Origin of the sequence: Pseudomonas sp. WS 5027, from assembly GCF_012985695.1 — a bacterium.
Classification (GTDB): Bacteria; Pseudomonadota; Gammaproteobacteria; order Pseudomonadales; family Pseudomonadaceae; genus Aquipseudomonas; species Aquipseudomonas hygromyciniae.
Genome location: NZ_JAAQWU010000023.1, coordinates 1 through 57375, shown reverse-complemented (window position 1 = coordinate 57375; position 57375 = coordinate 1). Strand labels below are relative to the sequence as shown.

Below are 57375 nucleotides of genomic sequence, written 5' to 3'. Positions count from 1 at the left end.
ACCCGAGGAAATGAGATGAACCAGGACAATCTGATCGAAGTCCGCGACCTCAGTGTCGAGTTCGTCACCGGCGAGCAACATCAGCGCGTGGTGGAAAACATCAGCTTCGATATCCGCCGTGGTGAAACCCTGGCCCTGGTCGGCGAAAGCGGCTCGGGCAAATCGGTGACGGCCCACTCGATCCTGCGCCTGCTGCCCTACCCCCTGGCGCGGCATCCGTCCGGCACTATCGGGTATGCCGGGCAGGATCTCTTGACCATGAAAGAAAAACCCTTGCGGCAGATTCGCGGCAACCGCATTGCGATGATCTTCCAGGAACCGATGACCTCGCTGAACCCGCTGCACTCCATCGAGAAGCAGATCAACGAGGTGCTGGGCCTGCACAAAGGTCTGACCGGCAAGGCCGCGACCCTGCGCACCCTGGAGCTGCTGGAGCTGGTGGGCATCCCCGAGCCGCACAAGCGCCTCAAGGCCCTGCCCCATGAATTGTCCGGCGGTCAGCGCCAGCGGGTGATGATCGCCATGGCCCTGGCCAACGAGCCAGAACTGCTGATCGCCGATGAGCCGACCACGGCTCTGGACGTGACCGTGCAGTTGAAGATCCTCGAACTGCTCAAGGAGTTGCAGGCGCGCCTGGGCATGGCGCTGCTGCTGATCAGCCATGACTTGAACCTGGTGCGGCGCATTGCCCACCGCGTGTGTGTGATGCAGCGCGGCTGTATTGTCGAGCAGGCGTCCTGTGAGGAACTGTTCCGTTCCCCACAACATCCGTACACCCAGGAACTGCTGGCCGCCGAACCTAGCGGCGGGCCGGCCAGCAACGCGATAGGCCCGCCGTTGCTGGAGGTCGACGACCTCAAGGTCTGGTTCCCGATCAAGAAAGGCTTCTTGCGCAGCACCGTCGATTACGTCAAGGCCGTGGACGGTATCCACTTCAGCCTACCCCAGGGCCAGACCCTGGGCATCGTCGGCGAAAGCGGCTCCGGCAAGTCCACCCTTGGCCTGGCGATCCTGCGGTTGATCGGCAGCAAGGGCGGGATCCGTTTTGAAGGCCAGCAACTGGATCAACTGACCCAACAACAGGTACGGCCATTGCGCCGGGAAATGCAGGTGGTGTTCCAGGACCCGTTTGGCAGCCTGAGCCCGCGCATGTGCGTCAGCGAGATCGTCGGCGAAGGCTTGCGCATCCATAAGATCGGCACGGCAGCGGAGCAGGAAGCAGCGATTATCGCCGCGCTCAAGGAAGTGGGGCTGGACCCGCAGACCCGCCACCGCTACCCCCACGAATTCTCCGGCGGCCAACGCCAGCGCATCGCCATCGCCCGCGCCCTGGTGCTCAAGCCACGCCTGATCCTGCTGGATGAACCGACCTCGGCCCTGGACCGCACAGTACAGCGCCAGGTGGTAGAACTGCTGCGCAACCTGCAGGCCAAGTACAACCTGACCTACCTGTTTATCAGCCACGACCTGGCGGTGGTCAAAGCCCTGAGCCATCAGTTGATGGTGGTCAAGCAAGGCCAGGTGGTGGAACAGGGCGATGCCAAGACCATCTTCGCCGCTCCCCAGCATGCCTATACCCGGCAGTTGCTGGAGGCCGCGTTCCTGGTGCCGACCTCTCGCATCTGATTGAGGAGGTTCCTGTGGGAGCTGTCTCGCCCGGCAAGCCAGCTCCCACATTTGATCTGTGCAGATCTGCAGGCAAAGTCTTTCGCAAAAGCAAACCAATATCATTTGCGCTGCCCGCAGGCCTTTGATTTAATCGCGACCAATTCCTATTCACGTCATGGCTTCTGCGCCGGTTGGATATTGTGTCGACTTCCCCCGCTTCATTCAGTCAGCTCTATGGCAGCCACCACTCCTGGCTGCTCGGACTGTTGCGCCGGCGCCTGAGCAATCGCTGGGATGCCGCCGACCTGGCGCAAGACACCTTTATCCGCGTCCTCAAGCGCCCGCCCGACCAGGCCGACGCGGTGCGCGAGCGCTCGTACCTGGCGACCATCGCCCGTGGCCTGTGCATCGACCATTGGCGCCGCCGCCAACTGGAACAGGCCTGGCTGCAAAGCCTCGCCGACCGCCCACAAGCGCTGCAGCCATCACCTGAGCAGCGGGCGATCATCGTCGAAACCCTGTACGAGGTAGACGCCATGCTCGCGCGCCTGCCGCGCAAGGTCAGCGACGCCTTCCTGCTGGCGCAGCTGCATGGCCTGACTTACAAGCAAATCGCCCTGCAATTGGGGGTCTGTGAGCGCATGGTGAAAAAATACATGGCCCAGGCGCTGTTGCACTGCGCGGTGCTGGAAGCCGAACTCGACGGGTTGCTGGTGGAATGAACACCAGCGCAAAACTCAGTCACGCCAGCCTGCAACAGGCAGCCCTTTGGTATGTGCGCCTGCAGGACCCGCAGGGCGGTAGCCAGGCACAACAGCATTGGCAGACCTGGCTGGGGCAGAATCCCGAGCACCAAGCCGCCTGGCGTTACGTCGAACGCGTCAGCCAACGCTTTGCGCCCCTGACCGACGAGCCCGTCGGCGCGGGACGGGCCCTGCGCAGCACCCGCCGGCAAACTCTCAAGACGCTATTGGTGTTGGGTGTCGGTTCAGCATTGACCTGGGGCACCTGGCGCGGCACCGCCCTGCCCCGGGTGATCGGCGGCTGGAGCGCCGACTACGCCACCGCCAGCGGTGAGATCCGCGATGCGTTGCTCGGCGATGGCACGCATATCTGGCTCAACGCCTTGAGCGCCATGGACGTACGCTTCGACGCACACCAACGCTTGTTGCACCTGCGTTTTGGCGAAGTACTGATCGATACCGCCAAGGACCTGCAGCGCCCGTTCCTGGTCGACACCACCCACGGCCGCCTGCGTGCCCTGGGCACCCGCTTCAGCGTGCTGCAAGGCGAGCACGACACCACCCTCAACGTCTTCGACGGCCGGGTAGAAGTGCGTACCGCCGACGGCCAACAGGTGCGCATTATCGAGGCAGGGCAACAGGCGGTGTTCGATCGACGCACGATCCGCAGCACCGTTGCGGCATCCGCCACCCGCGAGGCCTGGAGCCGGGGCGTGCTGTTGGCAGACAACCTGCCCCTGGGTCAATTGATCAGCGAACTGAATCGCTACCGCCCCGGGCACCTTGGATGCGATCCGGCAGTGGCTCACCTGCCGGTGATGGGTTCATTCCCCCTCAAGGACAGCGAATATGCGTTGCAGCTGCTGGAGGCGGCGTTGCCGATCCAGGTAGACAAAGTGATGCCGTGGTGGGTCAGCGTCGGGCCGAAAATACACCCTACCTGATGACCGGGCTGTCGTGGGGCGGGACGTTTTTGTGGCGAGGGGGCTTGTCCCCCGTTGGGTTGCGAAGCGACCCCAAAAATGGGCCTGCTACGCAGTCCAACGGGGGACAAGCCCCCTCTCCACAAAAGCCTCCACAAAAGCCTCCACGACAGCCCACTCACCCCACTAACTGCGCCACAAAAAAAATCGGTTCCCCCAGTTCCCCTTTTCAACGTTCGTTCGGTTAACCCAACAGACGCTTTCACATTCGCCGAACCCGTAGGGAACCTTCCATGTCGCAACCCGCTGCTTTCACGCTGCGCCCCTTGGCGCTGGCCATCACCGCTACCCTGCTCTGCCTGGGCCCACTTACCGTACAGGCGACAGAAACGCCGTCGACCCAGGAAACCGCCCGCAGCTACAGCATCGGCGCAGGATCTTTGGTCAGCGTGTTGAACCGTTTTGCCGAACAGTCGGGGATTTTCATCGCCGGCCACAATAGCCTGGCGGCGGGCAAGACCAGCCCGGGCCTGAGCGGCAGCTACACCTCGGCCACCGGTTTACAGCGCTTGTTGCAAGGCAGCGGCCTGCAGGCCCGGCCTCAGGGCAACAATGGCTACGTGCTGGAGCTTACGCCCCTCAATACCGGCGAACTGGAGCTGGGCGCCACCACTATTTCCGGCGTGGCGCTGGGGGCCACCACCGAAGACAGCCACTCCTACACCACCGGCTCGATGGCCTCGGCCACCGGCCTGCCACTGTCGATCCGCGAGACCCCACAGTCGGTCACCGTGATCACCCGCCAACAGATGGATGACCAGGGCTCCAATAACATTGCCGACACCCTGCGCCGCGCCCCTGGCGTCAGCGTGCAGAACTACGACAGCGAGCGCTGGGAGTTCTCCAGCCGGGGCCTGCCGATCACCAACTTCCAATACGACGGCGTCAACTCCACCTATGACGGCGTGTATGACTACGGCACCACCAGCACCGATATGGCGGTGTACGACCACCTGGAAATCATCAAGGGTTCATCGGGCCTGATGACCGGCTCGGGCGATCCATCGGCTACGGTCAACCTGATCCGCAAAAAGCCCACCAAGGAATTCAAGGCCTCGGTGACCGGCACCGTGGGCTCCTGGGACAACTACCGCACCGAAGGTGATATCTCCGGGCCGCTGACCGAGTCGGGCAATGTGCGTGGGCGTTTTGTCGGGGTCTATCAGGATCGCTCGTCCTACCTGGACCACTACCAGAACACCAAGGACATTGCCTACGGCATCCTCGAAGCCGATCTCACCCCCGACACCCTGCTGACCTTCGGCATCGACCAGCAGGACACCCGCTCCCGTGGTGCAAGTTGGACCGGGTTCCCGATGTACTTCAGCAACGGCAATCGCACGAATTTCTCGCGCTCGTTCAACCCGGCCGCCGACTGGAGCCGCCGCGACTTCCAGAACCAGACGATCTTCGCCTCGGTCCAGCAAAAACTCGCCAACGACTGGTCGCTGAAAGTCAGCCTGGACCGCAAGCGCAGCCAGCACGACACCCTGCTCGCCTCCGCCAGCGGCGGCAACCCGGACCAGGTCACCGGCGAAGGCATGTACATGTTCATGGGCAAGTACAAGGGCGACCAGGTGCAGAACACCCTCGACGTCAACCTCAGCGGCCCGTTCAGCCTGCTTGGCCGCGAGCATGAGTTGATCATGGGCTTTATGGCGACCCGCTCCAAACAGGACGTGCCGGTCTACGGTTCGGTCTACCCGCCGGTGGGCGGCAGCATCTATGACTGGCGTGGCGAATACGCCAAACCGAACATTCCACGCAGCGGTCAGAATGACATCGTGCAGCGCCAGACCGGCGCCTACCTGGCGACCCGCCTGAAACCTACCGATGACTTGTCGGTGATCCTCGGCACCCGCGTGAGCAATTTCAGCAACAACGACACCACGGATTTCTACGATCCGACCGCCACCGACGCGCGCACCAGTTACAAGCAGACCGGCGTGGTCACACCCTATGCCGGGGTGGTCTACGACCTCAACGATATCTGGTCGGTGTACAGCAGCTACACCAAGATCTACCGCCCGCAGAACACCAAGGACGCCGACCGCAAGCTGCTTGACGCGATTGAAGGCGACACCTACGAAGCCGGGCTCAAAGCGGCCTTTTTCGACGGCCGTCTGAATGCCAGCTTCGCCGCCTTCCGTATCGAACAGGACAATGTCGCGCAATACGTCTCGGGCTTTGAAAGCGACTCGATCTACCGCCCGATTGCCGGCGCCACCACCAAGGGCTTTGAAGTGGAACTGGCCGGCGAAGTGCTCGACGGCTGGAATGTCTCGGCCGGCTACACCTACCAGCACACCCGCGATGCCAACGACGACTACGTCTACAGCTCGGTCCTGCAAACCACCACGCCGCAGCAAGTGGTGCGCCTGTTCAACTCCTATCGCCTGCCCGGCGCGCTGGACAAGGTGACGATCGGTGCCGGGGTCAACTGGCAAAGCGAGTTCTTCGGCAATGTGTTCCAGCCCAACCCCAATGACACGGTCAACTTCGGCCAATACGCGCGCATCACCCAGGACAGCTACTACCTGGTGGACCTGATGGCACGCTATCGCTTCAACGAGCACTTGAGCACCACGTTGAACGTGAAGAACGCCTTCGACAAAAAGTACTACACGGGCATGGGCAACTTCGGTACCGGTTTCTACGGCGAACCGCGTAGCCTGCAATTGGCCACGCGCTGGGACTTCTAACCCGACACAAACGTAGGAGCCCGCTTGCCGGCGCCTACATAAGGTCGGCGGCGTATTTATGTGTAATCATCGAGGCCCTAGAAGGTCCCCTGGAGATTGCCATCATGTCGCTGCCCGACCTCGCCGCCCCGCGCTTCTGGCGTGATGCCAGCCTGCCGTTTATCGAAGCGCGCTCCATCGATGATGGGCGCAAGGTCTGTTATACCCGGCATGCCCACGACCATTTCTCGATTGGCGCGATCACCGCCGGGCAGAGCCTGTATATCCATGGCACAGACACCTTCCATATCCACGCCGGCACCGTGGTGCTGATGAACCCCGGCGACGTGCACGCCTGCAACCCTATCGACGACCAGCCCTGGTCGTATCACATGCTCTACATTGACACGCCCTGGCTGACCGACCTGCAACACCAGCTGGGGTTTGCCAGCGAATTGGACTTTCGCCGTTTCAGCACCACCCATACCGATGATCCGCAGCTGTTTGCCGGCCTGCTCGAACTGTACGCCGTGCTGATCGACGAACAGGCCGAACACCTGCATAAACACAGCGCCGTGGTGAGTTTTTTCAGTGAAGTGCAATTGCGCCTGAACCCTGCGGCAACGGCAGTACGGGAGGTCAATCACAAACTGGAGCGCGCCGCCGAGTACATCCGCGAACATTGCACCGAGGCGCTGAAGCTCGAAGATATTTGCCAGGCCGCGCAATTGTCGCCGTCGTACCTGATCCGCGCATTCAAGCAGTATTACGGCATGACGCCCCATGCCTTCCTGGTCAACCAGCGGATCCAGTTTGCCCGCCAGCAACTGCGCAGCGGCCAGTTGATCGCCGATGTGGCACTGGCCGCGGGCTTCGCCGACCAGGCGCATTTCCAGCGCACGTTCAAGCAACACCTGGCAGCCACGCCGGGGCAATATCGCGGCTGAATCAGCCCAGCAACAGGTACGCCACACTGATCACCAGCAACAGTGCCATGGCCCGGTTGAACAGGCGCATGCCCCGCGCATTGCTCAGGTAACGCCGAAAAAACGTGCCCACATACGACCAGCACGCCACCGACAAGTAGCAGATCACCAGGTACACCGCCGCCAGTTGCCAGACCCGCGTGGCTTCGCCGTCGGCCGCAAACAGGCCCATACCGGCGACACATGCCAGCCAGGCCTTGGGGTTGAGCCACTGCATGACCGCGCCATACAGCATCGACGGCGCAACGGCCGCATCTTGTGCATTCAACCGGCCGTCATCGATCGCCAGCTTGTAGGCCATGTACAGCAGGAATACGACCCCGCCCCATTGGATGCCCTGGGTCAGGACCGGCCAGCGCATCAGTAATTCGTGCAAGCCCAAGCCGATCAACACCAGCAACAACGTGAACCCCAGCGCCGCGCCAGCCACGTGTTTCTGGCTGGCGACAAAACCAAAGCGTGCGCCCGAGCCGAGGGCGACGATATTGACGGGGCCGGGGGTGATAGAGGTCGCCAGGGCGAAGGCGGCCATGGACATGATCAAACTCATTGCACTTCCTTTTTGTAATCACAGGGGGACAGGGCCTGTACGCTACGTTCCTGTAGCCCATGGGTATTGAAGAAAATGCCCCTGTAGGAATCGGCTCCTACATTCCCGCCAGGGCTGCCTTGAGCAACCGCAGCTCCAGGTATTGCAGAAGCATGATCGTCTTGCCGTCGACAATCTCACCACGCGCAACCATGGCAATAGCCTCGTCGAACCCCAGTTCCAGCACGTCGATATCCTCGCCTTCCTCAACCAGCCCACCGCCCTCGCCCACGCGGTCGCCGGGTTGATACTCACCGATAAAGAAATGAATGCGCTCGGTCACGGATCCGGGGCTCATGAACGCCGAGTAGATTTTTTCGATAGGGCCGATGCGGTAGCCAGTCTCTTCCTCGGCTTCCAGACGGATACGCTCCTCGGGGCTGGCGTTGTCCAGCAAGCCTGCGGCGGTTTCGATCAGATAGCCGTCATGGCCATTGACGAAGGTCGGCATACGGAACTGGCGAATCAGCAACACCGTGCGCTGCAAGGTGTTGTACAGCAGGATGGTCGCTCCGTTGCCACGGTCATACACCTCCCGGGTCTGGGCTTGCCAACTGCCGTCGCGGCGACGCAGGTCAAAGCGGTACTTTTTCAGCAGGTACCAGTTGTCCGAGAGCAGCTCTTCGGAAGTGATGCGTACGGGGCTGTTGTCCATGGCAGGTCCTTTTGGTCGCAGGGGGCGCAGCATGTCGGGGACGTCCGGTCAGCGTCAAGCTGTCCATAGGCCAGCATTGATAGGCATTATCCGGCTACAATTGCGCCCTTTCTGCACCGGATGACCGCTTTGGCGGGTGTCTGACGGGGTTATCTCGACAGTGCATCTTGCGGGGTCAAGGACATGATGCTGCACATACCGACGCTCTTGATGGTCGCGGTCTTCGTTTTCTGCCTGATGGGCCTGCTCACCGTCCACGCCTGGCATCGCGTGCGTGAGCCGACCCTGGGCTATCTGGGGGTGATGCTATTGCTGGCATCCCTAGGTACTGCATTGATCGTGGTGCGCGGCGTGGGCGTGGATTTTGTCGCGCTGGTCCTGGGCAATGTGGTGCTGTTGCTCAGTGCAGCCATGAACTGGACGGCCATGCGCCTGTTCGTCCACGGCAAGCCACACCTGCCGGGCATCCTCGCGGGCCCCGCGCTGTGGTTGTTGATGTGCCTGGTGCCGCAGTTCTATGGCTCGATGTCCAGCCGGGTAACCCTGTACTCGCTGGTGGCCGCCAGCTACGGCGTACTGTCGGCGTTGGAGTTGTGGCGCCATCGCCGACAGCTGGAAGTAGCCTATCTGCCAGCAATGGTGTTGATGCTCTTTCATACGACGTTTTACTGCGTGCGCGCCGCGCTAGATCCCGGCCTGCCGATCAAGAACCAGAATCCAGTGATACACGACGGCGTACAGCTGTTTTCGTTCATGTTGTTCGAATCGATGCTGTATGCGATCGGCATCGCCTACGTCACCCTGGCGATGGTCAAGGAGCGCGCCGAACTCAACTTCAAGGCCGCCGCATTCAGCGATGTGTTGACCGGCATTGGCAATCGCCGGGCGTTCATGCTGCATGGCGAGCAACTGCTGGCTGACAGTCAGCGACGCGGCAAGCCGGTGACATTGCTGTTGTGTGACCTCGACTACTTCAAGCGCCTTAACGACAGTTTCGGTCACCCCATGGGCGACCAAGCGTTGATTGCCTTTAGCCAACTGACCTCGTCGATCTTGCGCAAGCATGATTTGTTTGCGCGCATCGGCGGCGAAGAGTTTGCCTGTCTGCTGGCCGATACCGATGAACGAGGCGCCGTGCAGGTGGCCGAACGTATCCGCCAGCGGTTCGCCGAGCTGGACCTGCTGGCCCCGGGTTTCCTCAGTGTGAGTATCGGGGTGGTGACCAGCACCGCCGCGTGCCACGACCTGTCGCGGCTGCTGTCCCAGGCGGACCAGGCGCTGTATCGCGCCAAGGATCAGGGGCGCAACCGCGTACAAACGGCCTGTAACACTTTGCAAGCAATCGCCCCCTGACGGCGGTCTGAATATTCCCTTCACTGGCAAGGCATCTGGTAAAAAACCTGCTTTGCTCCTGTCCTGGAACCTCCATGTCCTCACGTTTTCTCTCACGCTTGCGACTACGCTGGCTGCCCCTACTGTGCATGGCACTACTGATCCTCGGCCTGCCGGTGGGGTGCAATGTGTTGCAGCACAAGGAGCGAGAGCTGGTGTTTCGTATCGAGCCCGGCACGGCCAGTTGGTATCGCGGCCTGCCCAGGGACGTGCAGGAGTTCGAGCTCAAGCCGGCCAGCTTCAAGTCCGGGCAGAACCTGCATGGCTGGTGGTGGCCGGCGGCGAAAAAGGACGCGCCGGCGATCCTGTACCTGCACGGCGTGCGCTGGAACCTCACCGGCCAGTTGTTTCGCATCGAGCAATTGCATGCCCAGGGCTACTCGGTGCTGGCCATCGACTATCGGGGGTTTGGCCAAAGCCGGGGCGACCTGCCATCAGAGTCCAGTGTCTACGAAGATGCGCGGGTGGCCTGGGAGCGCTTCCAACTGCTGCAACCCGACCCGGGCAAGCGCCTGATCTACGGCCACTCCCTGGGCGGCGCCGTGGCCATCGACCTGGCCGCCGAACTGGGCCAGCAGGCCGCCGCCGAACAACGGCCACCGCCGGTGCGTGGCCTGGTGATCGAGTCCACCTTTACCTCCCTGGCCGATGTCGCGGCGGCGGTGACCAACACCTCGCTGCCGGTGCGTTGGTTGCTGTCACAGAAGTTTGACTCCATCGACAAGATCGCCGATATCCACATGCCCCTGCTGGTGGTGCATGGCCTGGATGACCGCTACGTGCCACCGCGTTTCAGCCAACAATTGTTTGATGCCGCGCAAGAACCCAAGCACTTGCTGTTGGTGCCGGGGGCCAGTCACAACAACAGCCTGAGCCTGGGCGGCCGCAGCTATCGCCAGGCACTCCAGGGTTTGCTGTAGAACGCTGAATCCGGCACCGGTTGGAGCGACGCGTGTCAAGCGCAAGCCGCGCGCCAAAAGGCTTGCAAAGGTTCCTGATCAAATATTGATCGCAGGTCGAATCGCCAGTGCTGCCGGGGCCACGCAAGGTTATCCACAGAGATACCCACGGTTTTCGTGGACAACTCTTTTTGCATTTAAACGGTTTTTTTACGCTGATGGCTCACCGGATCACGCCAGCCTTTTCCTTGGCAATCGCCTTGGGCCCGGTGATCGCCCACAGAATCATGCCCAGCAGCGGCACGAAGACAATCACCACAACCCACAGCATTTTGGTTTCGGCTCGACTGTCACTGCGCAGTACACAGTTGATCGCCCACAACTCCACCAACACCAACAGCGTGGCCAAAATCATCCAGACGTATTCGATTTGCATGGTTCACCTCCTGAGGTCATACACCTTAGGGCCCGGGGTGAACGCGAGGGTTCAGAAAAAATACCAAAGACTGCTCAGACCCGTGGCAAGAGCGCTTGTTGTGGCGAGGGGGCTTGTCCCCCGCTGGGCTGCGCAGCAGCCCCAATAAGATCGCCGCGTTCTATCAGACAGACCGCATCGCCAGGTTTTGGGGCTGCTGCGCAGCCCAACGGGGGCGATACGGCGTTCCGGCAAGCCCCCTCGCCACAAACCGCCCCTCAACCACAACAAGCCCACTTCCCACAGTCAGCTAGCTTCTGGCAGCTTGTCTGTGGCAATCGGCAACTCAATCCCCCAATCCCCATGCAGGTACCAATCCTCACCAACCATTTCAGCCGGATGCATGGTGCGGTCGGCACCGTTGCCGCAGGCCAGTGAAGTAGTCGCACAGTAACGATCACAGCCCCAGCAGATACGTTCGGGGTGTTTGGGGTTGAGCGGGAATGGCTTGGCCATGTGCAGTCTCCACAGCGGTGGACGGTGATTTGATCCTAAGGCCGCCGCCCGCCCACAGCCTTGACCAACGTCAAGAATGGTTGCGGGTATAGCCCTGGAAACTTGACAGGAATCATTATTATTTACAGCAAAGCTTTCTAGACTCGAACTCTCATTTGCCCTGTCAGGAAGCACCCATGCGTATCCCCTTCACGCTGTCACTGGCCCTGCTGTTGTCGACTGGCGCGGCCGTCGCCAAGGAGTACCCGATCGGCGAGCCACAAATGTGCCCCGGCCTGGAAGTCGGCGCGGTCTATCTGCAACCGATCGAGATGGCTCCTCCGGGCATGATGCGCGCCACCGCCGATTCGGATGTGCATCTGGAGGCCGATATCCGCGCCACCGCCGACAATCAACAGGGTTTCCAGGAAGGCAGTTTCGTGCCCTACCTCCACGTATCGTTCCGCCTGCAGAAGCAAGGCAGTGCGAGCCCGATCAGCGGTGATTTCCACGCCATGGTGGCCAACGACGGGCCGCACTACGGCGATAACGTCAAGCTGCTGGGCCCTGGCAAGTACCAACTGACTTTCACCGTGATGCCACCCAGCGGCCATGGCTCACTGGGCCGGCATACCGACAAGGAAACCGGAGTCGCACCCTGGTTCGAGCGTTGCGAGGTGCACTACGAATTCGTCTACGCCGGGATTGGCAAGAAAGGCGGCTACTGAATGCGCCGCGCCCTCGCCTTTTGCACCCTGCTGGCCGGTGGCGCGGCCCTGGCAGCGCCCTTGCCGACCTATGAGTTGACCCTGCAGGACGGCCACTTCAACCCGGCGCAACTCAAGGTGCCGGCCGGCCAGCGCTTCAAGATCGTGTTGAAAAACATCGGCCAGGGCCCTGCCGAGTTCGAGAGCACGCCGCTGCGCGTAGAGAAAGTGCTGTCGCCTGGGGTGACCACCTTTGTGGTGATCCACCCGCTCAAGCCGGGGACCTATGGGTTTTTCGACGAATTCAACCCACAGTTGCCCGAGGGCAGCATCCTCGCCGAATAACGGCCCAGGAGCATTTGATGAATCAATCGATGTTTATCGTCTGGCGCGAAAGCGTCGAGGCGTTGCTGGTGATCGGCATTCTCCAGGCCTGGATCAGCCAACAAACCAAGGGCTCGCGCCTGGGACGCTTCCTGTGGGCCGGCGTAGGCCTGGGCCTGCTGTGTTCCGCCGGGTTGGCGGGCTTGATGCTGTGGGCCGGTGAAGCCATGAGCGGGCCCAGCGGTGAATGGTTCCAGGCCGGCATGACCCTGGTGGCGAGCCTGTTGATGGTGCAAATGGTGTTTTGGATGCATCGCCACGGGCCGGGCCTCAGGCACACGCTGCTACAGGACGCCGAGCAGCGCGCGGCGCGCCAGGGCGGCCTCGGTGTGTTGTTGCTGGCGCTGCTGGCGGTCAGCCGCGAAGGCAGCGAGACCGTGGTGTTCCTGTACGGTGCCGGCGCCCAACTGCATGGCCCGGCACTGGGCCTGTTCGCCATTGGCGGGGTGCTGGGCCTGGTGTTGGCCGGACTCACGGTGATGCTCCTGCGCAGCACGCAACGGTTGATTTCCTGGTCGCGGTTTTTCGCCCTCAGCGAGGTGCTGTTACTTCTTTTGGCGGCCGCCTTGCTGGTCGCTGCCGCAGAACGCATCGGCGGGCAACTGTTGGCCATGGACATGCCCGATTGGGTCTACACCCTGGTGGGCGAAGCCTGGTGGGACAGCAGCGCCCTGCTCAGTGACAGCCGCGGCCTGGGCGCAGTGCTCGCAGGCTTCACCGGGTACCGCGCGACGCCCAGCACGCTCACCCTACTGGTGCTGGCCGGCTATTGGCTGCTGGTGGGTCAAGGGCTGTATCGCACCCGACGAGCAGCGCTGTGAACACCCCCTGGCTGCAACGCCTGGGGGATGGCATGCGCCGCCATGCGCGGCTGATTCGCGGTGTGCAATGGGCGGTGGTGCTGTTCTACGCGGGGTTGCTGGTAGTGCCCGCGCTGCTGCCGCTGCCCGCCAGCCAGGCGCGCCTGCTGGATAACCTGACGCTACTGGCACAGTTCCTGTTCTGGGGCGTGTGGTGGCCGTTCGTGGTGCTGTCCATCGTCTTGTTCGGCCGCGTGTGGTGCGGCGTGCTCTGCCCCGAAGGCTCCTTGAGCGAATGGGCCAGCCGCCATGGGCGCGGCCTGGGCATTCCGGGCTGGATCCGCTGGGGCGGCTGGCCCACCGTGGGTTTCTGCCTGACCACCCTCTACGGTCAGTTGATCAGCGTGTACGACTACGCCCAGGCGGCCTTGCTGATCCTCGGCGGCTCGACCGTGGCCGCAGTGCTGGTAGGGCTGCTGTTTGTGCGCGGCAAACGGGTGTGGTGCCGCTACCTGTGCCCGGTCAGCGGCGTATTCGCCCTGCTCGCACGCCTGGCGCCGGTGCATTTCCAGGTTGACGAACAACGCTGGAAAGCCAACGACGGCCCGCGCCTGCCGTTGCCCAACTGCGCGCCGCTGCTGGACATCCGCCGCTTGCAAGGCGCCAGCGATTGCCACGCCTGCGGACGCTGCAGCGGGCAACGCGGCGCGGTGCAGTTGATTGCGCGCTCGTGCAATAGCGAAATCCTCCAGGCCCCACGTAAACCCGTCTTGGTCTGGGACACGCGCTTGTTGTTGTTTGGCGTGATCGGCCTGGCGATGGGCGCGTTCCAGTGGACCGTCAGCCCGTGGTTCATCACGTTCAAGCAAGCGCTGGCGCAATGGTTGGTGGAGCACGACTGGCTGTGGCCGTTGCAAGACAACGCGCCCTGGTGGCTGTTGACCCATTACCCCCAGGCCAACGACAGCTTCAGTTGGTTGGATGGCTTTTGCATCGTGGCGTATCTAGGCGCCAGCAGCCTGTTGATCGGCGGCGCATTGATGGAGCTGGTGGGCCTGGCCGCACGATTGAGTGGGGATCGTGCACGGTATTGGGCCTTGGCGCTGACCTTCACGCCCCTTGGCGGTGCGGGGCTGTTCCTCGGGCTGTCGGCTACCACCGTGAAGTTGTTGCGTTATGAAGGGTTGCTGCTCGAATGGGTGCAACCGGCACGCGGCGCGCTGCTGGTTGGGGCGATGGGCTGGTGTTTGTGGCTGGGGTGGAAACAGCTGGCCGACACGCCACTGGCACGACATTGCGTCGCCTGGACTTGCCTGCTACTGGGCAATGGGCTGGTGGGGTATGTCTGGTGGCTACAGTTCTGGGGCTGGAGTCTCTAGGAGTCGACTCGTCATGGCGAGCCGACTTGTCGTGCCGAGCGGGCTTATTGTGGCGAGCGGGCTTGCCCCGCGCTGGGCTGCGCAGCAGCCCCAAAACCAGACGCTACGGAGTATCTGACACACCGTATCCGGCTTACTTGGGGCTGCTGCGCAGCCCAGCGCGGGGCAAGCCCGCTCGCCACACCAAGCCCGCTCGCCACAACTAGCCCGCTTGCCACAGTAAGCCCGCTCGCCACAATGGCCCGTCTTGCGCGGTTAGACGCGGAACCTGGCAACCGTCAGATGCAGTTCCCCAGCCATCTGCGCCAGTTCATGCCCCGCCGTATCGGTATGCCGCGCACCGAGCAAGACCTGTTCGGACAGATTGCGAATCCCCACCAGGTTGCGATCCACCTCCCGCGCCACCAATGCCTGCTCCTCGGTGGCGCTGGCGATCATCAGGTTGCGTTCGTTGATCTGCGAGATCGACTGGGTAATCGCCTCCAGCGCTTCACCAGAACGTTGGGCCACGCTCAAGGTAGCGCGTACCAATTCGCTGCTGTCGTGCATGGCGGTCACGGCCTGCTCGGTGTCCAGGCGGATATTGCCGATCATCTGCTCGATCTCCTGGGTCGAGGCCTGGGTGCGATGGGCCAGGGCCCGCACCTCATCGGCCACCACGGCAAACCCGCGCCCGGCGTCCCCGGCCCGTGCCGCCTCGATGGCCGCGTTGAGGGCCAGCAGGTTGGTCTGGTCGGCAATGCTGCGGATCACCTCCAGCACGCCGCTGATGTCCTGCACGCGCCCCGCCAGTTGCTGGATACGCACCGAAGTGCCGCTCACACCGTCTGCCAGGGTGTTGATCGAGGCCACCGTTTCCTGCACCTGATCCCGGCCAAGCAGGGCTGTCTGCGCCGACACACGTGAGGCTTCGCTGGTGCTGACTGCATTGCGCGCCACTTCATCTACCGCCGCCGTCATCTCGTTGACCGCCGTTGCCGCTTGTTCAATCTCCATGCCTTGCAACTGCAGGCTGCTGCTGGTCTGGCTGCTGACCGCACTCAACTCCTCGGAAGAACTGGCCACACGGTCCACCGAGGCGGCGATCTGGCGCACCATTTGGTTGAGGTTGTCCTGCATCTGTTGCATGTTTTTCATCACGCTGCCATCGGCGCTGCCCGCCGTTGGCACCACGGTGGTCAGGTCGCCCTGGGCAATCTGGCTCAATACCCGTGCGGCCTCATCGGGCTCTCCGCCCAAGGGCCGGGTCACGCTGCGGGTGACAATCACCGCTGCCGCCACCACCAGGGCCACGCACAAAAGGAACAGCCCCAGCATGTTGCGCCGCGCTTCGCTGTACAGGGTCTGCGCCGCGTGCTCGCGCTCGGTAAAGATCTGCCCCTGCAGGGCCATCATCGCCTCCAGGCTCTTGAACACGGCCTGCTCGGCGGGTTGCACATTCTGCTTGAGCTGCGCCACACCCTCGGCATGGGCGCCCTGGCGGATCAGCGCCTGCACCTGGGTAAAGGCGCCGACATAGGCTTCGCGACGCAGCTTCAGATCGGCATAGGCCGCCTGGCCCGCAGGCGTGTGGAACAGTGGCTCCAGCTCGGTGAAGGCATCGGTAATGCGTTGGCGTGTGGTGCCAATGGCCTGTTGTGCGGCTTGGTTGTCCTGGTCGATCAGCAAGTCGCGGGTGTTGCGGCCGTTGTCGCGCACACCGGTGGCAATCACCATGATCGGGGCGATTTTCGGCCAGTCCTGCTGCACGATCAGTTCCGATTGTTCCTTGAGGGTGCCCAGGTCGTGCAAGGCGTAGAACGCCATGCCGGCCAGGGCCAAGGGGGCGATGGCAAAGCCGATCGCGATGCGGCGGGCGGTGGTTAGTCGAGTCATGTCATAAGCTCCCTGATGAATACCTGCCCCCAGGGGCAGCATCTTTGATAATCCGGTGGGAGTTCAATCGCCACGCTTGAAAGGGCTCCGCGAAGGGATCAGCCCCGTAAAACAAATGCCGGGAACAGTGCCCGCATTTTCTCCCATAGTTCAGGCAGCAAGGCCTGTGCCGAAACGCTCGGCAACTGCTCATCGAGCATGCGCGCGGTGCGCACCAGCTGTACGGCGAAGCGCTTGACTCCCCGTTCTTGCAAACGCTGGGCCAGCAGCAGCAGGCGCTGCGGGTCGATCAGGTGCCAATGCACGGTGGTGCGGCATTCGTAATCCACACCGCTGTGCAGCAGCAGGTCGAGGCTGCGCCAATTGGCGGTGCCGCTGCCCTTGACCTGGGTGATCAACTGACAGTCCTCGGCCAGGGCCTTGACGTCGAAGCCGACCCAATCGGCGTGCACCAGGGCATTGGCGAACGCGGCGGGCTTGATCCCGGCGCTGTGCAGGCCGATGCGAAAGCCCATCTCGCGCACTTCGTCCATGGCCGCCGGCAGGCCTTCCTGCAAGGTCGGTTCGCCCCCGCTGAACACCACGGCGTCCAGCAGGTCCTGGCGCCGTTGCAGAAACAGCAAAACCCGGCGCCAATCCACCTCATCGCTACCGCGTGGGGGGATCAGGTCCGGGTTATGGCAATACCGACAACGCCAGGCGCAGCCCTGGCAAAACAGCACGCAAGCGAGCATGCCGGGGTAGTCGAGGGTGGTCAGGGGCACGAGGCCCCCGACCCGTAGTGCTCGACTCATTGGCGCCCGGCCGCCGCCGCACTTTCGGTAAAGTGCGCGCGCTCACGGTGCTCCGATTGTTTGCCGGGGTTAAAGGCCGAAACCGGTCGGTGGTAGCCCATGACACGGGTCCAGACTTCACAGCGTTGGCGTTGTGGCTGGGAGGTTTGCATGGTGAATCTCCTTGGGGTTGGAATACGGTTTGCGCCTTGAGCTTGCTCGCGAAAAACGTCAACGATCACGCGTGCTTCCTGGTTAAACGCGGTGTCCTTGAGTGCTTCGCGAGCAAGCTCGCTCCTACAAGGTGGGGCTTAGGGCCAGGGCTTCGTCGCACTTGGGGCAGAATTCATGTTCGCCCGCCAGGTAGCCGTGCACCGGGCAGATGGAGAACGTCGGTGTCACCGTCAGGTATGGCAGGCGGAAGCGCCCCAGGGCCTTGCGTACCAGTTGCTTGCAGGCCTGGGCCGAGGAAATCTGCTCGGCCATATACAGGTGCAACACGGTGCCGCCGGTGTATTTGCATTGCAGTTCGTCTTGCAGTTCCAGCGCTTCGAACGGGTCTTCGGTGTAGCCCACCGGCAACTGCGAAGAGTTGGTGTAATACGGTGCGTCGTGGCTGCCAGCCTGGAGGATCGCGGGGAAGCGCTTGAGGTCTTCCTTGGCAAACCGGTAGGTGGTGCCTTCGGCCGGCGTGGCTTCCAGGTTGTAGAGGTGGCCGGTGTCTTCCTGGAAGCGCAGCAACGTGGCGCGCACGTGATCCAGCACCTGCAGCGCAAACTCGCGCCCACGGGCGGTATGTGTGCCCTCCTCGTCCCCGGTGAAATTGCGCAGCATCTCGTGCATGCCGTTCAGGCCAATGGTTGAGAAGTGATTGCGCAAGGTCCCCAGGTAGCGCTTGGTGTAGGGGTACAACCCGGCGTCCATATGGTGCTGGATCACCTTGCGCTTGACCTCCAGGCTCTCCATCGCCAGTTCCATAAGGTGGTCCAGGCGTTGCAGCAAACCACTGGTGTCGCCCTTGAACAGGTAACCCAGGCGTGCGCAGTTGATGGTCACCACCCCCAATGAGCCGGTCTGCTCCGCCGAACCGAACAGCCCGCCGCCACGCTTGAGCAACTCGCGCACATCCAGCTGCAAGCGGCAGCACATCGAACGCACCTGGTTGGGCTGCATATCGGAATTGAGGAAGTTCTGGAAATACGGCAGGCCATAGCGTGCGGTCATCTCGAACAGACGGTCGGCGTTTTCGCTGTCCCACGGGAAGTCATGGGTGATGTTGTAAGTGGGGATCGGGAAGGTAAACACCCGGCCCTTGGCGTCACCGGCCTGCATCACTTCGATATAGGCGCGGTTGATCAGCTCCATTTCCGCCTGCAGGTCACCGTAGGCAAACGGCATTTCTTCGCCGCCGATAATCGGGATCTGCTCGCGCAAGTCTTCCGGGCAGACCCAGTCGAATGTCAGGTTGGTAAACGGCGTTTGGGTACCCCAGCGCGACGGTACGTTGAGGTTGTAGATGAACTCCTGCACCGCCTGGCGAATCTCGGGGAAGGTCAGCTGATCCTTGCGTACAAAGGGCGCCAGGTAGGTGTCGAACGAACTGAAGGCCTGGGCACCGGCCCATTCGTTCTGCAGGGTACCGAGGAAGTTGACCATCTGCCCCAAGGCACTGCCCAGGTGCTTGGGCGGCCCGGCTTCGACCCGGCCGGGCACGCCATTGAGGCCTTCGTGCAGCAGCGTGCGCAGGGACCAGCCGGCGCAATAACCAGCGAGCATGTCCAGGTCATGGATATGCAAGTCCGCCTCACGATGGGCCTGGCCGATCTCCTGGCTATAGACCTCGTCCAGCCAATAATTGGCGGTGACCTTGCCCGACACATTCAGCACCAGCCCGCCCAGGGAATAGCCCTGGTTGGCGTTGGCCTGTACCCGCCAGTCCTCACGGTCGAGATACTCGTTCATCGAGGTGGCGACTTCCACCAGGGTCTTGCGATCCCGGCGCAGGCGCCCATGCTGCTCGCGGTAGACAATGTAGGCGCGCATTGCCAGAAAGTACCCGGCGTCCATCAATACCCGCTCGACACTGTCCTGGATCTGCTCAACATCCAGGCGAGTGATCCCGCGCAACCGGGCGAGCACCGCCCCTAACAACAGATCGACCTCGGCTTCCTGATACTCGCCGGTGGCGTTACCCGCAGCGATCATCGCCTGGCGGATTTTCTCGGCGTCAAAGGCAACCTGGGTGCCATCACGCTTGTGTAGGCGGGTACTGACCAGCGGGCTTGAGGTGATCTGCATGGGGGCTCCGAAACACTACATATAGATTTAATAGTTCATATAGACACAAGATGCAGTGATGGTACGCAGTGAAAGGCGGGTTGCAATTGACCAGGGTCAAGTTTGCGAAGACGTATCGTCACAGGCCAGTTCACGTTCAATCTGTTCGATGCTGGGTAAGCTGGTTTGGAGTTCTGCCGGGAGGGAGCCTACCAACTGGTACTCCGCCACCCCGATGGGTCGAGCGCTGTCACGCAAGGCATATTCAGCCACTATTTTGTTTTTGCTTTTGCACAGCAGCAAACCAATGGTGGGGCTGTCTTGTGGGTGCTTGAGCTGGGCGTCCACCGCTGTGAGGTAAAAACCCAGCTGACCCAGATGCTCTGGCTTGAACTTTCCTGCCTTGAGTTCGATGGCGACGTAACAGCGCAGCTTCAAGTGATAAAACAGCAGGTCAATGAAGAACTCTTCGCCGCCCACGTCCAACAGCACCTGCTTGCCGACAAAAGCAAAGCCTGCACCCAACTCCAGCAAAAAGTCGGTGACATGCCTGATCAGTGCGCTTTCGATCTCACGCTCCTGCGCGTCCAGGGTCAGCCCCAGAAAATCGAAACGATAAGGATCTTTCAGCGACTCGCGGGCCAGGTCCGATTGGGGCTTGGGCAGCAGGGTTTCGAAGTTGCTGACAGCATTGCCACTGCGTTCCAGCAGACGGGTCTCGATTTGCATGACCAGAATGTTGCGTGACCAGTTGTGTTCAATGGCTTGGGCGGCGTACCAGCGGCGGGTTTCGGGGCCGGGTAGTTTATCGAGCAGGACCAAATTATGACCCCACGGCAATTGTGCAGCAGCCTGTTGCACAAACTGAACATCAGGCCAAGCCTCAGCAAATGCGCGCATGTACTTGAGGTTACGCGGCGAAAAACCTTTCATATCAGGAAAAGCTGAACGCAAATCCCGCGCCAGACGCTCAATGACTTTTGCTCCCCACCCCTGCTGCGCCTGGCGGGTCAAGATGTCCTGGCCAATCTGCCAGTACAGCAGCACAAGCTCACGGTTTACCGCCAGCGACGCACGCTGCTGGGCTGAGTGGATGCGGTTTTTCAGGTCCTTCAACCAGTCGCCATATCCCTCAGGTGGTGTCGTGAAGCTATCATCGGATCGATTCATTCCGGGTTCCTTGTCGATATTGCGCGTTGTAGAAACCGGCAATGGTAACGACGGAAAAAAGCCACGCGGGCCAGCACAATGCCCTTGATACAAAACATCGGGAACTACTATGCGACAGGGTTCCAGCACCTCCTCAACCCCCACTCATATTCATAAACCGCACCACCTGCACCTCGCCCTGCCCGGTAAAGTCATGGCGTAACGGTTTACCCCGCAACGCCTTGTGCAGCGCCTCCACCAAAGGCCGGTCATCCAACGGATAGCGACGCAGCAACGCACGGAAATCCACCGCGTTGTCCTGGCCCAGGCACAGCAGCAACTGCCCTTCCACCGTCATCCGCACCCGGTTGCAGCTGGCGCAGAAGTTGTGGGAGTTGGGCGAGATAAAGCCGATGCGCGTCTGTGCATGCCGCGCAAGGCGCACGTAGCGGGCCGGGCCGCCGCTGTTTTCGGTGCTGTCGAGCAACGCGTGATGCTCGCTGATCAATGCGCGCACCTGCTCGCTGGAGCAAAAGGATTCGCCCCGCGAGCGCCCCACATCCCCCAATGGCATCTCTTCGATAAAGCTGATATCGATGCCCTGGTCGATGGCGTACTGCACCAGCGCCGGGACTTCATCGAAATTGCGGCCCTTCATCACCACGCAATTGAGCTTGACCCGCTCGAACCCGGCATCCCGCGCCGCCTCGATGCCGTCCAGCACCTGGCGCAGATCGCCATTGCGGGTGATCGCACGAAAGCGGTCAGGGTCGAGGCTGTCGAGGCTGATATTCATGCGTTTGACCCCAGCCTCCACCAGCGGCCGCGCCAGGCGGCCCAGTTGCGAGCCGTTGCTGGTCATCACCAGTTCGCGCAGGCCGGGCAACGCGGCGATATGGCGGCACAGCTCGACAATGCCCGGACGGATCAGCGGCTCGCCCCCGGTCAGGCGGATCTTGCGCACACCCTGGCTGACGAACACCGTCGCCAGCCGTTGCAGTTCCTCCAGGGTCAACACTTGCTGGCGCGGCAGGAAGGTCATGTTTTTTGCCATGCAATACACACAGCGAAAATCACAACGATCGGTCACCGACAGTCGCAGGTAGTCAATGGAACGGCCCACACCATCCACCAGGCTCATGTCACTGCACCAACGGCGAGTCGGCGCCCTGCAGCGCGATGCCACGTACATCGGCCGCGCCAATCAGGGTTTGCAGGTATTGCACCAACGCCTTCTGCCACACCCCTTGCTGCAACTGGGTGCGGATCGCCGTGGCGACCGCCTCGTAAGGCAACGGCTGGCCTTCGATGCGCTGATCGACGCAAATCACATGCCAGCCGTAGCGGCTTTCCAGGGGTTTGCTGGCCAGGCCCGGGGCCAGGGTAAACAATTGGCGCTCCAGCTCCGGCACGGTCTGGCCTTTGCTGACCTGCCCGAGGGAGCCGCCCTGGGCCTTGGACGGGCACGCCGAATACTTCAGTGCCAGTTCGGCAAAGGCGCCGTGCGACTCTTCCAGGCTCAGCACCAGTACCTCGGCCTGGGACAGCGCCTGATGGCGCGCCTCGGCATCGTCCGGCGCGCACTCCAGCAGGATGTGCCGCACCGCCAGCAACGGCGCGCTGTGAAAGCGCCCGCGATTGCTTTCGAAGTAGCGTACACAGGTGGCCTCGTCACAGTCCGGCACCTTGACTTCACGCTCCAGCAACAGGCGGGTTGCCGCCTCCTCTTCGTTCTCGCCGGCACCGACTTCCAGCAACACTCCCAGCTCACGGATCCGCTGCTGTAGCAGCTCACGGATCACCAAGGCGCGGGCGGCGAGGAACACCGCCTCCTCGCGACTCTCAGCCGGGTGATATTGCAGTTCCTGAGCCATAGCCTCGGGGGCAATCTGCACCCCGTTGACGCTGACAATCGGCCATTCCTGTTCGCTGCTGGCAATCAGTTGCGGCTCGACGGCCACCACCACTTCCGGCTCTTTGGCCGAAGAGCTGCAACCGCCACCGCCACCACCACCGCCGCCACATCCGCATCCTGTAGTCATGACGTTCTCCTCACTTCTGCCGCACGATTTGATAACGACGACCCAAATACCAGATCGGCGCGCTGACCATATGCACCAGCCGGGTAAACGGGAACAGCACAAACAGGGTCAGGCCCAGCGCCACGTGCGCCTTGTAGATCAGGCTGACCGGGGCAATCGAGGCGGCCGCTTCGACCGGCCGCAGCAACACTACGTTCTGCGCCCAGTCCGCGAGCATCACCATCACCGAACCGTCCATATGCCCGGTCGATGCGACGATGGTCAGCAAGCCCAGCACCAACTGCGCCAGCAACACCAGCAGGATCAGGATGTCCGATGGGCTTGATGTGGCCCGTACCCGTGGATCAGTGAGGCGGCGCTTGACCAGCATCAGCAGGCCCACCAGGCACAGCAAACCGAAGAAGCCCCCGGAGACCATCGCCAGCAGTTGCTTGTTTTCGGTACTGATCACATGGTGGTAGATCGACGCCGGCGTCAGCAGGCCGACAAAATGCCCGGCCAGCACGAACAGCACGCCGATATGGAAGAAGTTGCTCGCCACGCGCATGCCACGGTTATTGAGCATCTGGCTGGAGCCGGCCTTCCAGGTGTACTGCGACAGGTCAAACCGCGCCCAACTGCCCAATAGGCAAATGGCCAGGGCGACATACGGATACACGCCAAATACCAGCAAATTCCACTTAGACATTACCCACCTCCTTGGCTGGCGCGGCGGCCAGCCCTTCGTGCTGAAAATCCACCCAGTGCAACGGCACCGCGCTTTCTTCGCGGGCCTTGCCCGGGGCGCTGGGCATGGCGCTGCAACGGTCCTGCTGCTCGGCCTGCATAAAGTCCACGGCCTCCTCTTCCCAGACCTTGTCCAGGGCTTCGAGGGAGTCGTCGCGCACTTCGGCGGCAACCTGGGCGCGCAACTCAGCAATCGCCTGGTGCGGCTCGGCGCCGCTGATCTGCAACAGCGCACGGAAGCAACTGGCGTAAGCGCTTTCGCGCTCGTCCAGGCGCGCCGCCAGCAAGGCCAGCAGGTGCGCCACATCCGCCAGGCCCTCGCGGGCCTCGATGTCTTCGCGGGTGGACAGAAACTCCAGGTACAGCGGGATGTAGTCCGGCAACTCCTTGACGCCGATGGCGAACCCGGCCTCCTGGTACTGGGCCATCATGTCGACCATGGCCTGGCCGCGATCGCGCGACTCGCCATGCACGTGTTCGAACAACAACAGCGACAGCGAGCGGCCCCGGCCAAACAGCGCGCCGTAGTGCTCCTGACCGTCCATCAAGTCATTGCTGCAGATCAGCTCCAATAGCTCGAACAACGCACCGCGCTGCTTGGGGCTGATTTCCCGCGATTCGATAATCGCCTGCTCCAATTCATCGTGGCCGTTCACCAGGGTTTCGGTGGGATAGTCGAGCAGCAACGAGATCACTTTAAGAATGCGCATGGCTCAGTCCTCCCAGATCTGTACGGTTTTCAGCACGTCGCGGCGGTTGGCCTTCTTCGCCCCGAACATATTGGTGTCGGAGCTGCCACTGCAGCCGCTGCCGAAGCTGAAACCACAGCCGGAACGCTCGGCAAACGCATCGCTCATCGCGTCTTCACGGTGGGCGCTCGGTACCACAAAACGGTCTTCGTAGTTGGCAATCGCCAGGTAGCGGTACATCTCTTCCACCTGGGCCACGCTTAGGTCCACGTCGGCCAACACTTGCAGGTCTTCGACGCCGTCCACTTGCTGAGAGCGCTTGAAGGCGCGCATGGCCAGCAGGCGTTTAAGCGCACGCTTGACCGGTTTTTCATCACCGGCAGTCAGCATGTTCGCCAGGTAGCGCAACGGAATACGCAGGCTGTCTACGTCCGGGATCACCCCGTTCATGCCCACGGTGCCAGCAGCGGCGGCGTTCTGGATTGGCGAAAGTGGCGGCACGTACCAGACCATCGGCAAGGTGCGATATTCCGGGTGCAGCGGCAGCGCCAGCTTCCAGTCCACGGCCATTTTGTACACCGGCGAACGCTGGGCCGAGTCGATCACCGACTGCGGTACACCATCGGCTAGGGCCTGGCGGATCACCGCCGGGTCATTGGGGTCGAGGAAGATTTCCAGCTGCTTCTCGTACAGGTCGTGCTCGTTGGCGGTGCTCGCCACTTCGCTGATGCGGTCGGCGTCATACAGCAACACGCCGAGGTAACGGATACGCCCCACGCAGGTTTCCGCACAGACGGTGGGCATGCCCGCTTCGATCCGTGGGTAGCAGAAGATGCACTTCTCGGACTTGCCACTTTTCCAGTTGAAGTAGATTTTCTTGTACGGGCAGCCGCTGATGCACATGCGCCAGCCGCGGCATTTTTCCTGGTCGATCAGGACGATGCCGTCCTCTTCACGCTTGTAGATCGCGCCGCTGGGGCACGACGCCGCGCACGCCGGGTTCAGGCAGTGCTCGCACAGGCGCGGCAGGTACATCATGAAGGTGTTTTCGTACTCGCCATAAATGTCGGCCTGGATCTGGTCGAAGTTCTTGTCCTTGCGGCGCTTGGCGAACTCGGTGCCGAGGATTTCTTCCCAGTTGGGGCCCCACTCGATTTTCTCCATGCGCTTGCCCGACACCACCGAACGCGGGCGCGCAGTGGGTTGGTGCTCGCCCAGGGGCGCGGTGTGCAGGTGCTGGTAGTCGAAGTCGAACGGCTCGTAGTAGTCGTCCAGGCTCGGCAGGTCCGGGTTGGCGAAGATGTTCGCCAACACGCGGAACTTGCCGCCGATACGTGGGTTGATCGAGCCGTTGGCGTTACGGATCCAGCCGCCCTTCCACTTGTCCTGGTTTTCCCACTCCTTGGGGTAGCCGATGCCCGGCTTGGATTCAACGTTGTTGAACCAGGCGTATTCCATGCCTTCGCGGCTGGTCCAGACATTTTTGCAGGTGATGGAGCAGGTGTGGCAGCCGATGCACTTGTCCAGGTTCAGGACCATGCCGATTTGTGAGCGAATCTTCATCTCAGTTCTCCTCGATATCGGTCGGCAATGGACGCGGCAGATCATCACCGCTGGAACCATCGAGCCAATCGACCTTGACCATCTTGCGCACCACCACGAATTCATCGCGGTTGCAGCCGACTGTGCCGTAATAGTTGAAACCGTAGGCCTGCTGGGCATAGCCGCCGATCATGTGGGTCGGCTTGAGCACCACGCGGGTCACCGAGTTGTGGTGGCCGCCACGGGTCTTGGTGGTTTCCGAACCCGGTACGTTCACGATGCGTTCCTGGGCGTGGTACATCATCACCATGCCTTCCTTGACCCGCTGGCTGACCACCGCACGGGCGGTCAGGGCGCCGTTGACGTTGAAGCATTCGATCCAGTCGTTGTCCTCGATCCCGGCGCGCTTGGCGTCGATTTCCGAGAGCCACACAATCGGGCCGCCACGGCTTAGGGTGAGCATCAGCAGGTTGTCGCTGTAGGTGCTGTGGATCCCCCACTTCTGGTGCGGGGTGATCCAGTTCAGGACGATTTCGGTCTCGCCATTGCTGCGCTTGCCCTTCACCCCTTCGATGGTGCGGGTGTTGACCGGTGGCCGGTAGCTCATCAACTGCTCGCCGAACGCCTGCATCCACGGGTGATCCTGGTAGAACTGCTGGCGGCCGGTGATGGTGCGCCATGGGATGTTTTCATGGACGTTGGTGTAGCCGGCGTTGTAGCTCACGTGCTCGTCTTCGAGGCCCGACCAGGTGGGGCTGGAGATGATCTTGCGCGGCTGCGCCTGGATATCGCGGAAGCGGATCGCTTCGTGGGCCTTGGAAATCGCCAGGTGGCTGTGGTCGATACCGGTGAATTCCGACAGCGCGGCCCAGGCTTTCAAGGCAACCTTGCCGTTGGTTTCCGGGGCCAGGGACAGGATCACCTCGGCGGCGTCGATAGCCGTGTCGATTTTTGGCCGGCCATGGCTGATGCCCGCATCGCCTTCGTGGTGGTTGAGTTCGCCAAGGAACTGGACCTCCTCATCGGTATTCCAGTTGATGCCCTTGCCGCCGTTGCCGAGTTTTTCCAGCATCGGGCCCAGGGACGAGAACTGCTTGTAGATGTTCGGGTAATCGCGTTCCACCACCGCCATGTTTGGCGCGTTCTTGCCCGGTACCGGCGCCACACCGGCGCTTTTCCAGTCGGTGCCGCCAAACGGCTGGGCCAGTTCGCCGACGCTGTCATGCATCAACGGCACGGTGACCAGGTCTTGTTCCACGCCCAAGTGGCCGACCGACATGGCCGAAAACGCCTTGGCGATGCCTTTGTAGATCTCCCAGTCCGAACGCGATTCCCACGCCGGATCAATCGCCGCCGACAGCGGGTGAATGAACGGGTGCATGTCCGAGGTGTTCATGTCGTCTTTTTCGTACCACGTTGCCGTCGGCAACACGATGTCGGAATAGACGCAGGTGGAGGACATGCGGAAGTCCAGGGTGGTCACCAGGTCCAGCTTGCCGATGGCGCCGTCTTCGACCCACTCGGCCTCGGTCGGCTTGCATTCGGTGCTGTGGCCGATGTCTTCGTTCATCACCCCATTCTTGGTGCCCAACAGGTACTTGAGCATGTACTCATGGCCCTTGCCCGACGAACCGAGCAGGTTGGAGCGCCAGATAAACATATTGCGCGGGAAGTTCACCGGGCTGTCCGGCTGCTCGCAGGCAAAGCGCAAGCTGCCGTCCTGCCAGGACTTGACCACGTAGTCTTTCGGGTCCATGCCAGCGGCTGAGGCGTCGCGGCAGATATGCAGCGGGTTGGTATTGAGTTGTGGCGCGCTGGGCAACCAGCCGGCGCGTTCGGCGCGGATGTTGTAGTCCAGGGCATGCTCGGGGAACTGCGACTTGTCAGCCAGCGGCGAGAGGATGTCGTGCATGCTCATCTTCTCGTGGCGCCATTGCGAGCTGTGGCCATAGAAGAAGCTGGTGCCGTTCATCTGGCGTGGCGGACGGTTCCAGTCCAAACCAAAGGCCAGGGGCAGCCAGCCGCATTGCGGGCGCAGTTTTTCCTGGCCTACATAGTGCGCCCAACCGCCACCGGTCTGGCCGACGCAACCGCAGAGCATGAGCATATTGATCAGCCCGCGGTAGTTCATGTCCATGTGGTACCAGTGGTTCATCGCCGCGCCGACGATGATCATCGAGCGACCACGGGTCTTGTCGGCGTTGTCGGCAAACTCACGGGCGATCTGGATCGCCTTCTCACGGCTGACGCCGGTGATCGCTTCCTGCCAGGCCGGGGTGCCCGGAACGCTGGCGTCGTTGTAGTCCTTGGCCACGTTGCTGCCGCCCAGGCCACGGTCGATGGCCAGGTTGGCCGCCGACAGATCGAATACGGTCGCGACTTTGGCCACCGTGCCATCGGCCAGGGTCACGCTGTGCACCGGCACCCGACGGAACTGCACGGCATCGCCGGCCACGTGCTGGAAGTAATCGTGGGCTTCACCGGCGAAATACGGGAACGCCACTTCGGCGACGTCATCGCCGATCAGGCTCAGTTTCAGGTCGATCTCGCGGCCTTCACCGCCTTCTTTGGCGAGGATGTTCCACTTGCCCTTTTCGCCCCAGCGATAGCCGATGGCGCCTTGTGGCGAAACCAGTTCGCCGCTCTCGTCCAGAGCGATGGTTTTCCATTCTGGGTTGTTGTCCTGGCCAAGGTTGTCGACCAGGTCCGACGCGCGCAAAAAGCGGTCGGGCTGGAAGCCTGCGCCCGGGGCAAAACCGGTCATGGGCTTGAGCATCACCAGCACTGGCAAGTCGGTGTAGCGCTTGGCGTAGTCGGTGAAGTAGGCGCTCGGTTTATCCAGGTGAAATTCCTTGAAAATCACATGGTTGAACGCCTGGGCCAGCGCGGCGTCGGTGCCCTGCTTGGGGTTGAGCCACAGGTCGGTAAGCTTGGCCACTTCCGAATAGTCAGGGGTGATGGCAACGGTCTTGGTGCCCTTGTAGCGCACCTCGGTGAAGAAGTGCGCGTCTGGGGTACGGGTCTGCGGGACGTTGGAGCCCCAGGCAATGATGTAGTTGGAGTTGTACCAGTCGGCCGATTCCGGCACGTCGGTCTGCTCGCCCCAGACCATCGGCGAGGCCGGTGGCAGGTCGCAGTACCAGTCGTAGAAGCTCAGGCACACGCCGCCAATCAGCGACAGGTAACGGGAACCCGCGGCATAGCTGACCATGGACATGGCCGGGATCGGCGAGAAGCCGACGATGCGGTCAGGGCCGTACTGCTTGATGGTGTAGACGTTGGACGCGGCAATGATCTCGTTGACTTCATCCCAGTTGGAACGGATGAAGCCGCCCATGCCGCGCTTGCTTTTATAGGAGTCGGCCTTGACCTTGTCCTCGACAATGCTCGCCCAGGCCTCGACCGGCGACAGGGTCAGACGCGCTTCACGCCACAGCTTGAGCAAGGGCTTGCGGATTTTCGGGTACTTCAGGCGGTTGGCGCTGTAGATGTACCAGCTGTAGCTCGCGCCGCGGGGGCAGCCGCGCGGCTCGTGGTTAGGCAAGTCGTTGCGGGTGCGCGGGTAGTCGGTCTGCTGGGTTTCCCAGGTGATCAGGCCGTTCTTCACGTAGATCTTCCACGAGCACGAGCCGGTGCAGTTCACCCCGTGGGTGGAGCGCACGATCTTGTCGTACTGCCAGCGCGAACGGTAGACGTTCTCCCAGTCGCGGGACTCTTTGCGGGTCTCGCCGTGACCTTCGGAGAATTCGTCTTGCTTGCGATTGAAGAACCGCAGTTGATCGAGTAGATGACTCATGGTGCTTTCCTCTCAGGCTTGCTGCGGGGTTCTGTGCCCCGCCCACGCAAGGTTTGAATTCGGGGTCGACTCAGCAGGGGGTCTCGGCGCCTTTGCGCGCATACCACCACCAGGTCACGACGATGCAGCTCAGGTAGAAGCCGACGAACATGTAGAAGGCCAATGCCGGGCTGCCGGTGTAAGCCATGGACGAGCCAAAAGTCTTGGGAATGAAGAACGCACCGAAGGCGCCCATGGCCGAGCTGAAGCCCAGTACGGCTGCCGATTCCTTGCTCGCATCCTTGAGGGCTTGCTCACGCACGGCGACAGGTTTGCCGGCGCTGGCTTTTTCATGCTGGGTGCGGAAGATCACCGGGATCATGCGGAAGGTGGAGCCATTGCCGATGCCGGTGGTGATGAACAGCAGCATGAACATGCCGAGGAAGCCGTAGAAGCTGCCGCCCTCGCCGTTCAGTGGCAGAAAGTGCAGGACGCCAAACACCATCACGATCATGAGCACGAAGTTCCACAAGGTCACCCGCGCCCCGCCCAGCTTGTCGGCCAGCCAGCCGCCCAATGGGCGTACCAGGGCGCCTACCAGCGGGCCGAGGAACGCAAATTTAAGGGCGTTGACGTCCGGGAACGAGGTTTTGATCAGCATCGGAAAGGCGGCCGAGAAGCCGATGAAGGAACCGAAGGTCGCCAGGTACAACCAGCACATCAGCCAGTTGTGCTTGCGCTTGAAGATCACTGCTTGCTCGCTGAACGAAGCACGGGCGCTGGACAGGTCGTTCATGCCGAACCAGGCAAACAGGGTCACGGTGATAATGAACGGCACCCAGATAAAGCCGGCGTTCTGCAGCCACAACTGGCTGCCGTCTTCCAGGGTTTGCGGCTGGCCGCCGAGCAGGCCGAACACACCGAAGGTAATCACCAGCGGCACACAGAACTGCATCACCGACACGCCGAGGTTACCCAGGCCGGCGTTCAGGCCCAGGGCCGTGCCTTGCTGGGACTTGGGGTAGAAGAAGCTGATGTTGGACATGCTCGAGGCGAAGTTGCCGCCGCCGAAACCGCACAGCAGCGCGATCAGCACAAACACGCTGTAGGGAGTGCTGGGGTCCTGCACCGCAAAGCCCATCCACAGCGAGGGGATCAGCAGCGACGCGGTGCTCAGGGCTGTCCAGCGGCGGCCACCGAAGATCGGCACCATGAACGAATAGAACACGCGCAAGGTGGCACCGGACAGGCCCGGCAAGGCGGCCAGCCAGAACAGTTGGTCGGTGGTGAAGCTGAAACCGATAGCGTTCAGGCGCACGATCACCGTGCTCCACACCATCCATACGGCGAAGGCCAATAGCAGCGCCGGGATCGAGATCCACAGGTTGCGGGTCGCGGTCTGTTTGCCGCTGGCGCCCCAGAATGCAGGGTCTTCAGGGCGCCAGTCGTGGATCACCGGGCCCGAGTTGGGCTTTTGCGCGATAGTCATGCGGATTCTCCCTGGAGAGGCTGGGCCGCCGGGGCTTTGCCCAGCAGCGGCTGTTTGCGGATTTCGCTGAAGTACATCCAGGTCAAGGACACCCAGACCACGCCGTACATCAACATGAAGCAGGAGGAGCGCACGCCGGTGAGGTCCACCAGGGCGCCGAACATGATCGGCAGGACAAAGCCACCCAGGCCGCCGGCCAAGCCGACGATGCCGGACACCGCGCCCATGTTTTGCGGGTAGTCATTGGCGATGTACTTGAACACCGAGGCCTTGCCGAAAGCGAAGGCGATGCCCATCACAAACAGCAGCACGGTGAACAGGGTGGCGTTGAGGCCGATATGGAAGTCCAGCGGGCCGTTGACGGTCTGCACCTGCAATTGGGTCTGCGGATAGCTGAGCAGGAACAGGCAGATCCAACTCACCCACAACACCCACCAGGTCACGCTTTGTGCGCCCCAGCGGTCGGACATCCAGCCGCCCACGGCGCGCAGCACGCCACCGGGCAGGGAAAAACACGCGGCCAGCAGCGCGGCGCTTTGCAGGCTGAAGCCGTATTCCTGCACGTAGTATTTGGTCGCCCACAACGCCAGGGCCACGTAGCCACCGAACACAATCGAGTAGTACTGGCAGTAGCGCCACACGGCTGGGTCCTTGAGGCACAGCAGTTGCTCACGAAAGGTCGCGCCACTGGCATTGCGGTGGGTTTTGTTTTCGCTGGTGAGGAACCAGAACAGCAACGCGGTGATAAACAGGATCGCACTGAACACCTTCGGCACCAGGTGCCAGGTACCCAGGGCGATCAGGGCCGGCGCAAGAAACTTGGTCACCGCCGCCCCGGCATTGCCGGCGCCGAACACGCCCATGGCAAAGCCCTGGTTGTCCTTGTCGAACCACTTGGCGACATAGGCGATGCCCACCGAGAACGAACCACCGGCCAGGCCGACAAACAGCCCCAGCACCAGGAATTGCCAGAAGGCGGTGGCGTAGGTGATCAGGTACAGCGGCAGTACGCAGGTGAGCATCAGCACGAAGAACACGATGCGCCCGCCGAAGCGGTCCGTCAGCAGGCCCAGGGGCAGGCGCACCAGGGAGCCAGTCAGGACCGGCGTAGCGGCCAGCAGGCCAAATTGGGTTTCGTTGAGTTGCAGCAGCTCTTTGATCGGCACGCCGAGCACGGCGAACATCATCCAGACCATAAAGCACACGGTGAAGGCCAGCGTACTCATGCCCAGCACCAGGCCTTGTCTTACACGGGGTTGAGTCACGGTTTGCGCTCCCAGAAGTGATTCCATGAGCGCAGGTTAGGGGCGACGCCCTCGCAGAACTTGACCCAGATCAACGTCCACCTGGGGGGTATTGGCCTATGCTTGGCCCGTCTACCTCTAAGGAGGTAGACCGAATAACAAGAGAAAGTCTTTATTTATCAATGGATTGGTCTCTTGTGCCGGCTTTTTCCCGTGGGAGGGTGCGCCGGCAACTCTTTAGAGGTAGTGCGCCAGGGAATGCAGAATTCAATGCTGTTTTCCTTGCCAGGTGCCGCCATGCTGCTGTTCTTCCCCCTTCGATTACGCCGTGATGTTTAACTGGCTGCGCAGCTCTCTGCCCGCGCGGGCCGGTGTCGCGGTGATCCTGATTGCGATCCTGGCCCTGGCCAGTTCCCTGAGCGCCGGGCTGATCGCCTGGTTCAGCCAGGGCGACGGCGCGGCCATCAACACCGCAGGCTCGGTGCGCATGGAGACCTACCACCTGAGCTGGAAACTCGCCGACCATGCCCCCGCCGACGAGATCCAGGCCATCACCCAAAGCCTGCAGCGGCGTCTGGACAGTCAGTCGTTGAAAGCGGTGCTCGAAGACGGCCCCCACAGTGCCTTGCAACAGAGCTACCGGCAGATCCAGCAGCAATGGAACCTGGAACTGCGCCCAGCCATCGAACGCGACGACGGCGCCCTGTTCCGTGAGCGCGCGCCGGCCTTTGTCGAGCAACTGAACCAGTTCGTCAGCCTGTTGCAGCAACAGAGCGAGCACAAACAAGGCTGGCAACAACTGATCCAGGGCCTGGCGCTGTTCAGCACCCTGATCATCCTGCTGCTGGGGCTGTATGAATTGCAGTACGGCGTGGTCACGCCCCTGAAAGAGTTGGTGGATGCAACGCGACGCTTTCGCGAGGGCGACTACACAGCCCGGGTCAATCACCGCTCCCAGGACGAGTTGGGGCAGTTGGCCCTGAGCTTCAACACCCTGGCCGAAACCATCGAGCAATCCCACCGCACCCTGGAAAGCCAGGTGCAACAAAAGACCCTTAACCTGCAACAGGCCAACGCCGCCCTGGAGTTGCTCTACGAGAGCAGCCGTAGCCTGGCCACACGCCTGGCCAACGCCGAAGGCCTCGACGAATTGATCCGGCGCTTTCAGAAACGCCTGCCGGGCCTGCGCCTGTCGCTGTGCCTGCAAGGGCACTTCCTCGCCCCGGCCCAGCAGATGCTCGCGCTGCATGGTGAGAACAGCCGCAACGTCTGCGCCATTGGCGATTGCGCCACCTGTGAACGCCATCACGTGGCACCGCCCCAGGTGTTCAGCATCAGCAACCAGGGTGCGGAGCTGGGGGAACTCAAGGCGCATTTCGTCGATGGGCACGCGCCCCAGGCGTGGGAAAAACAGCTGATCCAGGCCCTGGCCAACCTGATCGGCACCTCGTTGTCCCTCAAGCGCCAACGTGAACAGGACCACCGCTTGGTGCTGCTGGATGAACGCACGATCATCGCCCGCGAGCTCCACGACTCCCTGGCGCAAGCGCTGTCGTATATGAAGCTGCAAGTCAGCCGCATGCAGACCCTGCTGCGCCGTGACGAACCCAAGGCCACCCTGGAAACCGTCACCGGCGAACTGCGCGAAGGCCTGAATAACGCCTACCGGCAACTGCGTGAGTTGCTCACCACCTTCCGCCTGCAAATCCACGATGCCGGGCTGGTCCAAGAGCTCAAAGACACCGCCGAGGAGTTCTCGCGCCGTGGCGAGTTCCAGGTCCACCTGCATGTGGATGCCCTGGCCTTCCAACTGTCGGCCAGTGAACAGATCCACCTGTTGCAGGTGACCCGTGAAGCCCTGTCCAACTGCCTGCGCCACGCCCATGCCGAGAACGCCTGGCTGCAACTGCGCCAGCACGGCGAAACCGTGAGCCTGAGCATTGAAGACGATGGCCGTGGCTTCAGCGAGCCGGTGGACCAACGCGAACACCACGGCCTGACCATCATGGACGAGCGCGCCCGCAGCCTGCACGGCCAACTGGATATTTCGGCCCGCGAGCCCCAAGGCACGCGGGTTCATTTGCTGTTTCGCCCGGAATTCCTCGGGCAGTCTTTACAACAAGGTAGCCTGTCATGAACACCCCACACCGCCACGGTATCCTGCTCGTCGACGACCACCCGATGATGCGCCACGGCATGCGCCAGATGCTCGAACTGGAAGATGACCTGCACGTGGTGGGCGAAGCCGGCAACGGCGAGGAAGCCCTGGGGCTGATCGATTCGCTGCAACCGGACCTGGTGTTGCTGGACAACAACATGCCGCAGATGAACGGCCTGGAAACCCTGCGCCGCCTGCGCGCCATGGCCTACGGCGGCAAGGTCTTGCTGTTTACCGTGTCCGACGCCGAAGACGACATCCGCGACGCCCTGCGCCTGGATGCCAACGGTTATTTGCTCAAGGACATGGAGCCGGAACTGCTGATCCAGTACATCCGCGATGCCCTGCACGGCGCCCTGGTGATCAGCCCTGGCCTGACGCGGGTACTGGCCCAGGCCTTGCGCTCGCCCCAGCCCCATGCGGCGGTTGAACTGACCTAACGCGAGCGGCAGGTGTTGAAGACCATCGCCGGGGGTTACAGCAATAAGGTGATCGGGCACAAGCTGGGGATTACCGAGGGCACGGTGAAGGTGCATGTGAAGAATCTGCTGCACAAACTGGGGTTGCGCTCGCGGGTGGAGGCAGCGGTGTGGGCGATGGAGCATTTACGCCAGGCTGGGTAGGGTTTGATTGTGTATTACCTGTGGGAGCTGGCTTGCCTGCGATGGTCGTTAACGATGACGTTAGTTATCTGACACCCCGAGGTGTTCTTGCTGGCGCGATCGCAGCATAGGCATCTACACAACTTTCAGAAACTGACGATCTCCCCTGTGGCGAGCGGGCTTGCCACAACAGCCCTATCTGCCTGGGTTTATGCGATGCAGCAAAATTGTGTAGATACCTATGGTGATCGCAGGCAAGCCAGCCCCAATTACAGGGGAATGCAGCTGCGCGCTCTGGCGTTGCTGTTGCTGTGCTTTTGATCTTGGGCACCCCGCTAAACCACGCTGGCCGTAATCCCGATTACCGCACTTTCACCGTCAACGCCCCCACACTCGCCAAAACAATAACCGTCCCCACAATCACCATCATCGAAGGTCGCTGCGCCAATATCACCCATGCCATCACCATCGCCACCGGCGGTATGAGATAAAGCGCAATCGCTGCCCGACTGACCTGGCTATGCGTCAGTACATAAGCCCAGGCCAGGTACGCCAGTGCACTGGGAAAGACGCCCAGCACCAGTACTGCCAGGTTCACCGACACCGAAGCCTGGGCCAACTCCCCCGGCAATCCTGGCAGATACACCAGCAGCAACGCCGTCCCTGACCAGAGGGTGAAACACACCATTGTCAGCCCGTCGTAATGCTGGGAATAGCGCTTTTGCAGGGCGAAATACAGGCTCCAGGACGCCGCCGCCAGTAGGATCAACAACCCATGCCCATCCAGCTCGCCCCAGCCGCGATCCCCTACCGCCACCACCCCGGCGCCGAACAGGCCGCCGAGCACGCAGCACCATTGCCAGGCGCTGATCCGCTCCCTGAACAGCGTGCTGGCAAGTAACGCACTGAACAATGGTGTGGATTGCGCTAGGACGCTGGCAGCGCCGGCACTCACACCGCGCTGGCCGTAATTGAGGGCGATGTGGTGCAGCGTCACTGCAAACAATCCCAGCACCGCAAACAAAGGCAAATCCCGCAGTCGGGGCCGGGAAATACCTTTTATCCAGGCCACACCGGCCATGAACACGGAGGCGATCAAAAACCGCAGCAACGCCAGGTTATCGGGCGCATAAGCCTGCAAAGCGATATGGATGCCGACAGGCGAATACGCCCAGCAGAGGATGACGAAGAGGGTCGCCAGGATAACTTTTGCGTGGGGCATGAGCATTCTCAGGGACGTGGCAGCGCACAGGCACTGCCTGGCAAAAGTATGAGAAAACCCAAGCCCTGAAAAAAGTGACTTAAACTGAGCCCACTCTTCACTTCAGGTGAACCATGGAACTGTCCCAACTGCGCATGTTCAAGACGGTCTACGAGCTGGGCAGCATCGCCCGTGCAGCCGCAAAGCTGCATTGCGTGCCGTCCAATATCACAGCAAGGCTCAAGTCCCTGGAGCAGGAGCTCGGGGTCGCGCTGTTTTTGCGCGAAGGCCGGGGCCTGCGGGTCAGCCCCGCCGGCGAAGTGTTTATCGAATACGCGACGAAAATCCTCGACCTGACCGAAGCCTCCCGGCGTGCCGTCGCCCTCGGTGGTGCGCCCCATGGGCGGCTGCGCATCGGCGCTATCGAGTCCAGTGCAACCGGGCGCTTGCCACAGTTGCTGGCGCGTTACCACGCGCTGTATCCGCAGGTGTCGCTGGAATTGAGTACCGGCACCTGGTCGCAATTGCTCGATGATATCCAGCACCATCGGCTGGATGCGGCGATTGTCGCCGTGGATGTGCAACGCCCTGGGCTGGAAAGCACGCTGCTGTATAGCGAAGACCTGGTGCTGATCGCCCCCAAGTCCCTGGGGCCGGTGCGCGCTGTGACGGACCTGCAGGGCCTGACCCTGTTTATGTGGCCGACCGGCTGCCCGTATCGCCTGGCACTGGAGCAGTGGTTGTCACGCCACGGCCAAGTCGCGTCAATCGTCAGCATCGCCAGCTACGGTACGATTATCGGCTGTGTCAGCGCCGGCAGCGGCGCCGCGCTGGTACCACGGGGGATCTACGAGCAATATCGTCAGGGCGCCAACTGGCAAGGCCACGAGTTCGCGGAACTGACACGCATCGACAACCTGTTTTACTGGCACGCCAACGCAGGCTGCCATCCGGCCCGGGATGCATTTTCGGCACTGCTGCGCGATCACTGCCTCCTCGGGACTACCTCCAACGAGGCATAGGCCCGGTAAGCCTTGCGCCCTACCATGAGGGGGAGCGGAGGTACGCCATGCTGACCCACCCATCCATCGTTTTAACCCTGCGCCGGCATCATCTGTTCAGCCCATTGCCGGAAAAAATCTTCCAGGACGTCTGCACCCTGGCCAATCTCAAACGCCTGCCCGGGCACATGACCTTGATGCATCAGGGCGATCCTGCCGAGCGGTTTTTCCTGCTGGTCAGTGGCCAGATCAAGTTGCACCGGGTCACCGGTGAAGGCCAGGAGCATCTGGTGGAGGTCATTCGCCCTGGCCAGACCTTTGCCGAAGCCCTGCTGTTCAGCCAGGCCAAGGCCTACCCGGTGAGTGCCACGGCGCTCAAGGACAGCGTGCTGGTAAGCATCGAGGGCCATCATTACCGCAAGGCCCTGGAGGACCAGCCGCAGATCTGCCTGGCAATCCTCGGCACCATGAGCCTCCACCTGCATCAACGTCTCAAGGACATCGATACCCTGAGCCTGGCCAATGCCAGTCGCCGGGTCATTAACTTCCTGGTCCAGGAGCGCGATATAGCCAACGGCGATGTGGTGCTGCAGGTGCCCAAGCGTCTGGTGGCCTCCAAACTGGGGATTCAGCCGGAGACGTTTTCGCGGATTCTGCATCGGCTGGTAGACGCCGGCCTGATCGAGGTGCAACGGCGCACGATCCGTATCCTGTGCGAGGAGCAATTGATGACCTATCAGGCCGGCTGACTTAGAATCGACGCCATTGTTCGCCCGCCTTCCTGACACGAGCGCCCCCATGAGCTTTGATTTCGACACGATTTACCCTCGCCTTGGCACCGGCAGCACCAAGTGGAGCCGCTACCCCGAAGACGTCTTGCCCATGTGGATTGCCGACATGGACATCGCCGCCCCGCCGGCGATTCTCAAGGCCCTGCACGCCCGCCTGGACCAGCAGATGCTCGGCTACAGCGTCGCCCGCCCAGAAGTGCGCGAGGCGATTATCAACGACCTGTGGCACAAGTACGCATGGCGGGTACAGCCCGATGAGTTGCTGTTCCTGCCGGGTGTCGAGCCGGGCTTCAACATGGCCTTGCATGCCTTTGTCCAACCGGGCCAGTCGGTGGTCTTGCAAACCCCCAACTACGCGCCGCTGCGCCATGCGGCGGGCAACTGGAACCTGCCGAAGATCGAAGTGCCGTTTGAACTGAACGATCAGGGCGAATACCTCACCCCCCTGCCCGCCTTGCGCCAGGCCTTGAAAGGTGCCGGCGCGCTGCTGTTGAGCAATCCCCACAACCCCCTGGGCAAGGTATTTGCCCGCGAGGAATTGCTGGCCGTGGCCAACGCCTGCCTGGATACAGGTGCGCTGATTGTCTCCGATGAAATCCACGCCGAGCTGTGCTTCGACGGGCGCCGGCATATCCCTACCGCCTCGTTGAGTGCAGAGATCGCGCGACGCACCATCACTCTGATGTCGGCCAGCAAGGCCTACAACGTCGCTGGTCTGAAGACCTGCTTTGCCATCGTCCAGGATCCGCTCATTCGCGAGCGCTTCAACAAGGCGCGCTGTGGCATGGTCGATAGCGTCAGCCCTTTGGGCCTGGAAGCCACTTGGGCGGCGTATAGCCAATGTGGGGAATGGTTGGAGGCGTTGGTCACGTACCTGCAAGGCAACCGCGACTACCTGCTGGATGCCGTGCAAAAACGCCTGCCGGGTGTGGTTATGCATGCTCCTCAAGGGACCTACCTGGCGTGGCTGGATTGCAGCGCCCTGGGCCTGGAAGACCCACAGCGGTTTTTCCTTGAGCAGGCCAAGGTAGGCTTGAGTGCGGGCGTAGAGTTTGGCGACGACAGCCAACAGTTCGTACGCTTGAACTTTGGCTGCCCGCGGGCGTTGCTCGAAGAAGGTATTTCACGCCTGGAACGCAGCCTGCAAAACCTGTAGGCGCGGCCCTGGCGGTTGATCAGAGCTTGGCGATGGACACCTCGGTGGATTTGACGAAGGCAATCACTTCGCTGCCCACCTTCAACTCCAGATCACGCACCGAACGCGTGGTGATCACCGAGGTGACAATCCCGGACGCGGTTTGCACGTCAATCTCGGATACCACTTCGCCAAGCAGGATTTCCTTGATCACGCCCTTGAACTGGTTGCGCACGTTGATCGCTTTGATGGTCATGTCGGTTTTCCTTTCACTGTTGGGTCAATCCGCACGAATGCGCAGGCCTTCAAAATGCGCCATTCACACCAACAACAAAAGGAATAAATAACTATTTATTTATTCCATATAGGCATATACAAAACCCTGTAGGAGCCGGCTTGCCGGCTCCTACAGAGGTGGGGTCAAAAACCTACTGTTGCCGACACCAGCCACGTACGCGGCGTAGACAGGGTCAGGCCTGGCGCGCTGTCGCTGGAGGTCGCGGCCGACGCCCAGTAGGTCGTGTTCAGCACGTTCTCCACGGTAGCGCGCAAGGTCACGGCTTGTTCATCCACCTTGAAGGTGTAGCGCGCCCCCAGGTCGTAGCGTTCCCAGTTGTCGATCTTCTGCTGGTTGGCCGCATCCAGGTACTGCGCGCCGGTATGGATCGCGCGGGCGGTCAGGGTCAGGCCTTGCAGGCGTGGGATGTCCCATTCGGCCCCCAGGTTGACGTTGGCCACTGGCGCACCAGTGCCGCGCTTGCCGTCGGTCAGGCCCTGGGCGGTCTTGGTCTGTTCGCTATCGAGCAGCATCACCCCGCCGAGCAGGCGCACACCCGCCAGGGGTTCGCCAAACACGTTCAGCTCCACACCCTGGTTGCGCAATTGGCCATTGGGTTTGAAGAAGCCCTGGTTGTCGATGCCATAGGCCGGCTGTTTGATCTGGAACACACTGGCGGTCATGCCAAAGCTGCCCATGTCGTACTTGGCGCCAACCTCCACCTGCTTGCTCTTGGTCGGTGGGAAGATCGCGTTTTCATTGCGCACCCCGCTCGAAGGTGCCGTCTCGCCCTGGCTCAGGCCTTCCATGTAGTTGGTGTACAGGGACAGTTGATCGGTGACTTTCACCACCAGGCCCAGGGCCGGCGAGGTCGCTTGTTCGTCGTACTCCGGCTGATCCTTGATGCCATTGCTCCAGGACGTGACCTGGACTTTTTGCAGGCGTGCGCCAAGGGTCAAGAGTACCTGCTCATCGAAGAATGCCAGGGTGTCGGCCAGGGCCAGGCTGGTGAAGCGGTTTTCGGTGTGGGTGCTGGTGTCCCAGCGCACGGCCTGGCCTGGACGGGGCAACACCACTGGGTTGTAGAGGTTGCTCCTGCCGGGGGTATAGCGCTCGCCGGCATTGTCGAAATCCATGTTGAACTGATTGAGGCTGACATTGAGCGTGTGCCCCACCGGGCCGGTGTCGAACCAACTGCGTGCGCCGACGGTGACGGTCTTGACGTCTTCGTCGCGGCGGAAGCTGCGCGGTACCACCGTGAAGTCGCCATTGCTCTGGGTCGCCTGCACGCCATGGCGCAGAAAGTCGTAGTTGCCTTTGCGCGCACCGGCGGCGGCGTAGACCATTAGTGAATCGCTGAGATCAAACTCGCCACGCACAGCGCCAAAGGTGTCCTTGGTATGGGAGTACGTCCAGGACTGGGCAAAGTTATCGCGAATGTCGCGGGCCTTGGGCATCACGCTGCCCCTGGCGACTTCCACGCGCTCCTGGGGCGCGTCGGCGGTGCGTTCCTGGCGCCCGAGGTCAAGGGACAGGCGCACCCGTTCCTTGCGATAGTCGAGGCCGATCACGGTCATTTCGCGGTCGACCTCCTGGTGATCCCATTCGGTGTCGCCGGATTGCTTCACGCCATTGAAACGCACGCCAAACTGCTGCTCGTCGCCAAACCGCCGACCGATATCCACCGCGCCACCGAACTGCCCGGCCGAGGCATAGCTGCCGGTGAACTCGGTAAGCGGTGCATCGGCAGCGCGCTTGGGCTCGATATTGATCCCGCCACCGATACTGCCCCGCGGCGCGATACCACCGAGCAAGGCGCCGGGGCCCTTGAGGATATCGACGCGCTCGACCATTTCCATGTCGATGGCGTAGGTCGGTAGCACGCCATAGAGGCCGCCGTAGGACACATCACTGTTGAACAGGCTGAAACCCCGCACCGAAAACTGCTCGAAACGCCCACCGGCGGGGTTGGTGATGCGCACCGAAGGGTCGCTGGCAACCATTTCGCCGAGGGTCCGCGCCTGCAGGTTCTTCACCGCTTTGGCGGTGTAGGACGTTAGGTTGAATGGGGTATCCATAAAGTCGTTATCGCCCAACAGGCCCTGGGCGCCTTGGCGTGTCACTTGGTCACCAGCGTAGGTTTGGGCGACAGGCGTGTTCGCGGCCCCCAGAATCGAGGTGGCTGGCAACTGATAAACACCGCCCTGTGGCGCGGGGATCAAGGTGTAGGCGCGCTCACCCACCGCTTGCAATTGCAGGTCCGAGCCTTGTAGCAGGCGTGCGAAGCCTTCCTCGACGGCAAACTCACCGGAGATACCGGCGCTCTGGCGGCCGCTGACCAGCGCCGGGTCCACCGACAGATTGACCCCGGCAAGCCCGGCAAAGCGGGTCAAGGCGCTGCCCAGGCTGCCGGCGGGCACCTGGTAACTGCGCCGGGCCGCGTCCTCGGCCCAGCTCACAGGAATAAACAATGGGCTGGCACTCAGGCTCAGGACCAGACTCAGGCGCAGTAGCGATGGCGGGACGACGGGCATTAAAAGGCTCTCTGTTTTCGTTCACTTGCCTTGGATGACAGGCGAGCCGAAAAAAAGGGACACGGTCTACCGAAACTTGTGGAATACCCTGTAGGAGCGAGCTTGCTCGCGAAAAACTCGCAGGCACCGGGTTCATCCAGGAAACACGCGTTATCGTTGGCGTTTTTCGTCGGAACGCCGCCCGGAGACAAGCTCGCCCCTACAGAGGGCAATGTTGAGCCCGCCCCCACAGTGAAGCGCAGTCAGGTCAGGGTTTTGCGCGGTGCCAGCGTGACCCAATAACGCGTGCGAAACTGCACCTGCAATCGATGGGTGGTGGCCAGCAGGCTGAGGATGCGGTCGGTGTCGTCCAGGCGGAAACTGCCGGTGACGCGCAAGGCTTCCAGGCTCGGGTCCCAGCGCAGGACACCCGGGCGATAGCGATCAAGCTCGCGCAGGAAGTCGCCCAACCCCTGGTTCTGCGCCGTCAGCACTCCATCGCGCCAGCCCAATTGCAGCGCGTCAAACGGAACCGGCGCCCCCAGTCCCGAGGCCTGCAGGCGTATTTGTTGCCCATCGTGCACCAGGGCGCTACGCCCAGATCCATCTTGTACGTGCACCTGGCCCTTGAGCACCGACACCAGACACCCGTGCGCCAACTGACGCACACAGACCTCGGCCTGGCTGGCGATAACCTGGCCATAACGGGTATGTACCGTCAACGCCGCCGCGCCAGGCACACTCAACGCCATCTCCCCATCGACCAGTGTCAGGCGTCGCCGCGCGAGGTCCACATCCACCGCGCTGGCCGTGTTCAGTTGCAGGGTGCTGCCATCGGCCAGCGGCACGCGTTTGCGCTCGCCGGTGGCGGTATGCAGGTCGGCGCGCCACACGTCGAGGGGTAACTGGCGACTGAGCAGCCATGCCGCCGGCACCAGCGCCGCCACGCCCAGGGCGCGCTTGAGCACGGCACGTCGCCCCGCTTGCGGGCGGTCGAGGCTGGCCATGGCCAGGGAAGATGGCAATTGCGCAAAACGCTGGCGCAGCAACTGCGCTTTTTGCCAGGCCTGTTCGTGCTGGGGATGACTGTCGCGCCATTGCTGCAAGTCCACATAGTCGCGCTCGCCGGCTGTGCCCGACTCCAGCAGCGCCAACCACTGCGCCGCTGCCCGCGCCACATCCGCAGAGGTACGGCTCACAGGTCCACCAGCAGGCAATGCTCATAGGCCTGGGCCATATAGCGCTTGACCGTACGTTCCGAGACCTTGAGACGCTCGGCAATCTCACGGTAGCCCAGGCCTTCGAGCTGACTCCAGAGAAACGCCCGGCGTACCACCGGCGCCAGGCCGTCGAGCAATTCATCCAGGGCTTGCAGGGTTTCCAAAAGCAGCCAGCGCTGCTCCGGCGATGGCACGCACTCTTCAGGCAAGCGCGCCAGGGCATTCAGATAGGCCTGCTCCAGGCTGCGGCGCTGATGGAAGTTGACCAGCAGGCGCTTGCCCACCGTCACCAGATAGGCTCGTGGTTCCTGCAATTGCGCGACCGGCTGGGCGCTGGCCAGCACCCGCAGGAACGTATCCTGACTCAGGTCGGCGGCATCCCAGGCATTGCCCAGACGCCGACGCAGCCAGCTTTCCAGCCAACTGCGATGGTCGCGGTACAAGGTGCTCAGGCTGGGTTCGGCGGTGGTCGTTGGCGATACAACATCAGTCATGGCAAGCGAACCCTGGGCAGCGCGAGTGAGTCTCAAATGAGATTCATTCTATTTAATATCCCTGCGCTGCACCATGTTCTTTTTGCCGGGTAGACAGGCGGAGCACCTACTGCCCATCGGGCAACACCGGCTTGCCCAGCTCACGCCCGAACGATGTTGCTGCTGAGATTGAGCAAGCGCCGGGTCTGCCATGGGTTGTCGTGGCAGTAGCGATAAGGGCATTTTCTTTAACCGATCAGCAGTTTGCCGGATGCTCAGACAGTCTGCCTCTACATCGACAGTGGCTCAAAAAGCCCAACAGCCTGGTTCAATTAAGTTTCTCGCCTGCTTGGGGATTGACGCCAATAATGTCCGCCTGCTTGATCGGGCGCGTGCTTCTTATAAGAAAATCGGTGCACCGATTACCGGTAAGATCCACTGCAACGAAATATCGACCTGTTTGCTTGTTGAGCCTCACGACGGTATCGCCGATACGCCCTGTAAAGGCCTCCACCCATCGCAATGTTGTATTCGAACGCTTCGCCATTGCGCGCAGGTCAATTTTGTCCCTGCCACTCACAAAGTCCATGATCAGATCTGAACTCTGGAGAGTCGAATCGCTCGCGTTGTCGTAGGCGAACGTATTGCGCCCTCCTATACCCCATAAACTATCCCCCCCACCTCCGCCCTTCAGGACGTTATCCGCCGAGTTGCCAATGAGGAGGTCATTGCCGAAACCGCCGATGGCATTTTCAATAATCGAATCCCTATCTATCGTCACATTGAGGGCCTGGCCGCCAACGCTGGAGGCGGTGCCTGGCCGCAGGTCTATGGTCTGGTTATGTCTGAATCCCGAAAAATCGAACGTGTCATTGCCAGACTGGTCGCGCACAGAGAACCATGGGGCTTTACTGTGGGCACCCAAACTTGCATTGGAGTCGCCAGTATTGGAGTTGAAGCCATAGACAGTATCGTCACTAACAGGCTTGGGTTTAGGCGGCTCAGGCTTGGGTTGTGGCTGAGGCTGAGGCTGAGGCTGAGGCTGAGGCTGAGGCTTGATAGTGCGCTTGTCGGGGCCGCCCACCAATAGGTCTCCGGCTCGAATGATGCCCTTGGCCTTGATGAGTACGTCGGCCTTACCGTTTCCAGTGAGATCCAGACTTAAGCTTGCTTGAGCATCCTGATGGTTGTAACTCAGGACAATTTCCCCACGACGGCCCGAGAATCGCTCCACCACCGTCGCACTGGCAAGCTGGGCTTTGTGCAAGACTCCCGCTAAATCTATCTTGTCGGTGCCCGTTTCAAAGTCCAGGAGTTCATCGGGCCTTTCGAGCGTAGAGTCACTCGCGTGGTCATACACGAAGACATCTGCGCCACCACCCCCCAGTAATTTGTCTGCGCCGCCGCCGCCCTTGATTCGATTGCCCACGTGATTACCAATCAGATGGTCGTCGCCATGCCCACCCATGGCATTCTCTAGAACAACGCCCCTGGCAATCGAAATATTGCCTTTCAGCCCTCCAACATCAGAGAACGACTCGGCATTCAGGTTGATGACTTGAGACTGACTGAAACCGGATAAGTCCAACGTATCGTTTCCGCCACCGTCCCATATGCTGAATACGGGAGCGTCATTGGCGGACTGAAGGCTCATGCTGGGTCGATCAGTATTGGAGTTGAACCCGTAGACGGTATCGCTACTGCGGGTGTTGTTGTTGCTACCATAATTCCCCTGCACAGCGCGAATATCATCCAGCATGGGGCCTGAGGGAAGTTTCCAGTCGAACCTGTGACCTGGTTGATGGGTCTCGGCCCAATAACTCATTGCGCTGCGGGCTTTGGTATCTTGTGCATACTCGGCGTTCTTTTCGTAGCCACCATCATGACTATTATAGTCCCCCGGATGTCTAAGACCGAGGGCATGCCCAAGTTCGTGAGCCGCTATATATGAAAAGCCATCACCGGCTTTTGGTGTATGTGACGCATACTTTGTTCCAATTGTCATCTTTACATTAGGGTAGTAATAATTAGGCAAGCGCGTGACACCGCCGGAGGAATTCGGATCATTTACGATGTCTATAGAACCGTCTGCCGCTTGGGTACCTTCCTTGAAGGTTACATTGGTCACATCTTGCCAACACTGCAATGCATTAAGAATACTTGCTTTCTGCCCTGCCGAGTAACTAGGGTCGATCCTGACGGAAATTTCTATTTTTCCGTCTTGATTGCGATCATAAAACTTGAAACCACCACGGGTTAATTGTTCTGCCGCCTGATCACTGGAGAAAGATGGCTTTTCATTTATCTTGCTGCCACTGGACGCGTCCGACATAGCCAAACGTGTACGTTGCGAATGATTTACTACATTCATGGCAATTAAATCCTTCTTGATAAACTAAACATTTGCCCGGCAAACGCCTTGCCGAAAAACAAATATCTCACACAAGAAATATAGCGACCAATTGATTTATCTATCCAAATAAATCCAACTCATAATTTAAAACTTAGAAACAAATAACTAGAAACCATAAAGCGATTATTTTCTAATGCTCAATATTAAATTACATATTAAATCCTAACTAACCGCAATACGGTATGCCGGCGTGATGCAACACCGACCCCATATAGGAGCCGGCCTGCGATGGCGGCAGGGCAGCCAATATATCTTTGGATCGCACTGCGCCTGCGCGAGCAAGTCCACGGGGAATCTCACTCGGGCAGAAGATATTGGCCACACCACAAAGCCCTTAACCCATCACTACAATCCCCACCACCAACACCACCGGCCAGGCCAATATCGCGGCCCGCCATCCCTGAGGCGCGTGTCGCAGCTCCATAAACCCATCGGCAATCACCCAGGCCTTGGCCACCGCTGCCAACACCACCAGCCACCACCAGCCCGCAGCGCCGGACATGACGGTGCCCACACTCAGCAGCACCAGCGCGACCCAGTACGCCAGCAGCCTCATAGCACGTACACCAACGGAAACAGCACCACCCACACCAAATCCACCATATGCCAATACAACACCCCGGACTCCAGCCCAGACTGGCGCCCCGGCCCGTAAGCCCCGCGCCAGCAGCGCAACGCCAGCCACGCCAGGATCACCATCCCCAGCAGTACATGCAAAAAATGAAAACCGGTCAAAATCCAATACAGGGTGAAAAACGTACTGTGCTCCAGGCCCAGCCCCGCAGCGGCCAGGTGCCCGTACTCGCTGAGTTTGATCCACACATACACCAGCGCCACCAACAACCCCAGCACCAACAACCCAGCCGCCCGCCGCGAGCGGTCGGCGAGTGCTTGTTGCTGTGCCAACGCTGCGAGCAGGCCAGCCGTCAGCAGGCTCAGGGTCATTGCCAGGCCGGTGGATGTGTCCAGTTGTGCGCGGCCCTCGGTAAAGACCTGGGGCCGTAATGTCTGGGTCACTGCAAAGGCTAGGATCAGAATTGCAAACACCGAGAGTTCGGCGAGGATGAAGAACCACATCGCCAGATCGCCCGGCAAGCGCCGTTCAACTGAAGTGAACATCAACCACATCCATCAGGGCCGCGACGGTTTGCGGGTCGTCGCTCAGCGCTTCTGCCAGGCAGGCCATGCACGCCTCGCGTGGGAGCATGCCGGCGGCGATCAGGCGCGCGGTGAAGATCAGCAGACGCGTAGAGGCCACCTCCTCCAGGTCATGCTGGTCAAGCCGGCGCAAGGCTTGCCCCAGGCGCACCACCTGGGCTGCCAGGGCACTGTCGACCTGGGCTTCGCGGGCGACGATGCGCTCTTCTTCAAGTGTCGACGGATAGCCAAAGCGCATCGCCACAAAACGCTGGCGCGTGCTGGGCTTCATGCCCTTGAGCAGGTTCTGGTAACCGGGGTTATAGGACACCACCAACATGAACGACGGCGGCGCCTTGAGGACTTCGCCGGTGCGCTCCAGGAACAACTCGCGACGGTCGTCGGCCACCGGGTGCAGGACCACGGCGGTGTCCTGGCGGGCCTCGACCACTTCGTCCAGGTAGCAGATGCCTCCTTCGCGCACCGCGCGGGTCAGCGGGCCGTCCTGCCACCAGGTGCCTTGGGCGCCGATCAGGTGGCGGCCAATCAGATCGGCCGCGCTGAGGTCGTCGTGGCAGGCCACGGTATACAGCGGCAGTTGCAGACGGTGGGCCATGTGCTGGACGAAGCGGGTCTTGCCGCAGCCAGTGGGGCCCTTGATCAGCACCGGCATGCGGTGGCGCCAGGCGTGTTCGAACAACTGGTGTTCGTTGTTGACGGCTTGGTAGAAGGGTTCGGTCATGGCGCACCTTGCATGGGCAACGGGTTTGACGGCCACGCTACGGGGGCCTGCGACAACCTGGCAAGCCGTACTCAAGGCAAACTTGATCGCCGTCAAGCGGTCATTCACCCACCGCGACATAGTCTCTGCTGGCACTAAGAACCTGCGTTCTAACCGGATCGCAAAGGTCTTGCCTGAGGAGATATGGAATGCTGACTCGCAACAAAACACCCTTCGTACTGACGCTGGCCAGGCTCAGCTGCGCGCTGGCCCTGGCCCTCTCAACGCAGGCCTTCGCGGCTGCACCCGCACCAGCTGCCGCCATGGTCAAGAGCCCCGGCGCACCGGACTTGAGCCAAGCCGAGTTCGATGCCTCCAAGCAGATCTACTTCGAGCGCTGCGCCGGTTGCCACGGTGTGTTGCGCAAGGGCGCCACCGGCAAACCGCTGACCCCGGACATCACCCAGGCCCGGGGCCAGGCGTACCTGGAGGCATTGATCACCTATGGCTCCCCCGCCGGCATGCCGAATTGGGGCACCTCCAATGCGCTGACCAAGGCGCAGATCACCAGCATGGCCACCTTCATCCAGCACACCGCGCCGACGCCACCGGAATGGGGCATGGCCGAAACCCTCAAGACCTGGAAGGTGCTGGTCAAGCCCGAAGACCGTCCGAAGAAGCAACTCAACAAACTCAACCTGGAAAACCTGTTCTCCGTCACCCTGCGTGACGACGGCAAAATCGCCCTGATCGACGGCGACAGCAAGAAAATCGTCAAGCTCATCGACACCGGCTACGCCGTGCATATCTCGCGGATTTCCGCTTCGGGTCGCTACCTGCTGGTGATCGGCCGTGACGCCAAGATCGACATGATCGACCTGTGGCCCGCCGAGCCGACCAAAGTCGCCGAGATCAAGGTGGGCATCGAGGCCCGCTCGGTAGAGACCTCCAAGTTCAAGGGCTACGAAGACAAGTACGCGATCGCAGGTTCCTACTGGCCGCCGCAGTTCACCATCATGGACGGCGAGACCCTGGAGCCCAAGCAGATCGTCTCCACCCGTGGCATGACCGTAGACAAGCAGGAATACCACCCGGAACCGCGTGTAGCGGCGATCATCGCCTCCCACGAATGGCCGGAGTTCATCGTCAACGTCAAGGAAACCGGCAAGGTGATGCTGGTCAACTACCAGGACATCAAGAACCTCACCATCACCACCATCGACGCCGCGCCGTTCCTGCATGACGGCGGTTGGGACAGCACCCATCGTTATTTCATGACGGCGGCGAACAACTCCAACAAGGTCGCGGTCATCGACTCCAAGGAGCGCAAGCTCACCGCCCTGGTGGATGTGGGCAAGACCCCGCACCCTGGGCGTGGTGCCAACTTTGTGCACCCGCAATATGGTCCGGTGTGGGCCACCAGCCACTTGGGTGACGGCGGTGTTTCGGTGATTGGTACCGATCCGGTCAAGCACCCGCAGTACGCCTGGAAGCAGGTGACATCGCTCAACGGCCAGGGCGGTGGCTCGCTGTTTATCAAGACCCATCCCAACTCGCGAAACCTCTACGTCGACACCACCCTCAACCCCGACACCAAGCTCAGCCAGTCGGTGGCGGTGTTCAACATCGACAAGCTCGACGCTGGCTACACCGTGCTGCCGATTGCCGAGTGGTCTGGCATCAAGCAAGGCGCCCTGCGGGTGGTGCAGCCGGAATACAACAAGGCCGGCGATGAGGTGTGGTTCTCGGTGTGGAACGGCCAGGAAGAGGAATCGGCGCTGGTGGTGGTCGATGACAAGACCCTCAAGCTCAAGAACGTGATCAGGGACAAACGCCTGATTACCCCGACCGGCAAGTTCAACGTTTACAACACCCAATTCGATATCTATTGAGCTTCATCAACAAGAGGCAACCCAATGAAAAATATCCTGCTTGCACTTGCGGCCCTGGGCGCAGCATTGAGCCTGTCCACGGCCCTTGCCGAGGATGGTGCGGCGCTGTTCAAGAGCAAACCCTGCGCCGCCTGCCACACCGTCGACAGCAAGATGGTGGGGCCGGCGCTCAAGGACGTCGCGGCAAAAAATGCCGGGGTCAAGGACGCAGACAAGACCCTGGCCGGCCGTATCAAGAACGGCACCCAGGGTAACTGGGGACCGATTCCGATGCCGCCAAACCAGGTCACCGATGCCGAAGCCCTGACCCTCGCCCAATGGGTCTTGAGTCTGAAATAAGCACAAGGAGCACGCCATGCAAGTCTCGATGATCGGTTCGGCCATGGCGCTGCTCTTCCTCATTCCCGCGCCGGTGCATGGAGCACCGGCGCCTGCACGCCAGGTCCAGCTAGAACACCTGCTGATCCAGGACTGTGGCGCCTGCCACGGCCTGCACCTGACCGGCGGCCTGGGCCCGGCGCTGACGCCCCAAGCCCTGGCCGGGCAGACCCGCGACACCCTGATTGCCACCGTGACCTATGGCCGCCCTACCCTGGCGATGCCCGGCTGGGCCCCGTTGCTCAATGCCGGCGAGATTGCCTGGCTGGTGGACCGCCTCCTGCAAGGAACCCCTGCGCCATGATCCGTCCCCTGCTTGCCTGCTTTGCCGGCCTGTTACTCACCGCCTGTGCCCAACCACCGCTGCGCGGCACCGGCGACCTGGGCCTGGTGGTGGAACGTGCCAGCGGCAGCCTGCTGATTATCGACAGCAGCAACCAGGCGCGCCTGGCGCGGGTCGAGGGGCTGGGCGACCTGTCCCATGCCTCGGCGGTGTTTTCCCGAGACCAGCGCTACGCCTATCTGTTTGGTCGCGACGGCGGGTTGACCAAAGTCGACCTGCTGACCCAGCGTATCGACCACCGCCTGATCCAGGGCGGCAACAGCATCGGCGGTGCGATCAGCCAGGACGGGCGCCTGATTGCGGTCTCCAACTATCAGCCGGGTGGGGTCAAGGTATTCGACGCGCAAACCCTCAAGCAGGTGGCCGATATCCCCGCCACGCCCCTGGCCGATGGCAAGCGCTCGCGGGTGGTGGGCCTGGTGGATGCGCCAGGGCAGCGCTTTGTGTTCAGCCTGTTCGACACCGATGAGATCTGGAGCGCCGATTTCAGCCAGGGCAACACCCCGGCCATCACCCGCTTCAGCGGTATTGGCCGCCAGCCCTATGACGCGTTGATCACAGCCGATGGCCGTTACTACATGGCCGGGTTGTTTGGCGAAGACGGCATGGCCCAGCTCGACCTGTGGCACCCGGAGCGTGGGGTCAAGCGCGTGCTCGCCGACTACGGTCGCGGCCAGGAAAAACTGCCGGTGTACAAGATGCCGCACCTGGAAGGCTGGGCCGTGGCCGACAACCAGGCCTTCGTGCCCGCCGTGGGTCGCCACCAAGTACTGGTGATGGACGCCCGCACCTGGCAACAGACCGCGGCCATCGCCGTGGCCGGCCAGCCGATTTTTGTCACCGCGCGCCCCGACGGGCGCCAGTTGTGGGTCAACTTCGCCTACCCGGACAACGACCGGGTGCAGGTACTCGACACAGAAACCCATCAGGTGGTCGCGGACCTGCGCCCCGGCCCCGGGGTGTTGCACATGGAATTCACCGGGCGCGGTGAGCAGCTGTGGTTGTCGGTTCGCGACGGCCAGCAGGTGCAGGTCTGGGATCCTTATCGTTTGACCTTGCTCAAGACCCTGCCGGCTGACAGCCCCAGCGGCATCTTCTTCAGCAGCCGCGCGCAAAAAATGGGGTATTGAGATGGAACTGGATGAACTGACCGCACGCCTGATCGACCGTTATCAACACGGCATGCCGCTGTGCGCCGAGCCTTACCTGGAGATGGCCGGCACCCTGGGCTGCAGCGAAAAAGAGTTGATGGCCTGCCTGCAACGCCTGGAACTGGCGGGCGCGCTGTCGCGGGTCGGGCCGGTATTCGATCACAGCCGCGCCGGCGCCAGTACCCTCGCCGCCCTGGCGGTGCCCGCCGAGCGCCTGGAGCAGGTGGCGGCACGCATCAGCCGCTACCCGGAGGTCAATCACAACTACGCCCGCGAACATCACTACAACCTGTGGTTTGTGCTGACCGGGCCCAATCGCCGCCATCTGGAACAGGTTCTGGAGGAGCTGGAAAAGGACACCGGCCTGGTCCCCCTGGACCTGCCAATGCTCACTTCCTACCGCATCGACCTGGGTTTTGCCCTGGGAGGCCACCCGTGATCGCCCCGCTGAACCATGAACAATTGCTCGACCTGCGCCAGTGCCTGGAGCGTGGGCTGCCGCGCGTTTCGCGGCCCTATGAAGACCTCGCCGAGCAGATCGGCGCCCATCATTCGCAGGTGTTGAAGCAGATGCAGCAATGGCAGGACCAGGGCCTGTTCCGCCGCGTCGGCCTGGTGCTCAACCATCGCGCCCTGGGCTTTGCGGCCAATGCGATGCTGGTGCTCGACGTGCCCGATGCGCTGATCGACGAAGTCGGCCAGCGCCTGGGCCGCGCACCAGGCATCACCCTGTGTTACCAGCGGCCACGACGCTTGCCGCACTGGCGCTACAACCTGTTTTGCATGGTCCACGGCCGTGAGCGCGCAGCGGTGCAGGCGCAGATCCAGGCACTGCTGGACCAGCACATGCTCGGCGACCTGCCCCACCACCTGCTGTTCAGCACGCGCATGTTCAAACAATGCGGCGGGCGTTTTGCACCGCCACCGTCACAGGTATGGGCCCATGGATGAACTCGACCGGCAGTTGATCAACCGCCTGCAACGGGGCCTGCCCCTGGTGCGGCATCCATGGCAGGCCGTGGCGGCAGAGCTGCACAGCACGCCCGACGAGTTGCTCGACCGCCTGCACTTGTTGCTCGAAGACGGCGTACTGACGCGCTTCGGGCCAATGTTCGATATCGAGCGCCTGGGCGGCGCGTTCACCCTCGCCGCCCTGGCGGTGCCCGAATCACACTTTGAACAGGTGGCGGCGCAACTCAACGACCTGCCGCAAGTGGCCCACAACTACCGGCGCGAGCATCCCTGGAACATGTGGTTTGTGCTGGCCTGCCCTACCTGCGACGACCTCGACCAGACCTTGGCCCATATCCACACCGTCACCGGGCTTGAGGTGCTTAACCTGCCCAAGGAGCAAACCTACCATGTCGGTCTGTACTTCCCGGTTTGACGAAACCCTGGCCCAACGCTTGATCCATTTGACCGAAGCCGGCCTGCCCCTGATTGAAGACCCCTGGACCTGGCTCGCCGAGCAACTGGGCATCAGCGTCGAATCCACCCTCGACCTGCTCAAGCGCCTGCAGGCGGAAGGCGCCATCCGCCGGATCGCCGCCGTGCCCAATCACTATCGCCTGGGCTACCGCCACAACGGCATGACCGTGTGGGATGTGTGCGATGAACAGATGCCGCGCCTGGGCGAACTGATCGGCGCCCAACCCTTTGTCAGCCACTGTTATCGCAGGCCTCGGCGCGCCGACTGGCCCTACAACCTGTTCGCCATGGTGCATGGGCGCAGCCGTGAGGAAATCGACAGCTACCGTGAACACCTGCGCTTTCTGCTGGGCGATGCCAGCCGGGCGGACGAGATGCTGGTGAGCAGTCGCATCCTGAAAAAAACCGGCCTGCGCCTGGCCTCTACTCGCTCCTGTAGGAGCTGGCTTGCCAGCGAAGGTCGTGAACGATAACGCGGTCATCCTGAATGAACGTGTCGCCGGGGCGTTTTTCGCGAGCACGCTCGCTCCTACAACAAGGAACCTCTTATGCTTAGGATCAGTCATTACCTGCGCACCCTGGCCGGCCAATGCCCACCACCGCGCAGCGCCAAACCGGGCAGCCAGCGCGCACCGGTGGTGATCTGGAACCTGCTGCGCCGTTGCAACCTGACCTGCAAGCATTGCTATGCCACCAGCGCCGACAGTGTGTTTCGTGATGAACTGGACACCGAGGCGGCGTTGAAGGTGATCGATGATCTGCACGAGGCCGGGGTCAAGGTGTTGATTCTCTCGGGCGGCGAGCCACTGCTGCGCGAAGACCTGTTCCAGCTCAGCGCCTATGCCCGCACCAAGGGCTTTTTCGTGGCGCTGTCGAGCAACGGCACGCTGATCGATGAAGGCAATATCCAACAGATTGCCGCTGCACGCTTTGACTATGTGGGCATCAGCATTGATGGCTTGAAGGCCACCCACGATGCCTTCCGCCAGTGCGAGGGCAGTTTCGAGCGCTCGATGCACGCCATCAACCTGTGCCGCCAGGCGGGGATTCGCGTCGGCCTGCGCACTACCCTGACCCAGGAAAATCACGCGCAGCTCCCACAACTGCTGGCCTTGATGCGTGAATACGATGTGCAGAAGTTCTACCTCTCGCACCTCAACTACAGCGGGCGCGGCAAACGCAGTCGGCAACTGGACGCCCACCAGCAGATGAGTCGCGACGCCATGCTGTTGCTTTTCCAGCAAGCCTGGGACGACATCCAGAATGGCGTGGCCAGCGACTTTGTCAGCGGTAACAACGACGCCGACGCCGTGCTGTTGCTGCAATGGGTGCACCAGCACCTGCCGGAACACTACCCGCAACTCGAACACCTGCTGCATGCCTGGGGCGGCAATGCGTCGGGCAGTGGCATCGCCAATATCGACAACACCGGCGAAGTGCACCCGGACACTTACTGGTGGCAACACTCGGTGGGCAATGTGCGCCACACCTCGTTTCGCGAGATCTGGCTGGAGCGCCCCGACCCGCTGCTGTTGCGCCTGCGCCAATACCCCCGCGAGATCGGTGGCCGTTGCACCGACTGCCGCTGGCTGGCCATCTGCAATGGCAACACGCGCACCCGCGCCTGGGCTGGCGGCGACCTCTGGGGCCCGGACCCCGGTTGCTACCTCAGTGACGCTGAAATCGCCCGCACGCCGCCCACCTTGATTCCTTGCTCGGCACGCTGAACCACTGGCCGGCTACCTGGTGAAACAACCGGGGCCGGCAACCTGATGATGAACCAAGGAAGTCTCATGCACTCATCCCACGCGTTACCCCCCGTGTTGCACAGCCCCTTCCCCCCCGGCGAAGTCGCCCTGGTCGGCGCCGGTCCCGGCGACCCGCGCCTGTTGACCCTGCGCGCCTGGAGTCTGCTGATGCAGGCCGATGCCGTGGTGTTCGACCGCCTGATCAGCGCCGAACTGCTGACCCTGATCCCGCTGACCTGTGCCCGGCACTATGTGGGCAAGGCCAGCGGTTATCACAGCCTGCCCCAGTCGCAGATCAACGAACTGCTGGCCGAACTGGCCCTGCAGGGGCAGCGGGTGGTGCGGCTCAAGGGTGGCGACCCGTTCGTGTTTGGCCGCGGTGCCGAAGAACTGGAGTACCTGCTGGCGCAAGGCGTGTCGTGCCAGGTGGTGCCAGGCATCACGGCGGCCTCCGGTTGCAGCGCCTATGCGGGCATCCCACTGACCCACCGTGACTTGGTCAATTCGTGCCGCTTCGTCACCGGGCATTTGCAGCGCGACGGCGAATTGAAGCTGCCCTGGGATAGCCTCGCCGACAGCACCCAGACCCTGGTGTTCTACATGGGCCTGTCGAACCTGGCGATGATCGCCGAACGCCTGATCGATGCCGGACTGCCCGCCGACACGCCCGCTGCGTTGATCTGCAACGGCGCCCGCGCCGACCAGCAGGTGCATCGCGGCACCCTGCGCCTGCTGCCAACCCTGGCCTTGATGTGCGAGCCCGGAGTGCCGACCTTGACGGTGATCGGGCATGTGGTCGACCTGTTTGCCGATGCGGCCCTGCACTACCCCGCCAGCCTGGCGCCCGCACACCGCGCAGCGTCCGAGGTGGCGGTATGAAACGCCTGTGGCTGGTGCCGCTGCTCTGGGCCAGCGCCGCCCACGGCGCAACCGATGCCGCCGCCGATTACCAGCAACATTGCCAAAGCTGCCATGGCCTGAACCGGGTCGGCAGCAGCGGCCCGGCGTTGTTGCCCGAGAGCCTGGGACGGATCAAGCCGGTCGAAATTCGCCAGGTGATCGAGCAAGGCCGCCCGGCCAGCCAGATGGCGGCATTCGCCCCGCTGCTGACGACGCAGCAGATCGACGGCCTGGTGAGTTTCCTGCAACAGCCGCCGGCCACGCCCGCGACCTGGAGCGAGCAGGATGTGCGCAGCAGCCACCGCCAATTGGCCGACCTCAGTCAACTGCCCAGCACGCCGCAGCATCACGCCGATCCGCTGAACCTGTTTGTGGTGGTGGAGTCGGGCGATCATCACATCGACATTCTCGACGGTGATCGCTTTGAAGTGCTCGACCGTTTTGCCTCGCACTTTGCCGTACACGGCGGGCCTAAGTTCTCCCCGGACGGACGCTTTGTGTACTTTGCTTCGCGCGACGGCTGGATCAGCCTCTATGACCTGCACAACCTCAAGCTGATCGCCGAGATCCGCGCCGGCCTCAATACCCGCAACCTCGCGGTGAGCAAGGATGGCCGCTGGGTGCTGGTGGGCAATTACCTGCCCGGCAACCTGGTGGTGCTGGATGCGCGTGACCTGTCACTGGTCAAGACTCTGCCTACCGGCTCGCGGGTCAGCGCGGTGTACACCGCCCCGCCGCGCAACAGTTTTGTGGTTGCCCTCAAGGATGTGAATGAAGTCTGGGAGTTGTCCTATGGGGCGGCCAAACCGGACTTCGAGCCCCGGCGCATTCAGGCCCAGGACGTGCTCGATGACTTTTCCTTTTCCCCCGACTACCGTCAACTGCTCGCCACCTCACGCAAGGCCGGCGGCGGGCAAGTAATTGACCTGGATACCGGGCAGGTAGTGACCGACATCGCACTGGCGGGCATGCCGCACTTGGGCTCGGGGACTTATTGGCAACGCAACGGACAATGGGTGTTTGCCACGCCGAATATCAGCAAGGGGCAGATTTCGGTGCTGGACCTCAAGACCTGGAAACTGATCAAACAGATCCCCACCCTCGGGCCGGGGTTCTTTATGCGCAGCCACGCCAACTCACGCTATGTATGGAGTGATGTGTTTTTTGGCCCGGACAATGACGCGATCCACTTGATCGACAAACAGACCCTGGAAATCGCCCACACCCTGCGGCCGATGCCGGGCAAGACCGCGGCGCACGTGGAGTTCACTCGGGATGGACGCTATCTGCTGCTGAGCATCTGGGATCGCGAAGGTGCGTTGATCGTGTACGACAGCCAGACGTTGCAGGAGGTCAAGCGCCTGCCCATGAACAAGCCATCGGGCAAGTACAACGTGGGTAACAAGATTGAGTTTGCCGAAGGCACTTCCCATTAACCTGTGGCGATCGGGGCTGTTGTGGCGAGTGGGACTTATTGTGGTGAGTGGGGCTTCTTGTGGCGAGCGGGCTTGCCCCGCGCTGGGCTGCGAAGCAGCCCCATTCAAGAACAATGAGGTGTGTCAGGCATTGCTCGTTGCCTGGTTTTGGGGCTGCTTC

53 protein-coding genes and 1 pseudogene (1 of these 54 only partly in view) are annotated in these 57375 nt (G+C 61.8%); 28 read left to right on the top strand and 26 right to left on the bottom strand.

Annotated features, from left to right (window positions below; genetic code table 11):
* The 6 genes from HBO09_RS23770 to HBO09_RS23745 form a co-directional block, all read left to right on the top strand.
* Positions 1-14: the 3' end of an ABC transporter permease gene (locus tag HBO09_RS23770; protein WP_032861222.1), read on the top strand. Its footprint begins 1006 nt before the window's first position; the window shows 14 of its 1020 coding nt (coding positions 1007-1020); the start codon falls outside the window, past its left edge; its stop codon occupies positions 12-14.
* A gap of 1 nt (position 15) precedes the next feature.
* A complete protein-coding gene (locus HBO09_RS23765) occupies positions 16-1626 on the top strand; it encodes an ABC transporter ATP-binding protein (RefSeq protein WP_029291366.1) in 1611 nt (536 codons plus the stop codon).
* 173 nt (positions 1627-1799) lie between these two features.
* Positions 1800-2330, top strand: coding sequence for a sigma-70 family RNA polymerase sigma factor (locus HBO09_RS23760; protein ID WP_169997783.1), 531 nt, complete (start codon positions 1800-1802; stop codon positions 2328-2330).
* On the top strand, positions 2327-3295 hold the full coding sequence (locus HBO09_RS23755; RefSeq protein ID WP_169997785.1) for a FecR domain-containing protein: 969 nt from the start codon (positions 2327-2329) through the stop codon (positions 3293-3295). The genes HBO09_RS23760 and HBO09_RS23755 overlap by 4 nt, the downstream gene beginning before the upstream one ends.
* A 272-nt stretch (positions 3296-3567) precedes the next feature.
* Positions 3568-6036, top strand: a complete 2469-nt coding sequence (locus tag HBO09_RS23750) for a TonB-dependent receptor (RefSeq protein WP_169997787.1) — start codon at positions 3568-3570, stop codon at positions 6034-6036.
* A gap of 104 nt (positions 6037-6140) precedes the next feature.
* Positions 6141-6962 (top strand): AraC family transcriptional regulator, encoded by an 822-nt coding sequence (locus tag HBO09_RS23745; protein WP_169997789.1) that lies wholly within the window; start codon positions 6141-6143, stop codon positions 6960-6962.
* Between the two features lies 1 nt (position 6963).
* On the opposite strand, the gene HBO09_RS23740 is transcribed toward HBO09_RS23745, so the two are convergent.
* Both HBO09_RS23740 and HBO09_RS23735 read right to left on the bottom strand, forming a co-directional pair.
* Positions 6964-7551, bottom strand: coding sequence for a LysE family translocator (locus tag HBO09_RS23740; RefSeq protein WP_169997791.1), 588 nt, complete (start codon positions 7549-7551; stop codon positions 6964-6966).
* A gap of 97 nt (positions 7552-7648) precedes the next feature.
* On the bottom strand, positions 7649-8245 hold the full coding sequence (locus HBO09_RS23735; RefSeq protein WP_169997793.1) for an NUDIX domain-containing protein: 597 nt from the start codon (positions 8243-8245) through the stop codon (positions 7649-7651).
* Positions 8246-8428: 183 nt separating this feature from the next.
* Here HBO09_RS23735 and HBO09_RS23730 point away from each other — a divergent pair, with 183 nt between their 5' ends.
* Together HBO09_RS23730 and HBO09_RS23725 are read left to right on the top strand one after the other, a co-directional pair.
* On the top strand, positions 8429-9598 hold the full coding sequence (locus HBO09_RS23730) for a GGDEF domain-containing protein (protein WP_169997795.1): 1170 nt from the start codon (positions 8429-8431) through the stop codon (positions 9596-9598).
* 74 nt (positions 9599-9672) lie between these two features.
* The gene (locus tag HBO09_RS23725) at positions 9673-10557 is read left to right on the top strand and encodes an alpha/beta fold hydrolase (protein ID WP_169997797.1); all 885 of its coding nucleotides are present in this window, start codon (positions 9673-9675) and stop codon (positions 10555-10557) included.
* A gap of 202 nt (positions 10558-10759) precedes the next feature.
* Here HBO09_RS23725 and HBO09_RS23720 read toward each other — a convergent pair whose 3' ends face one another.
* Together HBO09_RS23720 and HBO09_RS23715 are read right to left on the bottom strand one after the other, a co-directional pair.
* Positions 10760-10972, bottom strand: coding sequence for a PLD nuclease N-terminal domain-containing protein (locus HBO09_RS23720; RefSeq protein WP_169997800.1), 213 nt, complete (start codon positions 10970-10972; stop codon positions 10760-10762).
* A 285-nt stretch (positions 10973-11257) separates the two neighbouring features.
* On the bottom strand, positions 11258-11467 hold the full coding sequence (locus tag HBO09_RS23715) for a DUF3079 domain-containing protein (RefSeq protein WP_169997802.1): 210 nt from the start codon (positions 11465-11467) through the stop codon (positions 11258-11260).
* A gap of 176 nt (positions 11468-11643) precedes the next feature.
* On the opposite strand from HBO09_RS23715, the gene HBO09_RS23710 reads away from it, so the two are divergent.
* The 4 genes from HBO09_RS23710 to HBO09_RS23695 are packed head-to-tail and all read left to right on the top strand — an operon-like array spanning position 11644 to position 14716.
* Positions 11644-12174, top strand: coding sequence for an iron transporter (locus HBO09_RS23710; RefSeq protein WP_169997804.1), 531 nt, complete (start codon positions 11644-11646; stop codon positions 12172-12174).
* The gene (locus tag HBO09_RS23705) at positions 12175-12498 is read left to right on the top strand and encodes a cupredoxin domain-containing protein (protein WP_169997806.1); all 324 of its coding nucleotides are present in this window, start codon (positions 12175-12177) and stop codon (positions 12496-12498) included.
* Positions 12499-12515: 17 nt separating this feature from the next.
* Positions 12516-13358, top strand: a complete 843-nt coding sequence (locus HBO09_RS23700; RefSeq protein WP_169997808.1) for an FTR1 family protein — start codon at positions 12516-12518, stop codon at positions 13356-13358.
* 32 nt (positions 13359-13390) lie between these two features.
* A complete protein-coding gene (locus HBO09_RS23695; RefSeq protein ID WP_169997883.1) occupies positions 13391-14716 on the top strand; it encodes a 4Fe-4S binding protein in 1326 nt (441 codons plus the stop codon).
* Between the two features lie 255 nt (positions 14717-14971).
* Here HBO09_RS23695 and HBO09_RS23690 read toward each other — a convergent pair whose 3' ends face one another.
* From HBO09_RS23690 to HBO09_RS23630, 13 genes are all read right to left on the bottom strand, one after another.
* Positions 14972-16591, bottom strand: coding sequence for a methyl-accepting chemotaxis protein (locus HBO09_RS23690; RefSeq protein ID WP_169997810.1), 1620 nt, complete (start codon positions 16589-16591; stop codon positions 14972-14974).
* Between the two features lie 98 nt (positions 16592-16689).
* Positions 16690-17385, bottom strand: coding sequence for an anaerobic ribonucleoside-triphosphate reductase activating protein (locus HBO09_RS23685; RefSeq protein WP_169997812.1), 696 nt, complete (start codon positions 17383-17385; stop codon positions 16690-16692).
* Positions 17382-17537 (bottom strand): anaerobic ribonucleoside-triphosphate reductase, encoded by a 156-nt coding sequence (gene nrdD / locus HBO09_RS23680; RefSeq protein WP_038441552.1) that lies wholly within the window; start codon positions 17535-17537, stop codon positions 17382-17384. Before nrdD ends, HBO09_RS23685 begins: the two co-directional genes overlap by 4 nt.
* A gap of 124 nt (positions 17538-17661) precedes the next feature.
* Complete coding sequence (locus HBO09_RS23675) at positions 17662-19662, bottom strand: ribonucleoside triphosphate reductase (RefSeq protein ID WP_169997815.1); 2001 nt, start codon at positions 19660-19662, stop codon at positions 17662-17664.
* A 96-nt stretch (positions 19663-19758) separates the two neighbouring features.
* Positions 19759-20811, bottom strand: a complete 1053-nt coding sequence (locus HBO09_RS23670) for a PDDEXK nuclease domain-containing protein (RefSeq protein ID WP_169997885.1) — start codon at positions 20809-20811, stop codon at positions 19759-19761.
* Positions 20812-20944: 133 nt separating this feature from the next.
* Entirely contained in the window at positions 20945-21931 is a 987-nt protein-coding gene (gene moaA / locus HBO09_RS23665) for a GTP 3',8-cyclase MoaA (protein ID WP_169997817.1), read from the bottom strand.
* 1 nt (position 21932) lies between these two features.
* Entirely contained in the window at positions 21933-22832 is a 900-nt protein-coding gene (locus HBO09_RS23660; protein ID WP_169997819.1) for a peptidylprolyl isomerase, read from the bottom strand.
* Between the two features lie 10 nt (positions 22833-22842).
* Positions 22843-23520, bottom strand: a complete 678-nt coding sequence (narI, locus tag HBO09_RS23655) for a respiratory nitrate reductase subunit gamma (protein WP_169997821.1) — start codon at positions 23518-23520, stop codon at positions 22843-22845.
* The gene (gene narJ / locus HBO09_RS23650; RefSeq protein WP_169997824.1) at positions 23513-24268 is read right to left on the bottom strand and encodes a nitrate reductase molybdenum cofactor assembly chaperone; all 756 of its coding nucleotides are present in this window, start codon (positions 24266-24268) and stop codon (positions 23513-23515) included. The genes narI and narJ overlap by 8 nt, the downstream gene beginning before the upstream one ends.
* A gap of 3 nt (positions 24269-24271) precedes the next feature.
* Positions 24272-25810 carry a nitrate reductase subunit beta gene (narH, locus tag HBO09_RS23645; protein WP_029291316.1) on the bottom strand — a complete coding sequence of 513 codons (1539 nt, stop codon included), beginning with the start codon at positions 25808-25810 and terminating at the stop codon, positions 24272-24274.
* Position 25811: 1 nt separating this feature from the next.
* Positions 25812-29585, bottom strand: a complete 3774-nt coding sequence (locus tag HBO09_RS23640; protein WP_169997826.1) for a nitrate reductase subunit alpha — start codon at positions 29583-29585, stop codon at positions 25812-25814.
* 70 nt (positions 29586-29655) lie between these two features.
* Complete coding sequence (locus HBO09_RS23635; RefSeq protein WP_169997829.1) at positions 29656-31053, bottom strand: NarK family nitrate/nitrite MFS transporter; 1398 nt, start codon at positions 31051-31053, stop codon at positions 29656-29658.
* A complete protein-coding gene (locus HBO09_RS23630) occupies positions 31050-32318 on the bottom strand; it encodes a nitrate/nitrite transporter (protein ID WP_169997831.1) in 1269 nt (422 codons plus the stop codon). The genes HBO09_RS23635 and HBO09_RS23630 overlap by 4 nt, the downstream gene beginning before the upstream one ends.
* A gap of 310 nt (positions 32319-32628) precedes the next feature.
* On the opposite strand from HBO09_RS23630, the gene HBO09_RS23625 reads away from it, so the two are divergent.
* A complete protein-coding gene (locus HBO09_RS23625) occupies positions 32629-34434 on the top strand; it encodes a HAMP domain-containing protein (protein ID WP_169997887.1) in 1806 nt (601 codons plus the stop codon).
* Positions 34431-35078 (top strand): annotated as a pseudogene (gene narL, locus HBO09_RS23620) (two-component system response regulator NarL). The gene HBO09_RS23625 and the pseudogene narL overlap by 4 nt, the downstream one beginning before the upstream one ends.
* A 340-nt stretch (positions 35079-35418) precedes the next feature.
* On the opposite strand, the gene HBO09_RS23615 reads toward narL, so the two are convergent.
* Positions 35419-36279 carry a DMT family transporter gene (locus tag HBO09_RS23615; RefSeq protein ID WP_262381319.1) on the bottom strand — a complete coding sequence of 287 codons (861 nt, stop codon included), beginning with the start codon at positions 36277-36279 and terminating at the stop codon, positions 35419-35421.
* A 113-nt stretch (positions 36280-36392) separates the two neighbouring features.
* Here HBO09_RS23615 and HBO09_RS23610 point away from each other — a divergent pair, with 113 nt between their 5' ends.
* Genes HBO09_RS23610 through HBO09_RS23600 form a run of 3 tightly spaced genes read left to right on the top strand, consistent with a single transcriptional unit; the run spans position 36393 to position 39206 of the window.
* The gene (locus HBO09_RS23610; protein ID WP_169997837.1) at positions 36393-37280 is read left to right on the top strand and encodes a LysR family transcriptional regulator; all 888 of its coding nucleotides are present in this window, start codon (positions 36393-36395) and stop codon (positions 37278-37280) included.
* Positions 37281-37327: 47 nt separating this feature from the next.
* Entirely contained in the window at positions 37328-38008 is a 681-nt protein-coding gene (locus HBO09_RS23605) for a Crp/Fnr family transcriptional regulator (RefSeq protein WP_169997839.1), read from the top strand.
* 49 nt (positions 38009-38057) lie between these two features.
* Positions 38058-39206, top strand: a complete 1149-nt coding sequence (locus HBO09_RS23600; protein ID WP_169997841.1) for a PatB family C-S lyase — start codon at positions 38058-38060, stop codon at positions 39204-39206.
* A gap of 19 nt (positions 39207-39225) precedes the next feature.
* Here the strand turns inward: HBO09_RS23600 and HBO09_RS23595 are convergent, their stop codons facing one another.
* The 8 genes from HBO09_RS23595 to HBO09_RS23560 all read right to left on the bottom strand — a co-directional run bounded on the left by HBO09_RS23595 (position 39226) and on the right by HBO09_RS23560 (position 47960).
* Positions 39226-39441 (bottom strand): TOBE domain-containing protein, encoded by a 216-nt coding sequence (locus HBO09_RS23595; protein ID WP_003173733.1) that lies wholly within the window; start codon positions 39439-39441, stop codon positions 39226-39228.
* Between the two features lie 164 nt (positions 39442-39605).
* Positions 39606-41996 carry a TonB-dependent receptor gene (locus HBO09_RS23590; RefSeq protein WP_169997843.1) on the bottom strand — a complete coding sequence of 797 codons (2391 nt, stop codon included), beginning with the start codon at positions 41994-41996 and terminating at the stop codon, positions 39606-39608.
* A 242-nt stretch (positions 41997-42238) separates the two neighbouring features.
* Positions 42239-43174: a FecR domain-containing protein gene (locus HBO09_RS23585; protein WP_169997845.1), complete on the bottom strand. Its 936-nt coding sequence runs from the start codon at positions 43172-43174 to the stop codon at positions 42239-42241.
* Positions 43171-43689 (bottom strand): sigma-70 family RNA polymerase sigma factor, encoded by a 519-nt coding sequence (locus HBO09_RS23580; protein WP_169997847.1) that lies wholly within the window; start codon positions 43687-43689, stop codon positions 43171-43173. Before HBO09_RS23580 ends, HBO09_RS23585 begins: the two co-directional genes overlap by 4 nt.
* A 307-nt stretch (positions 43690-43996) precedes the next feature.
* Complete coding sequence (locus HBO09_RS23575; RefSeq protein ID WP_170060972.1) at positions 43997-46039, bottom strand: M57 family metalloprotease; 2043 nt, start codon at positions 46037-46039, stop codon at positions 43997-43999.
* 376 nt (positions 46040-46415) lie between these two features.
* Positions 46416-46637, bottom strand: a complete 222-nt coding sequence (locus tag HBO09_RS23570) for a cytochrome C oxidase subunit IV family protein (RefSeq protein ID WP_169997851.1) — start codon at positions 46635-46637, stop codon at positions 46416-46418.
* On the bottom strand, positions 46634-47200 hold the full coding sequence (locus HBO09_RS23565) for a cytochrome c oxidase subunit 3 (RefSeq protein WP_169997853.1): 567 nt from the start codon (positions 47198-47200) through the stop codon (positions 46634-46636). Before HBO09_RS23565 ends, HBO09_RS23570 begins: the two co-directional genes overlap by 4 nt.
* Positions 47184-47960 (bottom strand): CbbQ/NirQ/NorQ/GpvN family protein, encoded by a 777-nt coding sequence (locus HBO09_RS23560; protein WP_169997855.1) that lies wholly within the window; start codon positions 47958-47960, stop codon positions 47184-47186. Before HBO09_RS23560 ends, HBO09_RS23565 begins: the two co-directional genes overlap by 17 nt.
* A gap of 302 nt (positions 47961-48262) precedes the next feature.
* Between HBO09_RS23560 and nirS the strand changes: the two genes are divergently transcribed.
* The 11 genes from nirS (at position 48263) to HBO09_RS23505 (ending at position 57215) form a co-directional block, all read left to right on the top strand.
* Positions 48263-49831 carry a nitrite reductase gene (nirS, locus tag HBO09_RS23555; RefSeq protein WP_254813605.1) on the top strand — a complete coding sequence of 523 codons (1569 nt, stop codon included), beginning with the start codon at positions 48263-48265 and terminating at the stop codon, positions 49829-49831.
* Positions 49832-49855: 24 nt separating this feature from the next.
* The gene (locus tag HBO09_RS23550; protein WP_169997859.1) at positions 49856-50170 is read left to right on the top strand and encodes a c-type cytochrome; all 315 of its coding nucleotides are present in this window, start codon (positions 49856-49858) and stop codon (positions 50168-50170) included.
* 16 nt (positions 50171-50186) lie between these two features.
* Positions 50187-50513, top strand: a complete 327-nt coding sequence (locus HBO09_RS23545) for a cytochrome c (RefSeq protein WP_169997861.1) — start codon at positions 50187-50189, stop codon at positions 50511-50513.
* A complete protein-coding gene (locus HBO09_RS23540) occupies positions 50510-51682 on the top strand; it encodes a cytochrome D1 domain-containing protein (protein ID WP_169997863.1) in 1173 nt (390 codons plus the stop codon). Before HBO09_RS23545 ends, HBO09_RS23540 begins: the two co-directional genes overlap by 4 nt.
* A gap of 1 nt (position 51683) precedes the next feature.
* Entirely contained in the window at positions 51684-52142 is a 459-nt protein-coding gene (locus HBO09_RS23535; protein ID WP_169997865.1) for an Lrp/AsnC family transcriptional regulator, read from the top strand.
* Positions 52139-52654, top strand: a complete 516-nt coding sequence (locus HBO09_RS23530) for an AsnC family protein (RefSeq protein ID WP_169997867.1) — start codon at positions 52139-52141, stop codon at positions 52652-52654. Before HBO09_RS23535 ends, HBO09_RS23530 begins: the two co-directional genes overlap by 4 nt.
* Positions 52647-53090 carry an AsnC family transcriptional regulator gene (locus HBO09_RS23525; protein ID WP_169997869.1) on the top strand — a complete coding sequence of 148 codons (444 nt, stop codon included), beginning with the start codon at positions 52647-52649 and terminating at the stop codon, positions 53088-53090. Before HBO09_RS23530 ends, HBO09_RS23525 begins: the two co-directional genes overlap by 8 nt.
* Positions 53065-53604 carry an Lrp/AsnC family transcriptional regulator gene (locus tag HBO09_RS23520; RefSeq protein WP_169997871.1) on the top strand — a complete coding sequence of 180 codons (540 nt, stop codon included), beginning with the start codon at positions 53065-53067 and terminating at the stop codon, positions 53602-53604. Before HBO09_RS23525 ends, HBO09_RS23520 begins: the two co-directional genes overlap by 26 nt.
* Before the next feature lie 75 nt (positions 53605-53679).
* Positions 53680-54858: a heme d1 biosynthesis radical SAM protein NirJ gene (gene nirJ, locus HBO09_RS23515; RefSeq protein ID WP_169997873.1), complete on the top strand. Its 1179-nt coding sequence runs from the start codon at positions 53680-53682 to the stop codon at positions 54856-54858.
* Positions 54859-54924: 66 nt separating this feature from the next.
* Positions 54925-55758 (top strand): uroporphyrinogen-III C-methyltransferase, encoded by an 834-nt coding sequence (gene cobA, locus HBO09_RS23510; protein ID WP_169997875.1) that lies wholly within the window; start codon positions 54925-54927, stop codon positions 55756-55758.
* Positions 55755-57215 (top strand): cytochrome D1 domain-containing protein, encoded by a 1461-nt coding sequence (locus HBO09_RS23505; protein ID WP_169997877.1) that lies wholly within the window; start codon positions 55755-55757, stop codon positions 57213-57215. Before cobA ends, HBO09_RS23505 begins: the two co-directional genes overlap by 4 nt.
* The last annotated feature ends 160 nt before the right edge of the window (positions 57216-57375 follow it).

Bases quoted from the DNA above. Each gene is read 5' to 3' on its own strand.
- moaA (WP_169997817.1), bottom strand. From the start codon at position 21,931: ATGAGCCTGGTGGATGGTGTGGGCCGTTCCATTGACTACCTGCGACTG.
- HBO09_RS23600 (WP_169997841.1), top strand. From the start codon at position 38,058: ATGAGCTTTGATTTCGACACGATTTACCCTCGCCTTGGCACCGGCAGC.
- HBO09_RS23540 (WP_169997863.1), top strand. From the start codon at position 50,510: ATGATCCGTCCCCTGCTTGCCTGCTTTGCCGGCCTGTTACTCACCGCC.
- nrdD (WP_038441552.1), bottom strand. From the start codon at position 17,537: ATGCAAACCTCCCAGCCACAACGCCAACGCTGTGAAGTCTGGACCCGT.
- HBO09_RS23735 (WP_169997793.1), bottom strand. From the start codon at position 8,245: ATGGACAACAGCCCCGTACGCATCACTTCCGAAGAGCTGCTCTCGGAC.
- HBO09_RS23610 (WP_169997837.1), top strand. From the start codon at position 36,393: ATGGAACTGTCCCAACTGCGCATGTTCAAGACGGTCTACGAGCTGGGC.
- HBO09_RS23755 (WP_169997785.1), top strand. From the start codon at position 2,327: ATGAACACCAGCGCAAAACTCAGTCACGCCAGCCTGCAACAGGCAGCC.
- narH (WP_029291316.1), bottom strand. From the start codon at position 25,810: ATGAAGATTCGCTCACAAATCGGCATGGTCCTGAACCTGGACAAGTGC.
- HBO09_RS23570 (WP_169997851.1), bottom strand. From the start codon at position 46,637: ATGAGGCTGCTGGCGTACTGGGTCGCGCTGGTGCTGCTGAGTGTGGGC.
- narJ (WP_169997824.1), bottom strand. From the start codon at position 24,268: ATGCGCATTCTTAAAGTGATCTCGTTGCTGCTCGACTATCCCACCGAA.
- HBO09_RS23635 (WP_169997829.1), bottom strand. From the start codon at position 31,053: ATGACTATCGCGCAAAAGCCCAACTCGGGCCCGGTGATCCACGACTGG.
- HBO09_RS23670 (WP_169997885.1), bottom strand. From the start codon at position 20,811: ATGAATCGATCCGATGATAGCTTCACGACACCACCTGAGGGATATGGC.
- HBO09_RS23660 (WP_169997819.1), bottom strand. From the start codon at position 22,832: ATGACTACAGGATGCGGATGTGGCGGCGGTGGTGGTGGCGGTGGCGGT.
- HBO09_RS23595 (WP_003173733.1), bottom strand. From the start codon at position 39,441: ATGACCATCAAAGCGATCAACGTGCGCAACCAGTTCAAGGGCGTGATC.
- HBO09_RS23700 (WP_169997808.1), top strand. From the start codon at position 12,516: ATGAATCAATCGATGTTTATCGTCTGGCGCGAAAGCGTCGAGGCGTTG.
- HBO09_RS23745 (WP_169997789.1), top strand. From the start codon at position 6,141: ATGTCGCTGCCCGACCTCGCCGCCCCGCGCTTCTGGCGTGATGCCAGC.
- HBO09_RS23710 (WP_169997804.1), top strand. From the start codon at position 11,644: ATGCGTATCCCCTTCACGCTGTCACTGGCCCTGCTGTTGTCGACTGGC.
- HBO09_RS23730 (WP_169997795.1), top strand. From the start codon at position 8,429: ATGATGCTGCACATACCGACGCTCTTGATGGTCGCGGTCTTCGTTTTC.
- HBO09_RS23505 (WP_169997877.1), top strand. From the start codon at position 55,755: ATGAAACGCCTGTGGCTGGTGCCGCTGCTCTGGGCCAGCGCCGCCCAC.
- HBO09_RS23575 (WP_170060972.1), bottom strand. From the start codon at position 46,039: ATGAATGTAGTAAATCATTCGCAACGTACACGTTTGGCTATGTCGGAC.
- HBO09_RS23625 (WP_169997887.1), top strand. From the start codon at position 32,629: ATGTTTAACTGGCTGCGCAGCTCTCTGCCCGCGCGGGCCGGTGTCGCG.
- HBO09_RS23750 (WP_169997787.1), top strand. From the start codon at position 3,568: ATGTCGCAACCCGCTGCTTTCACGCTGCGCCCCTTGGCGCTGGCCATC.
- HBO09_RS23590 (WP_169997843.1), bottom strand. From the start codon at position 41,996: ATGCCCGTCGTCCCGCCATCGCTACTGCGCCTGAGTCTGGTCCTGAGC.
- HBO09_RS23605 (WP_169997839.1), top strand. From the start codon at position 37,328: ATGCTGACCCACCCATCCATCGTTTTAACCCTGCGCCGGCATCATCTG.
- HBO09_RS23565 (WP_169997853.1), bottom strand. From the start codon at position 47,200: ATGTTCACTTCAGTTGAACGGCGCTTGCCGGGCGATCTGGCGATGTGG.
- narI (WP_169997821.1), bottom strand. From the start codon at position 23,520: ATGTCTAAGTGGAATTTGCTGGTATTTGGCGTGTATCCGTATGTCGCC.
- HBO09_RS23715 (WP_169997802.1), bottom strand. From the start codon at position 11,467: ATGGCCAAGCCATTCCCGCTCAACCCCAAACACCCCGAACGTATCTGC.
- HBO09_RS23545 (WP_169997861.1), top strand. From the start codon at position 50,187: ATGCAAGTCTCGATGATCGGTTCGGCCATGGCGCTGCTCTTCCTCATT.
- HBO09_RS23705 (WP_169997806.1), top strand. From the start codon at position 12,175: ATGCGCCGCGCCCTCGCCTTTTGCACCCTGCTGGCCGGTGGCGCGGCC.
- HBO09_RS23580 (WP_169997847.1), bottom strand. From the start codon at position 43,689: ATGACTGATGTTGTATCGCCAACGACCACCGCCGAACCCAGCCTGAGC.
- HBO09_RS23690 (WP_169997810.1), bottom strand. From the start codon at position 16,591: ATGACTCGACTAACCACCGCCCGCCGCATCGCGATCGGCTTTGCCATC.
- HBO09_RS23675 (WP_169997815.1), bottom strand. From the start codon at position 19,662: ATGCAGATCACCTCAAGCCCGCTGGTCAGTACCCGCCTACACAAGCGT.
- nirJ (WP_169997873.1), top strand. From the start codon at position 53,680: ATGCTTAGGATCAGTCATTACCTGCGCACCCTGGCCGGCCAATGCCCA.
- HBO09_RS23695 (WP_169997883.1), top strand. From the start codon at position 13,391: ATGCGCCGCCATGCGCGGCTGATTCGCGGTGTGCAATGGGCGGTGGTG.
- HBO09_RS23550 (WP_169997859.1), top strand. From the start codon at position 49,856: ATGAAAAATATCCTGCTTGCACTTGCGGCCCTGGGCGCAGCATTGAGC.
- HBO09_RS23765 (WP_029291366.1), top strand. From the start codon at position 16: ATGAACCAGGACAATCTGATCGAAGTCCGCGACCTCAGTGTCGAGTTC.
- HBO09_RS23520 (WP_169997871.1), top strand. From the start codon at position 53,065: ATGTCGGTCTGTACTTCCCGGTTTGACGAAACCCTGGCCCAACGCTTG.
- HBO09_RS23615 (WP_262381319.1), bottom strand. From the start codon at position 36,279: ATGCCCCACGCAAAAGTTATCCTGGCGACCCTCTTCGTCATCCTCTGC.
- HBO09_RS23725 (WP_169997797.1), top strand. From the start codon at position 9,673: ATGTCCTCACGTTTTCTCTCACGCTTGCGACTACGCTGGCTGCCCCTA.
- HBO09_RS23640 (WP_169997826.1), bottom strand. From the start codon at position 29,585: ATGAGTCATCTACTCGATCAACTGCGGTTCTTCAATCGCAAGCAAGAC.
- HBO09_RS23560 (WP_169997855.1), bottom strand. From the start codon at position 47,960: ATGACCGAACCCTTCTACCAAGCCGTCAACAACGAACACCAGTTGTTC.
- cobA (WP_169997875.1), top strand. From the start codon at position 54,925: ATGCACTCATCCCACGCGTTACCCCCCGTGTTGCACAGCCCCTTCCCC.
- HBO09_RS23525 (WP_169997869.1), top strand. From the start codon at position 52,647: ATGGATGAACTCGACCGGCAGTTGATCAACCGCCTGCAACGGGGCCTG.
- HBO09_RS23740 (WP_169997791.1), bottom strand. From the start codon at position 7,551: ATGAGTTTGATCATGTCCATGGCCGCCTTCGCCCTGGCGACCTCTATC.
- HBO09_RS23685 (WP_169997812.1), bottom strand. From the start codon at position 17,385: ATGAGTCGAGCACTACGGGTCGGGGGCCTCGTGCCCCTGACCACCCTC.
- nirS (WP_254813605.1), top strand. From the start codon at position 48,263: ATGGTCAAGAGCCCCGGCGCACCGGACTTGAGCCAAGCCGAGTTCGAT.
- HBO09_RS23720 (WP_169997800.1), bottom strand. From the start codon at position 10,972: ATGCAAATCGAATACGTCTGGATGATTTTGGCCACGCTGTTGGTGTTG.
- HBO09_RS23535 (WP_169997865.1), top strand. From the start codon at position 51,684: ATGGAACTGGATGAACTGACCGCACGCCTGATCGACCGTTATCAACAC.